Annotated in this window: 57 protein-coding genes (1 of these 57 cut by a window edge); 37 read left to right on the top strand and 20 right to left on the bottom strand. The window is 32.9% G+C overall.

The window, feature by feature from the left end:
• Positions 1 to 62: 62 nt before the first annotated feature.
• The 9 genes from V7P59_RS00725 to V7P59_RS00685 all read left to right on the top strand — a co-directional run bounded on the left by V7P59_RS00725 (position 63) and on the right by V7P59_RS00685 (position 7,191).
• The gene (locus tag V7P59_RS00725; protein ID WP_291110121.1) at positions 63 to 392 is read left to right on the top strand and encodes a HesB/IscA family protein; all 330 of its coding nucleotides are present in this window, start codon (positions 63 to 65) and stop codon (positions 390 to 392) included.
• A 10-nt stretch (positions 393 to 402) separates the two neighbouring features.
• Positions 403 to 1,851 carry a Fe-S cluster assembly protein SufB gene (gene sufB, locus V7P59_RS00720; protein ID WP_333807692.1) on the top strand — a complete coding sequence of 483 codons (1,449 nt, stop codon included), beginning with the start codon at positions 403 to 405 and terminating at the stop codon, positions 1,849 to 1,851.
• A gap of 49 nt (positions 1,852 to 1,900) precedes the next feature.
• Entirely contained in the window at positions 1,901 to 2,650 is a 750-nt protein-coding gene (gene sufC / locus V7P59_RS00715) for a Fe-S cluster assembly ATPase SufC (RefSeq protein ID WP_333807690.1), read from the top strand.
• Between the two features lie 69 nt (positions 2,651 to 2,719).
• Positions 2,720 to 4,036: a Fe-S cluster assembly protein SufD gene (gene sufD, locus V7P59_RS00710; protein ID WP_333807689.1), complete on the top strand. Its 1,317-nt coding sequence runs from the start codon at positions 2,720 to 2,722 to the stop codon at positions 4,034 to 4,036.
• Between the two features lie 54 nt (positions 4,037 to 4,090).
• Positions 4,091 to 5,305 carry an aminotransferase class V-fold PLP-dependent enzyme gene (locus V7P59_RS00705; protein WP_333807687.1) on the top strand — a complete coding sequence of 405 codons (1,215 nt, stop codon included), beginning with the start codon at positions 4,091 to 4,093 and terminating at the stop codon, positions 5,303 to 5,305.
• Between the two features lie 11 nt (positions 5,306 to 5,316).
• Positions 5,317 to 5,787: a hypothetical protein gene (locus V7P59_RS00700; RefSeq protein WP_333807685.1), complete on the top strand. Its 471-nt coding sequence runs from the start codon at positions 5,317 to 5,319 to the stop codon at positions 5,785 to 5,787.
• Between the two features lies 1 nt (position 5,788).
• Positions 5,789 to 6,208, top strand: coding sequence for a SufE family protein (locus tag V7P59_RS00695; RefSeq protein ID WP_333807683.1), 420 nt, complete (start codon positions 5,789 to 5,791; stop codon positions 6,206 to 6,208).
• A gap of 78 nt (positions 6,209 to 6,286) precedes the next feature.
• Positions 6,287 to 6,610, top strand: a complete 324-nt coding sequence (locus V7P59_RS00690) for an SUF system Fe-S cluster assembly protein (protein WP_194093730.1) — start codon at positions 6,287 to 6,289, stop codon at positions 6,608 to 6,610.
• A gap of 77 nt (positions 6,611 to 6,687) precedes the next feature.
• Positions 6,688 to 7,191: a DUF2480 family protein gene (locus V7P59_RS00685; protein WP_333807680.1), complete on the top strand. Its 504-nt coding sequence runs from the start codon at positions 6,688 to 6,690 to the stop codon at positions 7,189 to 7,191.
• A gap of 22 nt (positions 7,192 to 7,213) precedes the next feature.
• Here V7P59_RS00685 and hflX read toward each other — a convergent pair whose 3' ends face one another.
• The 4 genes from hflX to V7P59_RS00665 form a co-directional block, all read right to left on the bottom strand.
• On the bottom strand, positions 7,214 to 8,437 hold the full coding sequence (gene hflX, locus V7P59_RS00680; RefSeq protein ID WP_333807678.1) for a GTPase HflX: 1,224 nt from the start codon (positions 8,435 to 8,437) through the stop codon (positions 7,214 to 7,216).
• Positions 8,438 to 8,538: 101 nt separating this feature from the next.
• Positions 8,539 to 9,852: a DUF5689 domain-containing protein gene (locus tag V7P59_RS00675; protein WP_333807676.1), complete on the bottom strand. Its 1,314-nt coding sequence runs from the start codon at positions 9,850 to 9,852 to the stop codon at positions 8,539 to 8,541.
• A gap of 6 nt (positions 9,853 to 9,858) precedes the next feature.
• Positions 9,859 to 10,440 carry a choice-of-anchor J domain-containing protein gene (locus V7P59_RS00670; protein WP_333807674.1) on the bottom strand — a complete coding sequence of 194 codons (582 nt, stop codon included), beginning with the start codon at positions 10,438 to 10,440 and terminating at the stop codon, positions 9,859 to 9,861.
• An 11-nt stretch (positions 10,441 to 10,451) separates the two neighbouring features.
• Positions 10,452 to 13,241 carry a carboxypeptidase-like regulatory domain-containing protein gene (locus V7P59_RS00665; RefSeq protein WP_333807672.1) on the bottom strand — a complete coding sequence of 930 codons (2,790 nt, stop codon included), beginning with the start codon at positions 13,239 to 13,241 and terminating at the stop codon, positions 10,452 to 10,454.
• 139 nt (positions 13,242 to 13,380) lie between these two features.
• Here V7P59_RS00665 and V7P59_RS00660 point away from each other — a divergent pair, with 139 nt between their 5' ends.
• The 3 genes from V7P59_RS00660 (at position 13,381) to amaB (ending at position 16,861) form a co-directional block, all read left to right on the top strand.
• Positions 13,381 to 14,505: an endonuclease/exonuclease/phosphatase family protein gene (locus tag V7P59_RS00660; protein WP_333807671.1), complete on the top strand. Its 1,125-nt coding sequence runs from the start codon at positions 13,381 to 13,383 to the stop codon at positions 14,503 to 14,505.
• Positions 14,506 to 14,600: 95 nt separating this feature from the next.
• The gene (locus V7P59_RS00655; RefSeq protein ID WP_333807669.1) at positions 14,601 to 15,137 is read left to right on the top strand and encodes a 3-hydroxyanthranilate 3,4-dioxygenase; all 537 of its coding nucleotides are present in this window, start codon (positions 14,601 to 14,603) and stop codon (positions 15,135 to 15,137) included.
• Between the two features lie 173 nt (positions 15,138 to 15,310).
• Positions 15,311 to 16,861 carry an L-piperidine-6-carboxylate dehydrogenase gene (gene amaB / locus V7P59_RS00650; protein WP_442902404.1) on the top strand — a complete coding sequence of 517 codons (1,551 nt, stop codon included), beginning with the start codon at positions 15,311 to 15,313 and terminating at the stop codon, positions 16,859 to 16,861.
• A gap of 131 nt (positions 16,862 to 16,992) precedes the next feature.
• On the opposite strand, the gene V7P59_RS00645 is transcribed toward amaB, so the two are convergent.
• From V7P59_RS00645 to V7P59_RS00630, 4 genes are all read right to left on the bottom strand, one after another.
• A complete protein-coding gene (locus V7P59_RS00645) occupies positions 16,993 to 17,298 on the bottom strand; it encodes a hypothetical protein (RefSeq protein ID WP_333807667.1) in 306 nt (101 codons plus the stop codon).
• A 69-nt stretch (positions 17,299 to 17,367) separates the two neighbouring features.
• Positions 17,368 to 17,943, bottom strand: coding sequence for a PhnA domain-containing protein (locus V7P59_RS00640; protein ID WP_333807665.1), 576 nt, complete (start codon positions 17,941 to 17,943; stop codon positions 17,368 to 17,370).
• Between the two features lie 118 nt (positions 17,944 to 18,061).
• Positions 18,062 to 18,559, bottom strand: coding sequence for a DUF6646 family protein (locus V7P59_RS00635; RefSeq protein ID WP_333807663.1), 498 nt, complete (start codon positions 18,557 to 18,559; stop codon positions 18,062 to 18,064).
• A 33-nt stretch (positions 18,560 to 18,592) separates the two neighbouring features.
• Entirely contained in the window at positions 18,593 to 19,327 is a 735-nt protein-coding gene (locus V7P59_RS00630) for a metallophosphoesterase family protein (RefSeq protein WP_333807660.1), read from the bottom strand.
• Between the two features lie 141 nt (positions 19,328 to 19,468).
• Between V7P59_RS00630 and V7P59_RS00625 the strand changes: the two genes are divergently transcribed.
• From V7P59_RS00625 to V7P59_RS00605, 5 genes are all read left to right on the top strand, one after another.
• Positions 19,469 to 19,675 carry a hypothetical protein gene (locus tag V7P59_RS00625; protein WP_333807658.1) on the top strand — a complete coding sequence of 69 codons (207 nt, stop codon included), beginning with the start codon at positions 19,469 to 19,471 and terminating at the stop codon, positions 19,673 to 19,675.
• Positions 19,676 to 19,690: 15 nt separating this feature from the next.
• Positions 19,691 to 19,876: a hypothetical protein gene (locus V7P59_RS00620; protein WP_333807656.1), complete on the top strand. Its 186-nt coding sequence runs from the start codon at positions 19,691 to 19,693 to the stop codon at positions 19,874 to 19,876.
• 45 nt (positions 19,877 to 19,921) lie between these two features.
• Positions 19,922 to 21,928, top strand: a complete 2,007-nt coding sequence (locus V7P59_RS00615) for an ATP-binding protein (RefSeq protein ID WP_333807654.1) — start codon at positions 19,922 to 19,924, stop codon at positions 21,926 to 21,928.
• A gap of 52 nt (positions 21,929 to 21,980) precedes the next feature.
• The gene (locus V7P59_RS00610) at positions 21,981 to 22,625 is read left to right on the top strand and encodes a response regulator (protein ID WP_333807653.1); all 645 of its coding nucleotides are present in this window, start codon (positions 21,981 to 21,983) and stop codon (positions 22,623 to 22,625) included.
• Between the two features lie 94 nt (positions 22,626 to 22,719).
• On the top strand, positions 22,720 to 22,941 hold the full coding sequence (locus V7P59_RS00605; protein ID WP_333807651.1) for a hypothetical protein: 222 nt from the start codon (positions 22,720 to 22,722) through the stop codon (positions 22,939 to 22,941).
• On the opposite strand, the gene V7P59_RS00600 is transcribed toward V7P59_RS00605, so the two are convergent.
• Together V7P59_RS00600 and V7P59_RS00595 are read right to left on the bottom strand one after the other, a co-directional pair.
• Positions 22,938 to 24,077 (bottom strand): ATP-binding protein, encoded by a 1,140-nt coding sequence (locus V7P59_RS00600; protein WP_333807649.1) that lies wholly within the window; start codon positions 24,075 to 24,077, stop codon positions 22,938 to 22,940. The genes V7P59_RS00605 and V7P59_RS00600 overlap by 4 nt on opposite strands.
• Before the next feature lie 49 nt (positions 24,078 to 24,126).
• A complete protein-coding gene (locus V7P59_RS00595) occupies positions 24,127 to 24,996 on the bottom strand; it encodes an aldo/keto reductase (RefSeq protein ID WP_333807647.1) in 870 nt (289 codons plus the stop codon).
• 115 nt (positions 24,997 to 25,111) lie between these two features.
• Here V7P59_RS00595 and V7P59_RS00590 point away from each other — a divergent pair, with 115 nt between their 5' ends.
• From V7P59_RS00590 to V7P59_RS00545, 10 genes are all read left to right on the top strand, one after another.
• Complete coding sequence (locus tag V7P59_RS00590) at positions 25,112 to 25,921, top strand: DUF4382 domain-containing protein (RefSeq protein WP_333807645.1); 810 nt, start codon at positions 25,112 to 25,114, stop codon at positions 25,919 to 25,921.
• Positions 25,922 to 26,088: 167 nt separating this feature from the next.
• The gene (locus V7P59_RS00585) at positions 26,089 to 27,093 is read left to right on the top strand and encodes an AAA family ATPase (protein ID WP_333807643.1); all 1,005 of its coding nucleotides are present in this window, start codon (positions 26,089 to 26,091) and stop codon (positions 27,091 to 27,093) included.
• Between the two features lie 76 nt (positions 27,094 to 27,169).
• Positions 27,170 to 28,036 carry a DUF58 domain-containing protein gene (locus V7P59_RS00580; protein WP_333807642.1) on the top strand — a complete coding sequence of 289 codons (867 nt, stop codon included), beginning with the start codon at positions 27,170 to 27,172 and terminating at the stop codon, positions 28,034 to 28,036.
• 5 nt (positions 28,037 to 28,041) lie between these two features.
• Entirely contained in the window at positions 28,042 to 29,658 is a 1,617-nt protein-coding gene (locus tag V7P59_RS00575; RefSeq protein WP_333807641.1) for a hypothetical protein, read from the top strand.
• Complete coding sequence (locus V7P59_RS00570; RefSeq protein WP_333807640.1) at positions 29,658 to 30,662, top strand: vWA domain-containing protein; 1,005 nt, start codon at positions 29,658 to 29,660, stop codon at positions 30,660 to 30,662. The genes V7P59_RS00575 and V7P59_RS00570 overlap by 1 nt, the downstream gene beginning before the upstream one ends.
• An 11-nt stretch (positions 30,663 to 30,673) precedes the next feature.
• Entirely contained in the window at positions 30,674 to 31,717 is a 1,044-nt protein-coding gene (locus tag V7P59_RS00565; RefSeq protein ID WP_333807638.1) for a vWA domain-containing protein, read from the top strand.
• The gene (locus V7P59_RS00560; protein ID WP_333807636.1) at positions 31,710 to 32,480 is read left to right on the top strand and encodes a tetratricopeptide repeat protein; all 771 of its coding nucleotides are present in this window, start codon (positions 31,710 to 31,712) and stop codon (positions 32,478 to 32,480) included. Before V7P59_RS00565 ends, V7P59_RS00560 begins: the two co-directional genes overlap by 8 nt.
• 3 nt (positions 32,481 to 32,483) lie before the next feature.
• Positions 32,484 to 34,259, top strand: a complete 1,776-nt coding sequence (locus V7P59_RS00555; RefSeq protein ID WP_333807634.1) for a BatD family protein — start codon at positions 32,484 to 32,486, stop codon at positions 34,257 to 34,259.
• A 45-nt stretch (positions 34,260 to 34,304) separates the two neighbouring features.
• Entirely contained in the window at positions 34,305 to 34,685 is a 381-nt protein-coding gene (locus V7P59_RS00550; protein ID WP_333807632.1) for a GxxExxY protein, read from the top strand.
• A gap of 99 nt (positions 34,686 to 34,784) precedes the next feature.
• Positions 34,785 to 35,543 carry a tetratricopeptide repeat protein gene (locus tag V7P59_RS00545; protein WP_333807630.1) on the top strand — a complete coding sequence of 253 codons (759 nt, stop codon included), beginning with the start codon at positions 34,785 to 34,787 and terminating at the stop codon, positions 35,541 to 35,543.
• Between the two features lie 47 nt (positions 35,544 to 35,590).
• Here the strand turns inward: V7P59_RS00545 and V7P59_RS00540 are convergent, their stop codons facing one another.
• Positions 35,591 to 36,112: a CvpA family protein gene (locus V7P59_RS00540; RefSeq protein ID WP_333807628.1), complete on the bottom strand. Its 522-nt coding sequence runs from the start codon at positions 36,110 to 36,112 to the stop codon at positions 35,591 to 35,593.
• A 148-nt stretch (positions 36,113 to 36,260) separates the two neighbouring features.
• On the opposite strand from V7P59_RS00540, the gene V7P59_RS00535 reads away from it, so the two are divergent.
• From V7P59_RS00535 to V7P59_RS00510, 6 genes are all read left to right on the top strand, one after another.
• Positions 36,261 to 36,617, top strand: coding sequence for a hypothetical protein (locus V7P59_RS00535; RefSeq protein WP_194093791.1), 357 nt, complete (start codon positions 36,261 to 36,263; stop codon positions 36,615 to 36,617).
• A 107-nt stretch (positions 36,618 to 36,724) separates the two neighbouring features.
• Positions 36,725 to 37,744 (top strand): phenylalanine--tRNA ligase subunit alpha, encoded by a 1,020-nt coding sequence (gene pheS / locus V7P59_RS00530; protein ID WP_333807624.1) that lies wholly within the window; start codon positions 36,725 to 36,727, stop codon positions 37,742 to 37,744.
• 47 nt (positions 37,745 to 37,791) lie between these two features.
• Positions 37,792 to 38,199 carry a hypothetical protein gene (locus V7P59_RS00525; protein ID WP_250580163.1) on the top strand — a complete coding sequence of 136 codons (408 nt, stop codon included), beginning with the start codon at positions 37,792 to 37,794 and terminating at the stop codon, positions 38,197 to 38,199.
• Between the two features lie 396 nt (positions 38,200 to 38,595).
• Positions 38,596 to 41,409: a GH92 family glycosyl hydrolase gene (locus V7P59_RS00520; protein ID WP_333807621.1), complete on the top strand. Its 2,814-nt coding sequence runs from the start codon at positions 38,596 to 38,598 to the stop codon at positions 41,407 to 41,409.
• Positions 41,410 to 41,459: 50 nt separating this feature from the next.
• On the top strand, positions 41,460 to 43,838 hold the full coding sequence (locus tag V7P59_RS00515) for a hybrid sensor histidine kinase/response regulator (protein ID WP_333807619.1): 2,379 nt from the start codon (positions 41,460 to 41,462) through the stop codon (positions 43,836 to 43,838).
• A 148-nt stretch (positions 43,839 to 43,986) separates the two neighbouring features.
• Positions 43,987 to 44,829, top strand: coding sequence for a thioredoxin family protein (locus V7P59_RS00510; RefSeq protein ID WP_333807617.1), 843 nt, complete (start codon positions 43,987 to 43,989; stop codon positions 44,827 to 44,829).
• Between the two features lie 3 nt (positions 44,830 to 44,832).
• Here V7P59_RS00510 and V7P59_RS00505 read toward each other — a convergent pair whose 3' ends face one another.
• The 8 genes from V7P59_RS00505 to V7P59_RS00470 form a co-directional block, all read right to left on the bottom strand.
• Complete coding sequence (locus V7P59_RS00505) at positions 44,833 to 45,810, bottom strand: TerC family protein (protein ID WP_333808090.1); 978 nt, start codon at positions 45,808 to 45,810, stop codon at positions 44,833 to 44,835.
• A gap of 31 nt (positions 45,811 to 45,841) precedes the next feature.
• The gene (locus V7P59_RS00500) at positions 45,842 to 46,837 is read right to left on the bottom strand and encodes an NAD(P)H-dependent glycerol-3-phosphate dehydrogenase (protein WP_333807615.1); all 996 of its coding nucleotides are present in this window, start codon (positions 46,835 to 46,837) and stop codon (positions 45,842 to 45,844) included.
• Positions 46,838 to 46,967: 130 nt separating this feature from the next.
• On the bottom strand, positions 46,968 to 48,134 hold the full coding sequence (locus V7P59_RS00495; protein ID WP_333807614.1) for an iron-containing alcohol dehydrogenase: 1,167 nt from the start codon (positions 48,132 to 48,134) through the stop codon (positions 46,968 to 46,970).
• A gap of 83 nt (positions 48,135 to 48,217) precedes the next feature.
• Positions 48,218 to 48,799, bottom strand: coding sequence for a nicotinate (nicotinamide) nucleotide adenylyltransferase (gene nadD, locus V7P59_RS00490; protein ID WP_333807612.1), 582 nt, complete (start codon positions 48,797 to 48,799; stop codon positions 48,218 to 48,220).
• 6 nt (positions 48,800 to 48,805) lie between these two features.
• Positions 48,806 to 49,378 (bottom strand): guanylate kinase, encoded by a 573-nt coding sequence (gmk, locus tag V7P59_RS00485; RefSeq protein WP_333807610.1) that lies wholly within the window; start codon positions 49,376 to 49,378, stop codon positions 48,806 to 48,808.
• Positions 49,379 to 49,456: 78 nt separating this feature from the next.
• The gene (locus V7P59_RS00480; RefSeq protein ID WP_333807608.1) at positions 49,457 to 50,317 is read right to left on the bottom strand and encodes a YicC/YloC family endoribonuclease; all 861 of its coding nucleotides are present in this window, start codon (positions 50,315 to 50,317) and stop codon (positions 49,457 to 49,459) included.
• Positions 50,318 to 50,422: 105 nt separating this feature from the next.
• A complete protein-coding gene (locus tag V7P59_RS00475; RefSeq protein WP_333807606.1) occupies positions 50,423 to 51,337 on the bottom strand; it encodes a DMT family transporter in 915 nt (304 codons plus the stop codon).
• The gene (locus tag V7P59_RS00470; protein WP_333807604.1) at positions 51,330 to 51,686 is read right to left on the bottom strand and encodes an arsenate reductase family protein; all 357 of its coding nucleotides are present in this window, start codon (positions 51,684 to 51,686) and stop codon (positions 51,330 to 51,332) included. Before V7P59_RS00470 ends, V7P59_RS00475 begins: the two co-directional genes overlap by 8 nt.
• Positions 51,687 to 51,776: 90 nt before the next feature.
• Between V7P59_RS00470 and V7P59_RS00465 the strand changes: the two genes are divergently transcribed.
• Both V7P59_RS00465 and V7P59_RS00460 read left to right on the top strand, forming a co-directional pair.
• Positions 51,777 to 52,232, top strand: a complete 456-nt coding sequence (locus V7P59_RS00465) for a DinB family protein (protein WP_333807602.1) — start codon at positions 51,777 to 51,779, stop codon at positions 52,230 to 52,232.
• A gap of 69 nt (positions 52,233 to 52,301) precedes the next feature.
• Entirely contained in the window at positions 52,302 to 53,444 is a 1,143-nt protein-coding gene (locus V7P59_RS00460; protein WP_333807600.1) for a cystathionine gamma-synthase, read from the top strand.
• A gap of 62 nt (positions 53,445 to 53,506) precedes the next feature.
• On the opposite strand, the gene V7P59_RS00455 is transcribed toward V7P59_RS00460, so the two are convergent.
• On the bottom strand, positions 53,507 to 54,283 hold the full coding sequence (locus V7P59_RS00455) for a THC0290_0291 family protein (protein WP_333807599.1): 777 nt from the start codon (positions 54,281 to 54,283) through the stop codon (positions 53,507 to 53,509).
• Positions 54,284 to 54,543: 260 nt separating this feature from the next.
• Between V7P59_RS00455 and gdhA the strand changes: the two genes are divergently transcribed.
• Positions 54,544 to 55,887, top strand: coding sequence for an NADP-specific glutamate dehydrogenase (gene gdhA, locus V7P59_RS00450; protein WP_333807598.1), 1,344 nt, complete (start codon positions 54,544 to 54,546; stop codon positions 55,885 to 55,887).
• Positions 55,888 to 56,007: 120 nt separating this feature from the next.
• A protein-coding gene (porZ, locus tag V7P59_RS00445; protein ID WP_333807597.1) for a type IX secretion system anionic LPS delivery protein PorZ crosses the window boundary here: on the top strand, positions 56,008 to 57,671 show its 5' portion. It continues 625 nt past the right edge of the window; the window shows 1,664 of its 2,289 coding nt (coding positions 1-1,664); its start codon is at positions 56,008 to 56,010; the stop codon falls past the right edge of the window.

Below are 57,671 nucleotides of genomic sequence, written 5' to 3'. Positions count from 1 at the left end.
CTCTTGTAAAAAGCAATTTATGGCTTATCTTTGCGGTTAATTTAGACAAAATCAAAATAGCTATGATTAAAGTGTCAGATACGGCAAGTAAAAAAATCATCGAAATGATGCAAGATGATGGTTTTGATACCACTAAGGATTACGTTAGAGTGGGCGTAAAGAGTGGAGGTTGTTCAGGTTTGTCATATGAATTAAAATTTGACAAAGAAATAGGAGAAAACGATAAAATATTTGAAGATAATAATGTTAGAATTGCAGTAGAGAAGAAGAGTTTTCTTTACTTGGCAGGAACTATATTAGAATTTTCAGGTGGTTTAAATGGAAAAGGATTTGTTTTTAACAATCCAAATGCCCAAAGAACGTGTGGATGTGGAGAGAGTTTCTCTCTATAAATCAAAAGATATGAGTAAGTATACAGAAGACGACTTAAAAGTCGAATTAGAAAATAAAGAATACGAATATGGATTTTACACCGAACTAGACTCGGAAACGTTTCCTGTTGGGTTAAATGAAGATATCGTTCGTGCCATTTCCAAGAAAAAAGACGAGCCAGAATGGATGACAGAATGGCGTTTGGAAGCTTTTCGTGCTTGGCAAGAAATGGAAGAACCAGAATGGGCAAACGTAAATTACGAAAAACCTGATTTTCAATCGATTTCGTATTATTCGGCACCTAAAAAAGCCGATCCGAATAAAAAATTAGAAGACGTTGACCCAGAACTTTTGGCGATGTACAAAAAGTTGGGTATTTCTATCGACGAACAAAAGCGCATGAACAATGTAGCAATTGATATTGTGGTAGATTCAGTTTCAGTGGCAACGACTTTCAAGAAAACTTTGGCTGAAAAAGGAATTATTTTCATGAGTATTTCCGAAGCGATTAAAGAACATCCAGAATTAGTTAGAAAATATATTGGTACAGTTGTGCCGATGAAAGATAATTTTTACGCGGCTTTAAATTCGGCGGTTTTCTCTGATGGAAGTTTCTGTTACATTCCAAAAGGCGTTCGTTGCCCAATGGAATTATCAACCTATTTCCGAATCAATCAAGGAGGAACTGGTCAGTTTGAAAGAACTTTATTGGTGGCTGATGAAGAAAGTTACGTTTCTTATTTGGAAGGATGTACCGCTCCAAGTCGTGATGAGAATCAATTGCATGCAGCTGTTGTAGAATTGATAGCTTTGGACGGAGCCGAAATCAAATATTCAACGGTTCAAAACTGGTATCCAGGAAACAAAGAAGGAAAAGGTGGTGTTTATAATTTCGTAACCAAAAGAGGTTTGTGCGAGAAAAATGCAAAAATTTCTTGGACGCAAGTAGAAACTGGTTCGGCTGTAACTTGGAAATATCCTTCTTGTGTGTTGAAAGGTGATAATTCAATCGGGGAATTTTATTCGATTGCCGTTACTAATAATTTCCAACAAGCCGATACGGGAACGAAAATGATTCATTTAGGTAAAAATACCAAATCGACCATTATTTCCAAAGGAATTTCAGCAGGAAAATCACAAAATAGTTACAGAGGATTAGTGCAAATTGGAGCAAGAGCGGAAAATGCTCGAAACTTCTCGCAATGTGATTCGCTTTTGATGGGGAACAATTGTGGAGCACATACTTTCCCTTATATCGAAAGTAAAAATGCTTCGGCAAAAATTGAACACGAAGCAACGACTTCAAAAATTGGAGAAGATCAAGTGTTCTATTGTAACCAACGTGGAATTCCAACTGAAAAAGCCATTGCCTTAATCGTAAACGGTTTCAGTAGAGAAGTATTGAATAAATTACCAATGGAATTCGCAGTTGAAGCACAAAAATTATTGGAAATTTCACTTGAAGGAAGTGTTGGATAAAACTTATGTGAACTTATATGCCTTAAATGGTTTAAAATAAAAAAATAAGATGTTAAGCATTAAAAATTTACACGCGTCTGTTGAAGACAAAGACATATTAAAAGGAATCAACCTTGAAATTAAAGCAGGAGAAGTGCATGCGATTATGGGACCAAATGGTGCCGGAAAATCAACATTATCTTCTATCATTGCTGGAAATGAAAATTACGAAGTTTCTGAAGGCGAAATCTTTTTAGACGGAGAAGAAATTTCAGAATTGGCTCCAGAAGAAAGAGCACACAAAGGCGTTTTCTTATCGTTCCAATATCCAGTAGAAATTCCAGGTGTTTCGGTAACGAATTTCATCAAAACAGCTATCAACGAAAAACGTAAAGCGAATGGTGAAGAAGAAATGCCAGCGAATGAAATGTTAAAGAAAATCCGCGAGAAATCTGAATTATTAGAAATGGACCGAAAATTCTTGTCACGTTCTCTAAACGAAGGTTTTTCGGGTGGTGAAAAGAAACGTAACGAGATTTTCCAAATGGCAATGTTAGAGCCAAAAATCGCTATTTTGGACGAAACCGATTCAGGTTTGGATATCGATGCTTTACGAATTGTAGCTAACGGTGTAAACAAATTGAAAAATGAAAACAACGCGGTATTAGTGATTACGCACTACCAACGTTTGTTAGACTATATTGTTCCAGATTTCGTTCACGTTTTAATGGACGGAAAAATCGTAAAAACTGGTGGAGCTGATTTAGCTTTAGAGTTAGAAGAAAAAGGATACGATTGGATTAAAAACGAGTTGGTTTAACTGTTTGTAGTTTATTGTTTATTGTTCTTGCAACTATAAACTAAAAACCATAAACCATAAACATTAAATATGGAATTAAAAGATAAAATGATAGCTTCTTTCATGGCCTTTGAAGAAAAAATCAAAGACAATGAAGATTTGCATGAAGTTCGAAATCACGCCATAAAAAATTTCGAAAATAAAGGTTTCCCAACAAAAAAAGAGGAAGCTTGGAAATACACGTCGTTAAATGCGATTTTAAAAAATGATTTTTCGGTTTTCCCAAAAAAGGATAACGCAATTGAATTTAAAGACGTAAAAAAGTATTTCTTACACGAAATTGATACCTACAAAGTAGTTTTCATCGACGGAATTTTCAGTTCGTTTTTGTCTTCTACAACCCATGAAGGTTTAGATGTTTGTTTGATGTCTTCGGCATTGACCAAACCGAAATATAAAATGGTAATTGACACCTATTTCAATCAAATAGCAAGTAAAGAAGAAAGTTTGACTTCGCTTAATACTGCTTTTTCATTGGAAGGTGCTTACATCAATATTCCAAAAAGCAAAGTGGTTGAAAAACCAATCGAAATCATCTATTTCTCAACCGGAAATGAAGCGGCTTTGATGGTACAACCTCGAAATTTAATCATCGTAGGAGAAAACGCTCATGTGCAAATCGTAGAACGTCATCAAAGTTTGAATTCGAATCCAGTTTTAACGAATTCAGTTACTGAGATTTTCGCTCAAAAGCGCGCGATTGTAGATTATTACAAAGTTCAGAATGATGTGCAAACTGCGAATTTGATTGACAATACGTACATTGCGCAAAAACAAGAGAGTAGAGTAGCAGTGCATACGTTTTCGTTTGGTGGAAACATCACCAGAAACAACTTGAATTTCTATCACCAAGGAGAACGAATCGATTCTACGTTGAAAGGAATTACTATTATTGGCGATAAACAACACGTAGATCATTATACATTGGTGCACCATGCGCAACCAAATTGCGAAAGTCACCAAAACTATAAAACGATTTTACATGATAATTCAACCGGAGTTTTCAATGGGAAAATTTTCGTTGAAAAAGAAGCGCAAAAAACCGATGCTTTCCAACAAAACAATAACATTTTAATTGGCGATAAAGCGACTATCAACGCAAAACCACAATTGGAAATCTTTGCCGATGATGTAAAATGTTCGCATGGTTGTACGATTGGACAATTAGATGAAAGCGCGATGTTCTACATGCAACAACGTGGAATTCCTAAAAAAGAAGCGAAAGCCTTGTTGATGTATGCCTTTACAAGTGAAGTAACAAATAGCATCAAAATACCAGAATTAAAAGCTAAAATCGGAAGAATTATTGCCGATAAATTAGGGGTTAATATGGGATTTGATTTGTAGTATATAAAGCCGCTTCATTGCGGTTTTGTTTTATAAAAAATAAATAATATCAGTATGTTTGATGTTCAAAAAGTAAGAGCTGATTTTCCCATTTTATCGCAAAAAGTAAATGGCAAACCCTTGGTGTATTTTGATAACGGAGCCACTTCGCAAAAGCCACAAGTGGTAATTGATGCTATTTCGAAATATTACACTGAAATCAACGCAAATATTCACCGAGGTGTGCATACATTGAGTCAATTGGCTACCGATGCGTATGAAGCTTCAAGAAACACGATTCAAAATCACTTAAATGCGAAATACAATCACGAAATCATTTTTACTTCGGGAACTACTTTCGGAATTAATTTGGTGGCGAATGGTTTTGCAAGTTTGTTAAAAGCAGGCGATGAGGTTATGGTTTCTGCTTTGGAACACCATAGTAACATTGTGCCTTGGCAATTTTTGTGTGGTAAAACAGGAGCAAAGTTGGTCGTAATTCCAATGAATGAAAAAGGAGAATTAATCCTTTCAGAATTTGATAGATTACTTTCCAAAAAAACGAAAATAGTAACCGTAAATCACATTTCAAATGCCCTTGGAACGGTTAATCCGATTGAATACATCATCAAAAAAGCACATGGAGTAGGAGCAGCCGTATTAATCGACGGAGCACAAGCTACACCACATTTACGCCCAGATGTACAAGCATTGGATTGTGATTTTTATGTGTTTTCAGGGCATAAAATTTGCGGACCAACAGGCGTTGGAATTTTATATGGAAAAGAAGAATGGTTGCGAAAATTGCCACCGTATCAAGGCGGAGGCGAAATGATCGCCGAAGTTACTTTCGAAAAAACAACGTATGCCGATTTACCACATAAATTTGAAGCCGGAACTCCAAACATTTCGTGCGGAATTGTTTTGGGAACTGCAATTGATTATATGAATTCGATAGGTTTTGATAAGATTGTAGCTTACGAACAAGAATTATTAGATTACGGAACAAAAAGATTACAAGAAATAGAAGGGTTAACCATCTATGGAACCAGTGAAAATAAAGCTTCTGTAATTTCGTTTAATATTGAAGGCATTCATCCGTATGACATTGGCACAATTATAGATAAGTTAGGTATAGCGGTTAGAACCGGCCATCATTGCGCCCAACCTATTATGAATTTTTTCAATATTCCAGGAACGATTAGAGCAAGTTTTGCTTTTTATAATACAAAGGAAGAAATTGATATCTTTGTAGAAGCGGTTAAAAAAGCGCAAATGATGTTATCTTAAAAAGTAAAATTATGAAAGCTATTTTCACCATACTAGCAGCCTTTTTGATTACGATTACAAGTTGTAATTGTCAGAAAGATACAGTTTCATCTAACGCATTAACATCTGAGACAAATATGCAAAATGTAATGCCCACTATTAAATATGAAGCTAATGCTAGAGGTTTAGCCTTAGCTGTGAAAGTTGAAAATCAAATTTTGTTTGTTTCTAGAGTACGCGATTTCAAAGATTACGAAGAGAAAATCAAGATTTCAGATGCCGATTGGAAAGAAATTACAACATTGACAAAAGCATTGGATTTAACTAAAGTAAAAGATTTGAAATGGCCAACCGAAATGAGATTTTACGATGGTGCTGCTCATGCGAATATTATTTTTATTTCTGGTGGAGTAGAATATCCAGCCAATGGTTTCGATCATGGATATCCGCCTGTAGAAATAGAAAAATTGGTAAATAAAATTTTGAAATTGACCGAAAAATAAAATGACGATTAAAGAAATACAAAACGAAATAGTAGACGAGTTTTCCATGTTTGATGACTGGATGCAACGCTACGAATACATCATAGAATTAGGGAAATCGCTTCCGTTAATTGATGAGCAGTATAAAGTAGATGAAAACATTATCAAAGGGTGTCAATCTAAAGTTTGGGTTCATGGTGAAGAACAAGATGGAAAAATCGTTTTTACAGCCGATAGTGATGCGATTCTAACCAAAGGGATTATTGCAATTCTAATCCGAGCTTTTTCTAATCAATCTCCAAAAGACATATTAAATGCAAATACCGATTTTATTGACGAAATAGGATTAAAAGAGCATTTATCACCTACGAGAGCCAACGGCTTGGTTTCAATGATAAAACAAATAAAAATGTATGCTTTAGCATTTCAAGCAAAACAATAACTAGTGTTAGTTCTCAGTCTTAGTTAGCAGTTTTCTAATTGCTCTGAGACTGAAAACTGAGACTGAAAACTTAATAACATGGAAGAATTTAACGACACAATCAACTTAGGCGAAGACGTTGTCAAGGTTTTAAAAGGAATTTTTGATCCAGAAATTCCTGTAGATATTTACGAATTAGGTTTAATCTACGATGTGATGATCAATGAGGATAACGATGTAAAAATCTTAATGACCCTAACATCGCCAAACTGTCCCGTTGCGGAAACGTTACCACAAGAAGTAGAAGAAAAAATCAAATCGATTGACGCTGTTAAATCATGTGAAGTAGAAATTACTTTCGATCCACCTTGGAGTAAAGATTTAATGAGCGAAGAAGCGAAGTTAGAATTGGGAATGTTGTAAAAAAGTAAACAGTCGCAGTTACAGTGAGCAGTTTCTGAGCTTCTTACTGAAAACTGAGACCGAACTGAGACTAAACAATGGACGAAATAGTAAACAAAGTAGCACAAAGTTCCTTGATGGTATTCGATTTAGAAGATTACTATCCGGATAATCATGTGGTTGATTTAGATATTTCGCAATGGTTATTAGAAGGATTTATCCTTAAAGAATCAGAATTCAGAGCAAAATTAAAAGAAACTGATTGGTCACAATTTGAAGATAAATACGTGGCTTTATTTTGTTCAACCGATGCCATACTTCCAGCTTGGGCATTTGCTTTAGTTTCGGTTCATTTGGCGCCACATACTTTAAAAGTCATTCATGGAAATAAAGAATTAGCAACAATAGAATGGTATCAAGACATTTTAAACAAATTAGATTATACAGATTACTTTCAAAAACCTTTAATTCTTAAAGGATGTTCAAAAAAACCGGTTCCCAACCAAGTATATACTTTAGCTATTCAAAAGTTGATGAAAGTAGCTAAAAGTGTTATGTTTGGCGAAGCTTGTTCAGCGGTTCCACTATATAAATCAAAATAAAAGACCTTAATGAGGTCTTTTATTAATCATTTTCAACAGCATCTTTATAATCCGGATATAAAAACTTGTTGTATGGAAATCTCGTGATATGAATTTCTCTTACTGCCTCGTACACTTTTTCTCTAAATTCCTCAAAGTTGGCTTTTTCAGTAGCGGAAATAAACAATGTTTTGCTTTCGCCTAACTTACTCATCCATGTTTGTTTCCAATCTTCCAAGGTATAATGTTTGGTTGTTTTTTCAACACTTAAATCATTTTCGTCAAAATGAATTGATTTAAACGCATCAATTTTATTAAAAACCATAATCGTAGGTTTATCAGCACTTTTAATATCTTGTAAAATCTGATTTACTGATTCAATATGGTCTTCAAAATCGGGATGTGAAATATCTACTACATGAAGCAATAAATCGGCCTCCCTCACTTCATCTAAGGTGCTTTTAAACGACTCAACTAATTGTGTTGGAAGTTTCCTAATAAATCCCACAGTGTCGCTTAAAAGAAACGGTAAATTCTTGATTACTGTTTTTCTTACGGTAGTATCAAGGGTAGCAAATAATTTATTTTCAACAAATACGTCGCTTTTTCCAACAGCGTTCATTAAAGTTGATTTTCCAACATTGGTATAACCCACTAAAGCTACACGTACCATAGCACCGCGATTACTGCGTTGGGTTGCCATTTGTTTGTCGATAACTTTAATTTTATCTTTTAGCAACGATATTCTGTCTCTCACAATACGACGGTCGGTTTCAATTTCGGTTTCACCAGGACCACGCATTCCAATACCTCCTTTTTGACGTTCAAGGTGGGTCCACATTCCAGTTAGGCGAGGTAGTAAATATTGACATTGGGCTAATTCTACCTGCGTTCTAGCATATGAAGTTTCAGCACGTTGCGCAAAGATGTCTAAAATAAGATTGGTTCGGTCTAAAACTTTACAATCTAATTCTTTTGTAATGTTTTTAGATTGTGAGGGTGTTAATTCATCATCAAAGATTACGGTTTTGATATCGTTGTCTTTGATGAAGTACTTAATTTCTTCTAACTTTCCTGTTCCCACAAATGTTTTGGGATTGGGTTTATCCATTTTTTGGGAGAAACGTTTGATAACTGTTCCACCAGCAGTATAGGTAAGGAATTCTAACTCATCAAGATATTCTTTGAGTTTTTCTTCACTTTGGTTTTGTGTTACAATTCCAACTATAATTGATTTTTCAAAGTCAATAACTTCTTTCTCTAACATAATCGTTCTTTAAGATTACAAAGGTACGAAATAGCAAGCATAAAAAAACCCTCAAAAATGTAACACTTCTGAGGGTTTAAATATTTTAAAATAGAGTCTTGTTATTGACCACTAATTTTTACATTATCTATTTGCCATGCACTAGCAGCAGCAGTTGTTGAGATATATTTGAAAGCTACTCTAAAATTAGTATTACCTACATAACTTGAGATATCTTTACCACCAGAGTTTGTCCAAATATAAGAACTTGTATTTGTGTCTAATGTAAAACCTGTAATTTGTGTCCAAGTTGCCAAATTTGGATTTCCAGACGTATAATTTGTAGAAACAAACACTTGAATAGGAGTTCCTGAAAATCTAGTTGAATTATCAAATCTTAATACAGCCAAATTATAACCTGTTAAGTTAATTGCAGGAGAGATTAACCAATCTTCATTATCTCTATTTCCACTTGAAAAACCATTCATTGTTGCACAAGATCCTGGATTACCAGCAGTGGTGTTTAAAGACCATACTTGTGCACCCACAACACTTTGTTTAATCCAATTGGTCCAGTTTGTTGTAAAAGGTTCTTCAAAAATTGTAGAAAGCACAATTCTGTTTTGGTCTAATTTAACATCTTCAATAGTTCTAATCATAAACTGATAATCATTATTGTATTTTGTTAAAACACCTCTAATTTTACCACTTTTATTTGGAATAATCTGACTTGCAAAGTTTGCATATTCACTTGCTCTTAAAATAATAGTGTTGCCTAAAACATCTGTAATTAAATGATTTGTAGCTCCACCTAAATTGTTCACAGATGTGTCAAAATATTTTTTTCCAACTGATGCATCTGTAAATTGAACTGCATCAAACTCGATTAATTTGTTTAAGTATTGGTCGTTTTTAGCTTGGGAAATGGTTAGGCGATTTACCAAATCTTCTTCGCTAACTTTATCACAACTTCTTAAAATAACATCTTTGTATTCAACTCCAGAAATACGTCCCACTCCAGAATTGTAAGATGAACCTAAAACAGTACTTCCATATTGTTTAATGAAGAATCTGTTTTTGTTTAATTTAATCGTTACTTTTCTTCCTGGTTCAAATTCAGCATACAAGTTGTAATTGTCAACAGGCATACTAAATCCTGTTAAGCCATCTGTTGAAACCATTGAGATTGATTTATAAAAATTACCTCCTTCATCACTTGAAGTTACATAAGCTTCAATGTAATCTGTTAAAGTTTCGTCAGTAGTATACTGAGTTGCAGTTGCAGTTGCAATAGAAGTAATATCGGTTACTTCTTTAGTTTTTGCTATAGTAATACATTCGTTTGATAAGTCTGGAGTACCATAGTCATCACCGTTTACACATCCTACTAAAGATGCTAAAACAGCTGTTGTTAGTAATAATCTTAAATTTTTCATAGCGTATTAATTTTTAAGAATTAAAATATTATCCACCTCCCATGTTGTAGATGCAGTACTCGTTGAAGTGTAAACGAATGCTATTCGAACATTTTCACCAGCAAATGAAGAAATATCTATATTTCCAGAGTTTGTCCAAACGTAAGAAGCTGTGTTAGTGTCTAAAGTGGCAGATAAATTTGTCCAAGTTGCCGCGTTAGGATTACCAGTGGTGTAATCTGAAGAGATTTTTATTTGTAATAAATTACCAGCAAATCTTGAAGCCGTTTGGAAAGTTAATTTTGCGCCAGAAACATTAGTTAAATCTATTTCTGGAGAGATTAACCAATCTTCATTAACATTGTTACCGCCGGCAAAACCAGACATTACCGCACAATTACCAGGGTTTCCAAATTGAGTATCTAAACGCCATTCTTGAGCGCCTGTTACATTTACTTTTGTCCAATCATCCCAACTTGTTTCAAATGAATCTGAAAAAATAGGTATGTTTATGGTTGGAATAGCAAAATCATCATCTTGAACACAACTTGTTAAAACTACCGATGTGGTAGCCAACAAGAAAATTGATTTTAATAAATTATTTTTCATAGTGCAATTTTTTAGAAGTTAATATAGAAGTTAACAAAGAAAGTTCTTCCGTAACCATAAAAATATTTAGGTCCAAAAGCACGTGTTCCACTTACTAAATCTTGTTGTAAATCTGGGAAAGTAGCTTTACGAGATTGTTCGAAACCTCCTGTTTTGTAAGTAACATCTAAAACATTATTAACAGAAGCAAAGAAACCTACAGTATTTCGGTTTGCTTTACTAATTCTCCATGATTTTCCTCCAGTTAAGTTTAAGATAGAGAAACTATCAAATTTTTCTTGTTTTAATACTCTTCTAACTTCATCTTCCGTAGCTCCAGGATATGAAGCTCCAGTAGCTGGGTCAATACTAAAGTTATCAGTTCTTAAAATGTTTGAAACGTCTAAATATGAATCACCTAAATAGTTGATGTTTGCACCTACCCACCAGAAGTGAGGGTCTCTATACTCTAGTCCAAAAGAGGCAGCAGTTTGTGGCATACCTGGTTGGCGGTAATCTTTGATGTACACCTTCCCAAAATCTTTAATAGGATCTTGTCCTAAAGCAGCTAAACCATCATCGTTAGTTTTTAATTTAGCATTATCGGAATAAATATACTGACCATAAGATGCCGCAGCAGTTACTTTAATTGTTGAAGTAAGTTGGTACTCTAATCCTAATTCAACACCCATATTTTGTTTGTCTAAACCAGTAACAATTTCACTTACGAAAGCATCTTCATCACCTTCATTGTCTCCGATGTTTTCTGCATAGAAAAATGAAATCTCGGTTGAATTGCTAATTTTTGAATAGAATCCTGTTAATCTACTTTTGAATTTTGGAGTTCTAATAATGTAGCTACCATCAGCACTTACAATAGATTCACTAACTAAATCTGGAGTAATATTATTGTTTAAACGCGCATTTGAAAATGAGTTTCTCAATGTTGGCGCTTTTGTCATATACATACCATTGAAATCAAATAAATGTTTTCCTGTTAGTTTGTAAGTTAAACCTCCTTTGAATCCAAAGTTTTCAAAAGTTACGCTTTCTCCTTTTCCATAAGAATTGTCAGCATAAATTCCGTTTCTGTAAAGACCTTCTCTTTGATATTCTGTTCTAGAAAAAGATTGTGCTAAATAGAAATCAGCTTTGTCATAAGTAAATTTAAACTGAGTAAATCCATCGAAAGTTAAAGCGTGTAAAAGATAATTATAACCATAAGTATCACCTTCTACAACTTGTCTATTAGGGTTGTTTAAATCTGTTTGAGCAGCATTTCCAGCAAAGAAAGGATCAATGTCTAAGAAAAATTGTCCTCCTAATAAATCCAATAAGTTTTGATGATTATGTGATCTTAATTTTCTGAAGTTAGCAGCAGCAGTTAAACTGATGTTATCTGATAAACTTGAGTTTAATATTGAATTAGCACTTAAAAGATTGTCGTCTGTTCTATCTTCGTATAAAGCATAAATACTTCTTCCTGGATTAACACTGTTTTGGTTAGCTACATACATGGCATTCCAATCAATTTGTCCGTTTGCCAAGAAGTTAGCTCTTGCGATACCAGCTTGAGTATAATCTGGTGCCCAAACCCCATTGTTATCAAATTGATTCAAATAATAACTTGGTAAGTTTCTGTAGTAAGTTGGATCTGGATTATTTCCACCTTGAAAATCTAATCTTGAATTCCCTATTTTACCTGTTTGAAAAGCAACGTTAGTATTTAAAGTTGTCTTATCTGTAATTTTCCAGTAATGAGATAACATAGTCATTGGTTCTTCAATGTCTTTATCTCTTGAATTACGTTTTTTACCATCTTGCCATCCCCAATAAGAGTTGTATCTTACTCCTTTTAAATCTGTTACTTCTTGAGTATTAGGAGAAGATTTACCTCTACTGTTTTGAGCGTAAATTGAAGTTAAGTTCAAACTATGTTTGTCGTTAAATTTCTTTTCAACACTTGCAAATAATGAATTTGCAGCGTAATCAGTACCTTCAAAATAACCTTCTTCTGCCCATCTTCTTGATGCAGAAACTACAAATGCCCATCCGTCTTTATTCATTCCAGATGCATGCGTACCCATCATTCTCCAACTATAGTTGGTGTTAGTTCCCGACATCGAAATTCTAGTTCCAGGACGGTAGAAAGAAGCTCTTGTGTTAATTTCTTGAGTTCCTAATGCGTTACCAAAAGTGTAATCAGATGGTGCAGAACCCATTGTAAATTCTTGATTACGAGTTGCGTCATTTAAACCACCCCAGTTACTCCATTGTGGTCTTCCATCGTATAATTTATTCATAGCGATACCATTAATCATGGTAACTCCATATTCATTATCTAAACCTCTAATTCTAAAACGAGCTAATCCCCAGTTAAAAGCGGCTGCTTGTTGATAAGTGTCTCTTGACGCTTGTAATAATCCAGAAGTACTTTCTGAACCACTGTTGTCATCGCCTAAGTCATTTTCAGTGATTGTCACTAAACTTAATTGTTGTTCAGAGGTGATATCTTCTTCTAATAAGATTACCCCTAAATCGATTGTTTCACCTGTAAAAGGTTCTAACATTAATGTTTGTTGGTTGTACCCTGGAGTTTTGATAACCAATACTTGTTCACCTGAAGGGATTGTTTGAAAAACAAACGAACCATCAAAAGTGGTAAGAACTGTTTGGTTTGTGCTCTGAATTACAGCCACAACATTTTGTAATGGTTTTTGACTTTTAGCATCGATTACCTTACCTTTCAAGGCCGGATTTTGCTGTGCAAAAACAAAAACAGCTTGCAGCACTAACAAAGTGCTTAATACAAGTTTTTTCATAAAGAATATTATAATTAATACATATTTAACGTTAAGTAGTTACAAACTTAACAGCCTACAAATGTATAACTTTTAATAATATTATTTACCTTTGGCACCCAATTTGTAATAAACTTGATATTAATATAACATTCTTTTTATGAAAATTAAACATCTATTCTTGGTTTTTGCAGTTGTTTTTTCAGTAAACAAAGGCTTTTCGCAGGATAAAAAATTTAAGGTACATACCGTAGCTTTTTACAATTTTGAAAACTTATTTGATACTATTAATGATCCAGATACTTTTGATGAAGAGTATACTCCTGCAAACGGATGGACTAAAAAGAATTATAATAAGAAATTAGATAACTTAAGTAGAGTTCTTATTGAATTAGGCACAAGTGAAAGTCAAAAAAACTCACCAGTTATTATTGGTGCATGTGAAATTGAAAACAGAAGAGTTCTAGAAGATTTAGTAAAACACCCTGTTCTTATTAATAAAGGATACAAAGTAGTACATTTTGATTCTCCAGATAAACGTGGAATTGATGTGGGTTTTTTATATCAAGAAAAACATTTTCAACCTACTAGTTACATCAATGTGCCTTTATATGTTTATGAAACGGAAACTACAGTAGATAAAAAGGATAAAAAGTCAAAAGAAGAAGAAAAAGAAGTTGAAGAGAATGTAAACTATGATAAAAAAACTAAAAGAATTTACACTCGTGACCAACTTTTAGTAACAGGTCTTCTAGATGGAGAAGAAATTAATGTTATAGTTAACCACTGGCCTTCTCGTTCAGGTGGTGAAAAAAGAAGTAGCCCTTATAGAGAAGCAGCGGGTAGATTAAATAGAAAAATTATGGATTCAATCATTAAAATTAATCCTAAAGCTAAGTTTATCACTATGGGAGACTTAAATGATGGCCCTTATAATAAATCGGTTAAAGAAGGTATTGGTGCAAAACTTAAAAAAACGGAATTAAAAGAGCCTAGAGATGTTTACAATCCTTTTGAACAAATGCAAAAAGACGGACATGCAACGCTTTTTCACAGAGATGCAGGAGATATCTTTGATCAAATTATGGTGAGCCAACAATTAATTCCAGCAGACAATAATGATTATGGTTCCTTTAAATATTGGAAAGCGGGAATTTATAACAAGCCTTTTTTAATCCAAAAAACAGGTCAATGGAAAGGCTATCCATTGAGAAATCAAAATGGAGTTCCTGGATTTTCTGATCACTTCCCGGTTTATATTTATCTAGTTAAAGAAGTGAAGTAATTTCAACGATAATAATTTAATAAGGTTAGTTTGTAACAAAATGAACAGCTAACCTTTTTTCTTTTTAGTAACTTTACCTTTTTAAATTCAAAAAGATGGCAATAGGAAAACCGTTTAATTTACAAAAGTGGATTGAAGACAACAAAGGCTTATTAAAGCCACCTGTAAGTAATAAGAATTTATACATAGATTCAGAAGATTACATTGTAATGGTTGTGGGTGGACCCAATGCGCGAAAAGACTATCACTACAATGAAACAGAAGAATTATTTTACCAATTAGAAGGTGAAATTACCGTTTATATTCAGGAAGATGGTGAAAAGAAGGCTATGAAATTAGGTCCGGGCGACATGTATTTGCATCCTGCTAAAGTTCCACATTCTCCTGCAAGGACAGAAGGTTCTGTAGGTTTGGTAATCGAAAGAAAGCGTGCCGGAAAAGGATTCAACGATGGTTTGTTGTGGTTTTGTGACAATTGTAATCATAAATTACATGAAGTCTATTTTGAATTGCACGATATTGAAAAAGATTTTCTACCGCATTTTAATACGTTCTACAATTCGGAAGAAAAAAGAACTTGCAAAAAATGTGGTACTGTAATGGAAACGAATCCTAAGTTCACAAAAAAGTAACACAAGGTTAAGCAATGGTTTTCAAAAAGTTTCACAAAAAATAATCCGTGATAATCTGTGAAATCCGTGGCAAAAAATAACACTAAGATTGAACTCTTGTGTTCCTTGTGGTTAAAAAATATATTTTCTATCTTTGAAAAAAATTTAACAAAAACTGAATAAAAAGTTATAAAATGATATCTGAAGCAGCAATTCAATTTGGTATGCAAGAAGCTTTGCAACAATTAGGAATTAAAGAAATTAACGAAGGAACGTCAACAGGTTCAAAATGGTTTTCTAACGGGAAAATCATTGAATCTTATTCACCAGCAACAGGTGAGTTAATTGGAAAAGTAAAGTCTTCTACAAAAGAAGACTATGAAACTGCAATGCAAGCAGCAACTGAAGCTTTCAAAACATGGCGTTTGGTTCCGGCTCCAAAAAGAGGGGAAATCGTGCGTCAAATGGGAGAAGAATTGCGTAAACATAAAGAAGCATTAGGAAAATTAGTGTCTTTTGAAATGGGTAAATCGTATCAAGAAGGTCTTGGAGAAGTTCAGGAAATGATTGATATCTGTGACTTCGCTGTAGGTTTATCGCGTCAATTGCACGGATTAACGATGCACTCTGAGCGTCCAATGCATAGAATGTATGAGCAATGGCATCCGTTTGGAGTGGTTGGAATTATTTCAGCTTTCAACTTCCCAGTAGCGGTTTGGTCATGGAACTCTATGTTAGCTTGGGTTTGTGGTGACGTTTGTATTTGGAAGCCAAGTTCAAAAACACCTTTATGTGGTGTAGCGTGTCAAAACATCATTCAAACGGTATTAGAAAGAAATAATTTACCAGAAGGAATCAGCTGTTTAGTAGTGGGTAACGAGTCTGGAGATTTAATTAACAATGACAAGCGTATTCCATTAGTATCTTTTACAGGTTCTACTAGAATTGGTCGTCACGTATCTCAAGTAGTTGCGTCTCGTTTTGGAAATACTATTTTAGAATTAGGTGGAAACAACGCAATTATCGTTTCTAAAGAAGCGGATTTATCAATGGTATTGGTAGGAGCAGTATTTGGAGCGGTAGGAACAGCAGGTCAACGTTGTACTTCTACACGTAGATTAATTGTTCACGAAAGTGTTTACGATAAAACATTAGACGTTTTAGCTAAAGCGTATGCACAGTTAAAAATTGGAAATCCATTAGATGCCAACAATCACGTGGGACCACTTATCGATAAAGGTGCCGTGCAAGATTACTTAAACGCTATCGAAAAAGCAAAAGCTGAAGGCGGAAGAGTTATTGTAGAAGGTGGTGTTTTAGAAGGGAAAGGATACGAAAGCGGTTGTTATGTAAAACCATGTATTATCGAAGCTAAAAACGAGTTTGAAATCGTGCAACACGAAACTTTTGCTCCAGTATTATATGTAATGAAATACAGCACAATTGAAGAAGCTATTGAAATGCAAAATGCAGTTCCTCAAGGATTATCTTCTTCTATCTTTACTAACAACATGAGAGAAATGGAATTATTCCTTTCTGCTGCGGGTTCTGATTGTGGTATTGCTAACGTAAACATTGGAACTTCTGGTGCTGAAATTGGCGGTGCTTTTGGTGGTGAAAAAGAAACAGGTGGTGGCCGTGAATCAGGTTCTGATGCATGGAAAGCTTACATGAGAAGACAAACTAATACCATTAACTACGGAACAGCGTTACCATTAGCACAAGGTATTAAGTTTGATTTGTAAAATTAAGTGATTAGTTACTTTTTGGATATAGAAAAACCCTGCAATTGCAGGGTTTTTTGTTTTGATAGTTCTTAAAGGAATTTGATTAGGAGCTAACGAGTATGTAGTTATTAGAAAATTTTCGTGTATTATTATTTTTTACTTTTAATAGTTAAGAATAATTTATAATTTGAATTTTCTTTTCTGTAAACATACATTTCTCTAGATTTTGATGGTTTTACAATAGAATCATTTATTTTTATGTCATACCCTTTAGTTAACATAAAATTCGGACTATAAAATGTGTCATTAATCAATATACTTCCATTATCTCTTATTTTTATTTTTGAAACAATAAAGTTATATTGATTAATATTATCTTCTCTTGTTTTTGTGTAATTTCTTAAAAAGAATAAAATAAACAATATGATAGCCAAACCTAAAATTATCTTTTTCATAATATTATTAATAATTTAATTCATTTAAAACGTTTAGCTATTTTAATTGCCACATCGGCAAATTGAAAATTACTTCGTTTTCTTAACGTACTGTGTTAAAATGTAAATACTTTGGTTTTCCACTCTACCTTCAATAAGGTTAGCGTCGTCCCAAACTAATTTAATGTTGTGTACGGCAGCACCACGTTTTGCAGTAAAGGTTGCGCCTTTTACATCTAAATCTTTAATCAACACTACTGAGTCGCCATCTTGTAAAACAGCGCCGTTACTGTCTTTATGTACAATTTTGTTTTCGTCTTCTTCTTCGCCTTCACCTGTTGCTTTTGCCCATTCTAAGGCTTCTTCATCTAAGTACATCATGTCAAGCAAATCGTTATTTTTCAAACGGGCTAACATGCGCCAAGATAAAATTTGAACCGGCAAATGTTCGTTCCACATACTTTCTGATAACCCTCTCCAATCGTTTTCATTCATGGTTTCTGGGTTTTCAATTTGGTCTTTTAAATGTTTAGCAACTAAAACCGAATGTTCTAAACTTTCTGCAGTGTGAGGTGGCAACGTGTACACAACTAAATCATGTTCGGTACCACTAATTTCGCAAACTGAACCACTGCGGTCTTTCAGTTTTTTTTCTATTACACTCATTTTGAATGGATTTTACGTAAATAAATAATTGGAAGCAAAGGTATAAATTGTAATAAAACAGCATAAAAAAAAGCAACTTTTTTACGAAGTTGCTTTAAAATATATTGTAAAATGAATTTTAAAAATTAAACGAGGCTCCAATATGCATAACAAATTGGTTATTAAAATGTTCAAATCCAGTTACGTTATTATCATATCGAGCTAGTGGAGCAGTGCCTTCGGCGTATAATCCAAATCCGTTAGAAAAGAAATAACGGAATCCTAAATGTGCACCAAAATTACGAGTTCCTAAGTTCAATCCTGGATAAACATCTGCTTTTGGGTTTAACCCTAAAACACTTCCAATATTGGCATTAAAGCGAAATTTAATATCGGCTTTGTCTTCAAAATCGGCATTAGTTCCAGCAATCTCATCGGTATTTAATAAATAAGTGGCTGCAAAACCATATGACATATTTTCGCCTATTCCAAAGTCGATAGTTGAGGTAATTCCTGTGGCATGATCTTGAAGATTTATACCTACTTGCAATTTTTTATCTCCTTTTCCTCTAAAACCTTGTGCCCAGTTAATCTGAGTACTAAAGATTAAGATTAAAACAACAACAATTTTTTTCATAAAAACTTATTATATCTAACAAAGATAATGATTTTAATTTCTACCGTTTTCATGAGGGTATAAATCTGGTAAGGCATCACTTTGCCAAAATTCTTTCGTATCGATGTCCATAATCGTAAGCTTTCCTTTGAAAGCCGCACCAGTATCAACATTCCAAACGCAGGCTTTGTTTACGGGCTTTGTCTCATTTATTTTTGTGACCGGTGTATGCCCAATATAAATTTCATTATAAAGTGTCAAACGATTAGGATACGTTATGTTATCTTTTGAAAGATGAGGATCAAGTGCTAACACCATTTCCCAAAGTGTCCTGTCCCAATAAAAAAGTGGTTTGAAATATTCATAATCAACGCCTTTCATATTGGTAAAACCAGCGTGAATAAATAATCGGTTATTATCATCTAAATAATAATCTTGTAACGATTGTAAAAAATGGATGTGCTTTAACTTAGTAATTGCATCACAATTTTGATAGGATTTTACTGTTGCTTCTCCGCCATGTTGAAACCACAATTTTTCATCAAATTTCTCGTTATTACCTAATAACCAATCTAATAAAAGTTCGTCATGGTTGCCACGGATAAAAATACAAGGTTGTTTTTTTTGCAATTCAATTAAAAAATCTAAAACAGCAGGCGATTCGCTCCAACCATCTACAAAATCTCCTAAAAAAATTAAGGTATCATTTTGAGTAATTTTTGCTCTTTCTAAAACTTGGTGAACTGCTTTTAGTCCGCCATGAATATCTCCCAGTACGAATTTTCTCATTTATATGTATAATTTCATTCAAATTTTAACATAAACTGCAGAAAATCTACAGCAATATATCTTTTGGCTGTCTCTAATTTTGTTTTAAACAGAAAAAAACAAATTTAAACAACAAACAAACTCACTTAAAATCAAACAATTATGAAAAATTTATTACAATTATTCGCTTTCGTGTTAGTAAGTTCAATCCTTTTCTCATGTACTACTGATGAGTATGATGCAGCACTTGAAGAAAGTGTAAAAGTAACAGAAAATATTCAAAATATACAATCTAAGGAAGGAGATGGAGAGACTCCTCCTCCGACTGTAGAAGAAACACAACCAGTTATTGTTATAAAAAAAGATTAATTAAAAAAAAAGATTATGAAAATTGCATTCGAAGTATTAAGTATATTTTTTATTAGTATTTTGTTTTTACTAAATATATCAAACAGAAAAGCTGTTAAATATAATGAGAACAATAAGGAAATTTCCAATGATATTCAACACAACTTTTCAAAAGAGATTGATTACAAAGCCACACCAATTATTATTGTTAAAAGAGATTAACAATCATAATTTAGTGTTATTTTTGTTTGGAAACAAAAGATAGTATTGAAACAAATAATCATTGTAGTTTTAGTGTTTTTATTCATCGGTTGTAATTCCGATGTGGATAAGTCTTTTTCAAATGAAAAGTTAGAATTTTATTTTAACGAAGCATACAATACAAATTTATCAAATCAAAAAAGAGAAAAGTATGTTGATTCAGCTTTAAAAATTGTTGAAAAGCAAAATGATAAAGATACATTAAAGACAAAAAATTATTTTAAAGTTGCTAATCGTTATTTTATGCTTTTAGAATATGAAAAGTATAAGCAGGTAACAAAAAAGATATTATCAATTAGCTTACTAAATCAAGATACACTTTCTCTTGCAAAAGCTGAATATTATTTAGGAGATTATTACTTTGCATTATCAAAGAATGATAGTGCATATTATTATTTTTTGTCAGCCGAAAAAAAATATAAAACGACTAAGGATAAATCTAATTTAGCGAATACAATTTTACATAAAGCCTATATTCTCTTGTATGAAAAAGATTTTTTGGGAAGTGAAACAGAAACTATTAGAGTTCTAAATTTAGCAACTAAATTAAATGATAATTCTTTAATTTATGAATGTTATGTGAATTTAGGAAGTTCTCTTTTAGGTCTTGGAAATTATAATAAAGCATTAGAATATCATCAAAAAGCATTAAAACAAATTGAGTATGTTGAAGATCCAAACTATCATTCAATATTAAAAGCTCAAACTTATAACAATATTGGATTTGTTTATTTATCAACAAGTGATTTCGCAGAAGCAATAAAAAATTTCTCTCAAGGTTTAAAAATAGATAATATTAAAAATCAACATTTAGTTTTATATGCTGCATTACTCGATAATTATGCATATTCAAATTTTAAAAACAAAACCAGTTATAATGAGACAGATTTTATAGAATCTTTAAAAATAAGAGATAGCATTAATGATATTGCGGGTAAAATCAATAGTAGAATCCATTTAGTAGAATATTATTTATCAAAAAAAGATACTTTAAAAGCAATACAATTAAATGATGAAGCGAATCGTTTAGCAAAAGAATCTCATTATAACAAAGAAGTATTAACTACGCTTGATTTTTACACCAAATTAAAACCAAAAGAAGGATTAAAATACGCTAAAGAATACATCAAACTTAACGATAGTTTACAACAACAAGAACGACTAACCCGAAATAAACTAGCACGTATAGAATTTGAAACGGATGAAATTATTGTAGAAAAAGAAGCTATATCTAATCAAATTAAAGTTATTTTAATTTCGTCTTTGCTTATTTTTTCTTTTGGAATTTTATTTTACATCATTCTTTTTCAACGAAGTAAGCACAAAGAACTGCTTTTTAATCAAGAGCAACAAAAAGCTAATGAGGAAATTTATAAGCTTATGTTAGACAAACAAGATGAGATTGATGAAGTTAAAAAGAAAGAAAAATTGCGAATTTCACAAGAACTGCACGATAGCATTATGAATAAATTAGCAGGAACCCGACTCAATTTGTTCATTTTGTCAAAAAAACGAGATGATGAAACCATACAAAAGTGTTTAGAACATATAAATGGGATTCAAAATATTGAAAAGGAAATTAGAACCATTGCGCATGAATTACACAACGAATCATTTTTAACAAAAGGAAGTTTTCGTAGTTTGTTAGAACAATTATTGCAAAATCAAAAAGAAACCTATCAAACCGAATGCGAATGCAGTATTGATGAGGAAGAAACGTTTGAAACGATATCGGCTCAAGTTAAAATGAATGTTTATCGCATTATACAAGAAATATTAAATAACATCAACAAACACGCAAACGCTTCTAAAATTTCGGTAAGTTTATACATCAAAGAAGGTTTTTTATATTTGCATATAGCCGATAACGGAATTGGTTTTAAAGTTTCGAAATTAAAATCAGGAATAGGATTAAAAAATATGGACAGCAGAGCTGAAGCTATTAATGGAAAATTAACTATAAAGTCGGAAAAAAACAAAGGCACATCAGTTCGTTTAAAAGTTAAATTATAAGACAACTTCTTAATACCCTACTATTTTGGAAAATAAAAAGCTAAATATTTTAATGATTGACGATCATCCTTCAATGATTGAAGGATATAAAAGTATCCTTTCGTTTAATGATTTGGATTTTGAAATTCAAGTTACTCCAGCTTACAATTGCGAAAGTGCTTATTATTTAATTACCGATATCCAAACCAAACCGGCTTATGATGTTGTTTTTATCGATTTAAGTTTACCTGCTTTTCCAGAACAAAAAATTTATTCAGGACACGATTTGGCAGCTTTGGTTCGTTTGTATATGCCTAGCTCTAAAATCATTATCTTAACGTCTCATATTGAAGCTTTTGTGCTTTATAAAATTCATAGAGAAATTGAACCCGAAGGTTTTTTAGTTAAAAGTGATTTCACCGCAGAAGAACTTTTAACAGCTTTCAATCAAATAGTAGCCGGAAATAAATATCGAAGCAGAACAGTTCAGCAAAATATTAATGATTTAATGGCAAATGATTTTTTATTAGATGAACATTATCAGCAAATCATAACGCTGTTGGCACAAGGAATTAAAACCAAGAACATGCCCGAATATATTAATATTACGGTTAGCGCAATAGACAAAAGAAAAGCCCACATAAAAGAGTTTTTTAATATTGAAAAAGGTTCAGACGAAGACATTATTAAAGAAGCGAAAAAAAGAGGTTTGATATGAAATTTTAACATAAACTGCAGAAAATCTACAGCAATCCATCAAAAAAGCGTTCTTACATTTACATTGTAATTCTTTAATAAATAATAGGATGAAAATGCACACAAAAATACTTTTGGTTTTGTTGTTCTTGAGTTTAGTATGGCTTTACACCGTAATCGATTTAACTTACAACACGCTTTTTTTTGAAAGCAACACTATTTTATCAAAGTGTATTGGATATCATGCTCAATTTGAGTTGATTTACATTTTAGGTGTTTTTCTTTTTATATCGTATTTGGCTTTAATCTTATTTTTGAAAAATAAAAAATGGTCTTAATCATATTTCATTTTTCTTAAAATACGCATTACTTCTTTAAAAGCAATATAAACTAAAGGGTTTTCTATTGTTTTTAAAAGAGGTTTAGCATCAATGAGTTTTTGTTTGGCTTCTTCAAAACCATTCAAATAACAAATCATTAAAATGTGCGGAACATTTTCTAAATCTCTTTTTTCTGTTGCTTGCAAAGGCAATCCTTTGTTAAGTTTATTCAGTAATGCAATATTCGAATTGTAAATGTGATGCAACATTTTCCGATTGTATTGTGGAGGCTCAAATAACATTTCTGAATTCATTTTGTAGTAGCCATTATCAAAAAAAGTTAAAGTTACTTTTTCAAACGGATAATAACTGGTTTTGTCATTTAATCCTAAGGTTATGTATTCGGTTATTACAAAACTGTTTTCGTCATATTCAATACTAACTTCATCTAATGCCGAGTAAAACAATTTTACTTGTTCGTTGACTAATTCAATATCTACTCTTGAATAATATACTTTATCTCGAATTTTCTTCTTGTTTCCAGCCCAGCAAACCACAAATAATTCTTTAAAAACTTTGTACTTGGAAGGCAAATCTTTATGGCGATTATTAATAAAATCTAAAACACTTTCTAAAGTATGTTCTATGCTGTTGCGCGAACTATTTTCAATGCTTATAACCGTTTCAACATTCTGCTTTGAATACGGAATTTTCTCTGTAGTAGGAGAAGTATTACTTCCTTTTCTTACAAAGTAGGTATTCGCCTCAATAGTATAAATTCCTTTTTTAAAATAAGAAGTTTTTGATTTGGGTTTAATCGTCACTAAACCTACCACTTTATCTTTTGGAAGATTAGGAAAAGGAACATTTTCATATTGAATTTTAGGAGGATTTTCTAAAAAAGCATTTACTAAATTTTGAATTCGGCTATCATCAAAAAAATCATCACCAACGATTTCATTCGTTTCGTCTTCCACACCAACAACGATATAAGAATTATTACTCGGATTCGAATTGGAAAGCGCACAAATATGTTTTAAAAACTTAGCTTTTCCTTCTTTGGTGTGTAAATTCAATTGACGCTTCTTATCATAAAAACTGTTCTCATCATGATGAGCTAAAAGATTTTTGATAAGAAGACGCTTGTTTATCATTTTTCAATTGAATATTCTGAACACTATTAACCGAACACTGAGCACTAATCTAAGGCACTCTATTTCCCATACTTTCTGCCCAAATAGCAAACCAATCTTGTTTGTCTAAAACTAATGATTTGGCTTTCATTAATTGTTGAATTCTTCCCGAATTAACTGTTCCTGCAACAGGTATAATTCCGGCAGGATGTTGCATAATCCAAGCTAATAAAATAATGTCGGAACCTAAATGATATTTCTCTACTAATTTAGCTAAAAGCTGACGTAATCTAAAAGTTTGGTCTGTGTTTTCTCTAAAAACCGTTCCTAACGGATTCCAAGCCATAGGTTGAATATTATGAATTTGCATGTAATCCAAACTTCCATCTAACATAGCTTCATGATGAGTGGCTGAAAATTGCACTTGGTTGAAAGAAATTTCAGTTTTTTGACGTAATAGTTCGGTTTGTGATGGTGTAAAATTAGAAACGCCAAAGGATAAAATTTTTCCATCAGCTTTTAATTTTTCAACCGCTTCTGCAATTTCATCTGCTTGCATTAATGGACTTGGGCGGTGAAGCAAAAAAACATCCAAATAATCCGTTTGTAAATTTTTCAACGAATTTTCAGCTGACCAAATGATGTAGTCTTTGGAATATTCGTAATGTTTAATCAAATTATTAGGACGATTTTCAGAAACATACTGAATTCCACATTTTGTAATTAATTGGATTTTTTTGCGATCAATTTTACTTTCAGCAAGTGCTTTACCAAAAGAAGCTTCTGTTGTGTAACCACCATAAATATCGGCATGATCAAAAGATGTAATTTTATTTTCAATATACAGATTTATCAAATGCGCCATTTCTGTGCTACTTAGGTTTTTGTCCCAAATACCCCAATTCATTGTTCCTGCGATAATTCTTGACAAAGTTTTCATAAAGTTTATTTTTTTGTGTTAAAGTTTATAATAAATAATTGATAATGCGTTGTTTATATGAAATTAATCGGTGTCATATCGACATTATGAATATACTAATTTAAACATTTGTCCCATGAAAAATTTAAAAAAAAATTTATTTCGCTTTTTTTCAATTCTTGTGCTTAGTGTTTTTGCATTAAGCTGTTCTGATTCGGATGAAAATACGGCAGGAACTTCAAGAATTAAAGTAGGTATAACCGATAATCCAGGCGATTATGATGCAGTTAATATTGAAATTCTTGATGTAAAAATAAAGAATTCAAATGCAACAGATGAAGACGATTGGATAAGTATTGGAATTGCTAATCCAGGAGTATATAATCTTCTTGATTTAACAGGTGGAGTTACCGCTTCTTTGTCTGATAGTCAAATTCCATCAGGTTATTTAGGTCAAATCAGACTTATTTTAGGAGAAAACAATACCGTGGTAAAAAACGGCATTACTTATCCACTTAATACTCCAAGTGCGCAACAATCAGGTTTAAAGCTTCAAGTAAATCAAACGCTCGAGCCAAATTTTACTTATGATTTTTTAATTGATTTTGATGTTAATCATTCTATTGTGTTACAAGCAGGTGGCTCTGGAAATTACAATTTACATCCCGTTTTAAGAATAATTACAACGGCTAATTCTGGTTCTATTTCAGGAGCTGTTGAGGTAGGCGATTATCAAGTATTAGCATCCGTTATGGTAGGTGCCACTGAAGTAACAGCTCTAACCGATTCTCAGGGAGTATTTTATCTTCACGGAATTCCAGCAGGAACTTACACGCTTACATTAACTCCAGATCCTACATCAACCTTCACTCCTTTAGTGATAGAAAATGTTGTAGTAGTAAACGGAGTTAATACCGATATTGGCACGCAAACAATTTCTGACTAAATTGAAATAATTAAGTTAAAATATCATAAATTTCACAAAAAGGCAGCTACAACAGGTGGTTGCCTTTGTTATTTTAACCAATTATTAACAACAAACCACTATTTTTTTTTTCAATTTTGAAATGTTAAAATTTTGAACTTAATTGTACCTCGAAAAAAACATAAAATATGGAAGAAAATGCAACTGCATTAGACATTAGAGCAATCAATGAAAAAATAGAAAGAGAAAGTGCTTTTATTGACCTACTTACAATGGAAATGAATAAAGTTATTGTGGGTCAAAAACACATGGTTGAGCGATTATTAATCGGTTTGTTAGGTCAAGGACATATTTTACTTGAAGGAGTTCCAGGTTTGGCAAAAACCTTAGCTATTAACACACTTTCACAAGCCGTTCATGGTACTTTTAGCCGTATACAGTTTACGCCCGATTTGCTTCCAGCCGATGTGGTAGGAACTATGATTTATAATATCAAGCAAAATGATTTTAGTATCCGTAAAGGTCCAATTTTTGCCAACTTCGTATTAGCCGATGAGATCAATCGTGCACCTGCAAAAGTGCAATCAGCCTTGTTAGAAGCGATGCAAGAAAAACAAGTTACCATTGGTGATGAAACCTTTAAATTAGATAAACCGTTCTTAGTAATGGCTACACAAAACCCAGTGGACCAAGAAGGAACCTATCCATTACCAGAAGCACAAGTTGACCGTTTTATGTTGAAAGTGGTGATCGATTATCCAAAAATGGAAGAAGAGCGTCATGTAATTCGTCAAAACTTAAAAGGTGCTTTTGAAAAAGTAAACCAAGTGGTTTCGTTAGAGCAAATTTTAAGAGCGCAAGAAGCCGTTCGTGAAGTGTACATGGACGAGAAAATAGAGAAGTATATTTTAGATTTAATTTTTGCTACTCGTTATCCAGAAAAATATAAATTAGAAAGTCTAAAACCATTAATCAGTTTTGGAGCTTCGCCTCGTGGAAGTATCAACTTAGCAACTGCTGCTAAATGTTACGCTTTCATCAAACGCAGAGGTTACGTAATTCCTGAAGACGTTCGTGCCGTAGTATATGATGTATTACGTCACAGAATCGGAATTACTTATGAAGCAGAAGCTGAAAACATCACTACAGTAGACATTATCAGTAGAATTGTTAATGAAGTTGAAGTGCCTTAATTTTTTGTTTCAAGTTTAAAGTTTCAAGTTATAAAACCTGAAACAAAGAAAACCTGAAACCTGAAACAAAATAAAAATGGATACCAAAGAAATTCTAAAAAAAGTTCGAAAAATTGAAATCAAAACCCGAAGATTGAGTGATCATATCTTTTCGGGAGAATATCACACGTCTTTTAAAGGACGCGGGATGACGTTTTCAGAAGTACGTCAATACCAATTCGGTGACGACGTAAGAGCTATCGATTGGAATGTAACCGCACGCTATAACGAACCTTTCGTAAAAGTATTTGAAGAAGAACGCGAATTAACCATGATGTTAATGGTGGATATTTCGGGTTCGGAAAGTTTTGGAACTAAAAATCAGTTAAAACGTGATATGGTAACGGAAATTGCTGCTACATTAGCGTTTTCGGCTACTCAAAATAATGATAAAATTGGTTTGCTTTTGTTTTCAGACCAAATCGAATTGTTCATACCACCTAAAAAAGGAAAATCGCACGTTTTACGAATCATTCGCGAGTTAATCGAATTCGAATCGAATAGCAAAAAAACCGATTTATCGCAAGCTTTGAAATATTTATCTAGTGTTTTGAAAAAGAAAGCCATTGTGTTTTTAATTTCCGATTTCATGGTGAAAGATTACGAACAAACCTTGAAAATTGCTTCAAAACGTCATGATGTAACTGGAATTCGAGTGTTTGACCAAAGAGAAGAAAGTATTCCAAACATTGGAATTGTAAATATGATTGATGCTGAAACAGGAGAAACACTTTTAGTTGATACCACATCAAAAAAAGTACGAATGGATTACGAAAAATACTATCGTGAGAACGTCGATTATTTCAAGGATATTTTTTCAAAATGTGGAGCTGGAACGATTAGTTCAAGAGTGGATGAAAGCTATGTAACCAAATTATTAGGTTATTTTAAAGCGCGTAATTAAGAAAAATGAAAAAGAAACTTTACTTATATATTGCTTTATTGTTTGGATTTTTGGGATTTTCTCAACAAATCTCGTCTTCTATTGATTCTACTCAAATTAAAATTGGATCACAATTCAATTTAACTATCAAAGCAAAAGTAAACGTTAAAGATAAAGTGGTTTTTCCTGATGGAAAGTTTTTTGGTGCTTTGGAAATATTGGAATCATACCCAATTGATACCGTAAAAAACGACAACCAATACGAATTAATCAAAAAGTACGGGTTAACCCAATTTGATTCGGGGCGTTATGTGATTCCGAAATTATTGGTGAAAATCAACCAGAAAGAATTCCGTACTGATTCGCTTTCAATTTTGGTAAACGATGTAAAAGTTGATACTACAAAACAACAAATGTACGACATCAAAGACATCATCGCCATCGAAGAAAAACCAATGAGCGAATGGTGGAAATTGCTGATTTTATTAGTATTGATTGTGGCTTCTGGATTTGCATCGTACTTTATTATCAAACGATTGCAAAAAGACAAAGAACAAAAAGAAGAGTTTTTCGCTTCTCCAATTGAAAAAGCGATTGCGTATCTTCAAAACTTAGATAAAAAACAATTAGTACAACGCGGTGATGTCAAAGAATACTATTCTGAAATGACCGATATTACAAGAACGTACATCGAAGAGTCCATCCATATTCCAGCAATGGAAAGTACCTCGAGCGAATTAATAGAATCACTAAAAAAAGCGATTGCCGATAAAAAAATGTTTGTCAATCGTGAAGAATTAGATAAATTTAAAAGAGTACTAGAAAATTCGGACTTGGTGAAATTTGCCAAATCGCAACCATTACCATTCGAAATAGAAACGGATAAAAAAATCATCGATAAATTCTTATTGGTCATTGATAAAGCTTTACCAAGAACTGAAGATCAAGCCGCAATTTTATTTGCAGAAGAGGTTCGTAAGAAAGAAATGCAAAAGCAAAAGTTCAAACGTTTAGTGATGTCTATCGGAATTTCCGTTTTTTTATTGGTGGCTTCCATTGTAATTTTTGCTTACACAGTGGGATTCGATTTTATCAAAGACAATTACATAGGACATTCCACTAAAGAATTATTAGAAAAAGAATGGATTACTTCCGAATATGGAGAACCAGCTATCATCATTTCAACACCTAAAGTTTTAAAACGAACAATTGATGAAAAAATTCAAAATAATCTTCCAGAAAATGTAAAAGCAACAAGTCGTTTTATGTATGGAAGCATTATTGACAATTTCTCTATAGTTTTAATTACAACCGCTTATAAAGATACCACTAAGATAGATTTAGATTTAGCGCTTGAAGCGGATTTGAAAGAATTAGAAACCTTTGGAGCTAAAAATATTATCGTAAAAACGGGTGAATTTGAAAATGTAAAAGGACTTTCGGGCAAAAAAGCATTTGGAACCTTTACTGCTTTTGATCCAGTAAGAGAAGAAGATGTAAAAATGGAATACGATATTATGGTTTTATCACAACCTGGTGGTGCGCAAGAGTTTTTTATGATATACAAAGAAGATGATAAGTATGCTAAGGAAATTATCGAGAAAATTCAGAATTCAATTGAACTAAGAAAACCTAAAAAATAATGGGAAAAGTAACCTTTTTAAATCCGGAATTTTTATGGTTGTTTTTGGTTTTACCAATAGCAATAGGATGGCTCTTTTATAAAAGAAACCAACTTTCGGCAACGGTAAAAATGAGTTCATTGCAACCTTTCAAACAAAACCGAACATTCTTAGCGAAAGTAAAACCGTTTTTATACCTATTGCGAATTTTAGCTTTAAGTTCTATCATAATCGCCTTAGCCCGACCAAGAAGTGTTGACGTTACCTCAAAATCGAAAACCACAAAAGGAATCGATATTGTTATGGCAATCGACGTTTCGAGTAGTATGTTGGCCAATGATTTAAAACCAAATCGCTTAGAAGCTTTGAAAAAAGTAGCTTCAACATTTGTTCAAGATCGTGTTAATGATAGAATTGGATTAGTGGTTTATGCAGGTGAAAGTTATACTAGAACGCCAGTAACTTCTGATAAAACCATCATTTTACAATCGCTAAAAACTATCGAATACGATGATTCCATTATTGCTGATGGAACTGGAATTGGAGTTGGTTTAGCAACAGCCATTAACCGAATTAAAGATAGCAAAGCGAAAAGTAGAATCATCATTTTATTGACGGATGGTGTAAACAATTCTGGAACCATCGATCCTAGAACTGCTTCTGAAATTGCAAAGGAATATGGCATAAAAGTATATACCATTGGAATTGGAACAAACGGACAAGCGATGTTTCCTGTAGCTAAAGATGCAAATGGTAAATTAGTGTTTAGAAATATGCCTGTAGAAATTGATGAAAGTTTAATGAAAGAAATTGCAAAAGCTACTGATGCAAAATATTTTAGAGCTACATCAAACAAAAAATTACAAGCCATTTATGACGAAATCAATAAGTTAGAAACCACAGAAATTGATGAGAAAAAATTCTACAATTACGATGAAAAATACAAACCTTTCGTGTTGATTGCGTTTGTGTTGTTAGGCGTAGAGTTGTTATTGAGAAATTCAGTTTTTAGAGGAATCGTTTAGAAAGAAAAACAATGTTTGAATTAGAAAGTCCAATATATTTTTATTTATTAGCCCTATTACCTATAATAGTGGCACTTTTTCTATTCAATTTGTTTTGGAAAAGAAAAAGACAAGCTGTTTTTGCCGATTTAGAACTATTTAAACAATTAGCGCCCGAAAAATCCAGCTTTAAACCGGCTTTGAAATTAGGAGTTTTGTTGTTAGCATTGGTTTGTATTATTATTGCTTTGGTAAACCCAAAAATGGGAACGAAAATGGAAACAGTAAAGCGTCAAGGAATTGATATTGTCTTTGCAGTCGACATTTCAAAAAGTATGCTAGCCGAAGACGTAGCACCAAACCGATTGGAAAAAACAAAGCAAATCGTTTCCCAAATCATCAACCAATTAGGAAATGATCGTGTGGGAATTGTTGGGTATGCTGGAAGTGCTTATCCTGTTTTACCCATGACAACCGATTACAGCATCGCAAAAATGTACTTGCAAAGTATGAATACCAATATGGTGTCTTCGCAAGGAACCGCTTTTAACGATGCAATTCAATTAGCAGTAGATTTCTTTGATGTAAAAGACACAAGCAAGTTAATTGTCTTAATTTCCGATGGAGAAGATCATGGGGATGGTGTGGATGATGCAGTTGAAATGGCAAAAGAAAAAGGAGTTCGCATTATAACAATTGGTGTAGGAACCGAAAAAGGAGGTCCAATTCCGTTACGTGATGATAAAGGAACTATCGCTTCGTATAAAAAAGATCAAGAAGGACAAACGGTAATTACCAAGTTATATCCTGAAGTTTTAAAGAAAATAGCGGATAACACAAAGTCAAAATATATTGTAGGAACCACTACAAAAAATGTGGTTGAGGAAATAAAAAAATCCTTAGATAAAATTGAAAAATCAGAATTTGAATCACAACAAATTGCTGATTTTGAATCGCAATATCAATGGTTTTTGGCTTTGGGATTTTTATTGTTATTAGTAGATGTTTTTCTTTTGGAGAAAAAAACAGCATGGGTGCAAAAGTTGAACTTATTTAATGAAAAGAAACATGCATAAGATAGTTTACATAGTGCTACTATTGAATAGTATTTTGCTTTTTGGACAAGAAAAAGACAAAAATCTATACAACGGAAATCAGTTATTTAAAGAAAAAAAATACGCTGATGCCGAAGCCGATTTTCGTGTAACGGAATCAAAAAAATCACCCAAAAAAGCAACTGCTGGATACAATTTAGGAAATAGTGTATATCGTCAAAACCAACAAGGCGAAGCGCAAATTCGATACATTCAAGCTTTAGAACATGCTAAAACTAAAGAAGAAAAACACCGAATTTATCATAATTTGGGCAATACTTTCATGTTGGAAAAGAAATACGATTTAGCAGCAGATGCTTACAAAAATGCACTTCGAAACAACCCAAATGACGAAGAAACACGTTATAATTTTGCTTTAGCTAAAAGAAAAAATAAAGATAATCCACCTCCAAAAGATAAAAAGAAAGACAATAAAGGTGGCGGCGGTCAAGATAACAAACCACAACCTGAAAATAAAGACGGAAATAAAGACAAAGGAAACGATAAAAAAGATTCTGATAAAAACGATCAGAACAATAAAAACAAACAAGGCGATAACCAGCAAGGGAAAGGTGATGGAGAGAAAAAAGAAGATAAAAATGAAAATCCAAAACCAAGTGGCGCCGACAAACAACGCATCGATAACATTTTAGATGCTGTAAATAATGCAGAGAAGAAGGTTCAGGACAAAGTAAATGCGAAGAAGGTAAAAGCACGTCCGGTTTCTAATGAAAAAGATTGGTAATTCATGAAAAAGGTACTTTTAGTTTTATTTTTATCATTTTTTTATAACACTGTTTCCGCTCAAGTAAAATTTGAAGCGCAAACAGAAAGAAATTCGTATGGGTTAAACGAACGAATTCAGTTAGTTTTTACTATTAATAATGAAGGAGACAATTTTGAACCACCAAAATTTTCAGGTTTTAAAGCGGAAGGACCTTTTATCAACAAAGGGAATCAGACCTCAATTACTGTTATTAACGGAAAAGTTACTCAGAAAAGAGAAATTTCTACCCAAGTTATTTATTATTTAACCCCAACAAAAAAAGGAACGTTTACTATTGGTGCCGCTTCAATTGAATATGATGGAACGGTTTACAAATCGGCCCCAATAAAGATAACAATTACCGATCCTATTCAAATGCCAACCTATCCAGGTCAGCAACCAACTAATGTGAATTATGGTGAAGGAATACATTTAGTGGCTGAAATGTCAACTAAGAATCCGTATGTAAATGAACCCGTTACCGTAGTGTACAAGTTGTATTTTGAACCTCGTTCGACAGTTGGAAATTTCAGAAATTTCAAAGCACCAAAGTATAACGATTTCTGGAGTCAGTATATTGATATGAAGCAATTAACTGCCGAGCGTGGAAAATACAATGGAAAAGATTACAGCATGGTGGTGTTGCGTAAAGTTATTTTATATCCATTAGAAGCGGGAACAAAAAACATAGAACCTTTCAAAATCGATTTAGATGCTGAGGTTCCAACCGGTCGTCGCGATTGGTTTGGCGAATATGAAATGCGAGTTATTGAAAAATCACTTTCAACAGGAACACAAACCATAAACGTAAAACCACTTCCAGAAAAAGGGAAACCTGAAAGTTTCACTGGAGCTGTGGGAAATTTTGATTTCAAAGTCACACCATCAAAAACAGCTTTAAAAACAGGCGAATCCTTAGATTTAGAAGTAAGTGTTTCAGGTAAAGGAAACTTAAAATTATTTACATTACCAAAACCAGTGGTTCCAACTGCTTTAGAAATGTATGAACCATCACATACCGAAAATGTACAAACGCCATTAACGGGTATGGTTGGAAAAGTTTCAGATAAGTACACTATTATTCCACAGTTTAAAGGAAAATATACGATTAAACCAATGGAGTTTTCGTACTATGATTTGGCAAGTAAATCGTATAAAACCATTACTTCAAAAGAAATTACCATTGATGTAGCGGAAGGTGACGGAACAGTTGTAGCCAATACACCAAGTGCTAATAAACAAGTCATTCAGAAAAAAGAAGTATTTCAATTCAATAAGTTGAAAACGGAATTTGTTTCTGCTTCTAGAGAAGATTTCTTAGGTTCAGGATTGTTTTATAGTTTGTTATTTGCACCATTATTATTGATTCCGATTGTGATGATTGCTAGAAAACAAAAAGAAGCAAAAGATGCCGATGTGGTTGGAAATAGAATCAGACAAAACAACAAATTGGTTAAGAAATATTTGTCGGAAGCTAAAAAACAAATGGGCGACAAAGTACCGTTTTATATGGCAATGGAGAAAGCGTTACACAATTTCTTAAAAGCCAAATTACATATCGAAACGGTTGAAATGAGTAAAGAAAACATCATCGAATTATTACAACAACGAAACGCATCAGAAGAAAGTATCAATCGATTTATGGAGTTAATGAACGATTGTGAATTCGCACGATACGCTCCAGCAACCGATATTGCAATGACCAATGATTTTGAACGAGCTGTGGAACGAATTTCAGAACTTGAAAAACAAATCTAACCACAAAGAGCACAAAGAAGGCACAACGAACACAAAAAATAAATTATGACGGAACAAGAAATTTCTAAAATAGTATTTGATTGTGCTTTACGAGTCCATAAAGCATTGGGTCCGGGTTTACTTGAAAGTGCATATGAAGAATGCCTATATTACGAGTTAAAGAAATCGAATCTTAAAGTTGAAAAACAAAAACCATTACCTCTAGTTTATGAAGAAGTAAAGTTAGATGTTGGTTATAGAATAGATATAATTATTGAAGATAAATTTATTGTTGAAATCAAAGCAGTTGAAACATTAAACGAAGTTCATTTAGCACAGTTATTAACCTATTTAAAATTGACCGATTGTAAATTGGGGTTGTTAATTAATTTTAATGTCAAACTTTTAAAAAACGGAGTACAAAGAGTCATCAACGGAATATTATAGCCAAAGCTTAGTGACCACTTTAGTGGCTAAATTTGAAATAAAAAAATAGTGCTCATAGTGCATTCCTTGTGCTCTTTGCGGTTAAAAAAAAGATTAAAAATGAAAAAATACATTCTCCTTTTCATATTCACATTTCAATTCGCCTTAGCAAGTGAATCCATCGATGCTACCTTCAAAAAAGCAAACGATTTATACAAAAAAGGCGATTATGAACAAGCTTTACAATCTTTCGAAAGCATTGTAAATCAAGGAAACGAATCGACCGATTTGTATTTTAATATTGCCAATTGCTATTACAAATTAGGAAAAGTAGCACCATCGATTTACAATTACGAAAAAGCATTGCTTTTAAACCCAGATGACGAAGCCATACAAACCAATCTGTCATTTGCTCAAAAAATGGCGATAGACGACATTAAAATCCTTCCTGAAGTCGGTTTCAAGAAAATGGTAAAAGAATTCACAAGCATATTTCATTATGATACTTGGGCTTGGATTGCTGTATTTATTGCTTTCCTGAGTTTACTTTCGTTTTTAGGGTATTATTTTGGAAATACCGTGTTTTTAAAACGTACTTTTTTCAGTTTATTTCTGTTGTTTTTAGTCGGAATTGGAGTAACGGTTTTCTCCGCATTTTTACAGAAGAAATTTGATGCGAATTACAATCCAGCCATCGTTTTTGCAGAAGCAACAACTTTGAAAGCCGAACCTAAAAACAGTTCGGAAGATGTAGTAACGCTTCACGAAGGCACAAAAGTTTTTGTATTAGAAGAATTAGGCAACTGGAAACAAGTAGAACTTACCGACAAAACCAAAGCGTGGATTGATAAAGAAGCGATTAGAGAAGTGAAGGAATAGTGTTCAGTTTTCAGTTGAAAGTTTTCAGAATGAGCTTGTCGAACCTTTTACTCCTCGCCCTCAACTTCTTTCTTCAACTCTTCATACCAACCTTCAATCGTAGGATAAATCGCTTTTGAAATATTTTGAATTGGATTATAAAAAATAGAATTCTCTTGTGTTTCTTTTGAAAGTAGCATGTTATTAATGTTGATTTTCTCAAAAATAAAAAGTACAACACTCAATGCTAAAATTGTTTTCAACAAACTAAAAATAACGCCAGCGAATTTGTTAATCCAACCTAAAAAAGCAAAATCTGCTAATTTGTTTAGAATTTTTGCGCTTAAATGAATTCCAATCAAAACCATGATAAACGTTATTATAAAAGCGGTTATTTCAATATATTTCGGATTCCAACTCGGAACAAATCCAGTAAAAATCGCACCTACTAAATTCGAAAATTTAATCGCTAAGTAAATTCCTAAAATCAAAGCTACAAACGAAGCAACTTCAACAAAAAGTCCGTTTTTTAATCCTTTATAAACTGCAAAACCCCATAAAACCGCAAAAACAATATCAATAAAACTCATTTGAAAGAAAATAGAATAAAGAACAAAGATAAAAGAATTGTTGAAAGTGGTTTTCTGTTGTTATCTTTGCAAGAAATTTGGTAATTGGTTATCGGTAATTGGTCATTGGAACCCATCACCCATCACCCATCACCTTAAACCCAAAAACATGTCCAGAGACGAACAATTAAAACAGCGTTGGGAAAGCGTTGTCACTATATTATCAAATAAATTTGCAGATGGTGAAACCCTTGATTTAGAGGGAATCATCTATTTAATTGGCGTGCAAGAATTAGGAAAAATTCATGCTACTTTCAAAAAAGACGAAAAAGTAAACCTGATGCACATCGCCATTTGCCGTTTGTTAGAACCTTACGGTTACTACGAATTTGAATATTTCGACAACGATGGTTGGCCGCATTACAAAGTAAAAGAAGAATTGCCACCACTAAAAGCAGGCGAGCAAGCGGTACTAATGAAAGAAGCAATTGTAAGCTACTTTTTAGAAAAAGAGTTGATAGATTAGTTTTCAGTCGCAGTCGCAGTTGGCAAATTTGTAAATTCTGAAAACTGTGACTGAGACTGTTTACTTTCATTAAAAATCCATAAATTTGCACCTTTATACAACAAGCGATGATAGAAACGATTAAAGCCCATATTGAAGAAGTAAAAGCTTTTCAAACCGATAATAAAGAACAATTAGAAGCCTTCCGAATCAAGTATTTAGGAAGTAAAGGCTTGTTGAAAGATTTTTTTGCCGAATTCAAAAATGTTCCAAACGAACAAAAGAAAGAATTTGGTCAAGTAATCAACGAATTGAAAACTTCGGCAGAAGAAAAGGTAAAATCCATTCAAGACGCTTTAGAAAATAAAGAAGAAGCAAAAGGAATTTACGGCGACACCACGCGTCCAGGAGAAGCGATGAACATTGGTTCTCGTCACCCAATTTCTATTGTAAAAAACCAAATGATTGATATTTTTTCAACCATTGGTTTCAACGTGTCTGAAGGTCCAGAAATCGAGGATGATTGGCACAATTTCACGGCATTAAATTTACCAGAATACCATCCAGCAAGAGATATGCAGGATACGTTTTTTATTCAAACCAATCCTGATGTTTTGTTGCGTACTCACACTTCATCAGTGCAAGTGCGTTATATGGAAAATAACAAACCGCCTATTCGTACGATTTCTCCAGGAAGAGTATTCCGTAACGAGGCTGTTTCTTCGCGTTCGCACTGTATTTTCCATCAAGTGGAAGGCTTGTATATTGACAAAGACGTCTCCTTTGCCGATTTAAAACAGACTTTGTTGTATTTTACCAAAGAAATGTTCGGAAAATCGAAAATCCGTTTGCGTCCGTCGTATTTTCCATTTACAGAACCAAGTGCTGAAATCGATATTTATTGGGGATTAAAAACAGAAACCGATTACAGAATTACCAAAGGAACTGGTTGGTTAGAAATTGGTGGTTGCGGAATGGTAGATCCAAACGTATTGAAAAATTGCGGCATCAATCCAGACGAACACACTGGTTTTGCTTTCGGAATGGGAGTAGAGCGTATTGCCATGTTGTTGTACCAAATTGGTGATATCCGTATGTTTTACGAAAACGACGTTCGTTTCTTAGAGCAATTCAAATCGAGTATATAATTTAAAATCCTGACAGGTTTTCGAAACCTGTCAGGATTCTTCAAAATATGAAAAAAGACATTATCATCCCAAAAGTAGAAGGTGTTCACATTGTAGCTTTTCAAGAATGGAACGACGATTTTATGGAGAATTCTTGGTACGCTTACTTAGTAAACGACACTGATAATCTATTGGAAATGGCTATGGTAGTTTCACGCGCTTATGGTTTAATCAATGGCGAAGAACGCAAAACAGGAACATTCCGTCATGCGTTTGCTAAAGTTGAACCAAGAACCGCGGTTAAAGTTGAATTGTTAGAAAATAATGTTTTACAATTGAACAACGAATTTATGTTGTCGTATTTTTCAAACGGACAATTATACGATAAAACCTTCGTATTTCGAGTAAATACCATCAACGAAAAAGCCACTGCGGATTTACCAATCATCAACAAAAGAGGCGTTTTTGCAAATTAACATATTCTCCTGCAAGGTTTCCAAAACCTTGTAGGTATTATAACAACAAAGCCACGCATACATGAATTGATTTCTGTTTTCGTGGTTTTTATTTTTCAAAGCTAATTTAAAGAGTTTCACCACATAGAAACATAGATTAACTTTATAAAAGTTAAGGCATTTCATTTTACATAGTAAACATAGAAAACTTATATAAACTCTTATAAACCATAACTTTTCAAACTTTCTTATATGACTTATATGTTAAAATTTCTATGTAATCTCAACAAAGTGTAACACCTAAAAGCAAAACAAGAAAAAACCTATGTTTCTATGTGGTAAAAACTCAAAAATAGCTTTATCCTTACAACAATTAGAAAATATTTTTACCTTTAAGAAATTTTTCAACAACACAACATGAAACCATTTCTTATTGCTTTAGCCTTATTAACTACAACAATTTCACAAGCACAAGATTACGCCAAACACGTCAACCCATTTATTGGAACAGGCGGTCACGGACATACTTTTCCCGGCGCAACGGTTCCTTACGGGATGGTACAACTTTCTCCAGACACTAGAATAGACGGCAGTTGGGATGGCTGTGGAGGTTATCATTATTCCGATACTGTAATTTACGGATTTTCGCACACGCATTTGAATGGAACTGGTGTTTCCGATTATGGTGATATCATGTTGATGCCAACTATGGGCGAACCTTCGTTTGATAATAAAGTGTATTCTTCTACTTTTTCTCATGCCAATGAAAAAGCTTCCGCTGGATTTTATTCTGTTAAATTAGACAAACACAATATCGATGTTCGTTTAACTACTTCAACTCGTGTTGGTTTTCATGAATATACGTTTAATAAAAATGGTCAAGCTAATATTATTTTAGATTTAAATCATCGCGATAAATTATTGGAAGGAAGGGTTAATATAATTGATGATAAAACTATTGAAGTATTACGAAGAAGTGAAGCTTGGGCAAGAGATCAATATGTTTATGCTCGAATTGAGTTTAACGTTCCAATGAAATTAAATAAAAATCAAGCTAATAGTCTGAAAGATAAAAATTATTATTCTGATAAAATATTAGCATTAAGTTTCTCTAAACAAGTCAAAAAAGGCGAAAAAATCCTCGTAAAAGTATCACTTTCACCAACAAGTTATGAAGGAGCCAAACTAAACAGTTCTGAAATCAAACATTGGGATTTTGAAAAAGTTCATAAAGATGCTATTGCGCTTTGGAATAAAGAATTATCAAAAATTGAAGTTACTTCTAATGATAAAGACAAATTAGCGATTTTCTACACAGCATTATATCACACCATGATGCAACCAAATATCGCACAAGATTTAGACGGAAAATATCGCGGTAGAGACAATAAAATTCATGTTGCAGAAGGATTTGATTATTACACGGTGTTCTCGTTGTGGGACACGTTTAGAGGCGCGCATCCGTTGTATACTTTGATTGATAAAAAACGAACTTCTGATTACATCAACACTTTCATCAAACAATATGAACAAGGAGGAAGATTACCGGTTTGGGAATTAGCATCTAATGAAACCGATTGTATGATCGGCTATCATTCGGTTTCTGTAATTGCAGATGCGATGGCAAAAGGAATAAAAGGGTTTGATTACGAAAAAGCTTTTGAAGCGAGTAAAGCTTCTGCGATGCGTGATGTTTTAGGTTTGGATGCCTATAAGAAAAACGGTTTTATTTCGATAGATGACGAACACGAAAGCGTTTCAAAAACCTTAGAATATGCGTATGACGATTGGTGTATTGCGCAAATGGCACAGATTCTAAACAAGCAAGAGGATTATCAATATTTCATGAAACGTTCTCAAAACTGGAAAAACATTTTCGATTGGGAAACCGGTTTCATGCGTCCAAAGAAAAATGGAGGTTGGGACAAACCTTTCGACCCAAGAGAAGTCAACAATAATTTTACCGAAGGAAATTCATGGCAATATTCATTTTTCGTACCACAAGATATTAACGGAATGATTAAAGCTTATGGTGGACCTGAAAAATTTGAAGCCAAGTTAGACGAAATGTTCAACAGCGAAAGCAAAACTACAGGAAGAGAACAAGTAGATGTAACCGGTTTAATTGGGCAATATGCACACGGAAACGAACCAAGTCACCACATGGCGTATTTGTATAATTACGTGGGAAAACCCGAAAAAACGAATGCAAAAGTCAAGTATATTTTAGATAATTTCTACACAAACACACCAGATGGTTTAATTGGAAACGAAGATTGTGGTCAAATGAGTGCTTGGTATGTGTTGAGTTCGATGGGGATTTACAATGTTACTCCTGGAAATCGGAACTTTAATTGGACTCTAATTGAGCCCTTTTTTGATGAAATTAAAGTAAAACTTGAAAATGGTACTGATGAAGTAATTAGTAAAGAAAGAAAATTTGTTGATAATTCTAATTTTGGTTTTAATGAAAATTACTTGAGATTTCCCATAATAAACTATAATGATGTTATTCCCGTTCCAGTAATTCAAGCCACTAGCAAATCATTTAAAGATAAATTGAAGATTGAATTGAAATCTCAAAATTCAAAAGATGTGATTTATTTCATGATTAGTGATAAAAATGATCATTTGGCTAAGAAACAGTTTGTTCCTTACATAAAACCTTTTGAAATATCGCAAACTTCAACTGTTGAAGCGTATGTGAAAACAAATGAAGGACAAAGCAACACCATTTCTGCAACTTTTTTCAAAAAACCCAATAATTACAGTATCAATATCAAATCAGTTTATAATCCGCAATATCATGCCGGTGGTCCAGAAGGGTTGTTAGATGGTATTTTAGGAACCGAAAACTGGAGAAAAGGCGATTGGCAAGGCTACCAAAGTCAGGATTTTGAAGCGGTTGTCGATTTAAAAGAAGTGAAAAATATTAATGAAATTTCAACTCGCTTTTTACAAGACCAACGTTCTTGGATTTTAATGCCAACAAAAGTTGATTATTATATTTCAGAAGATAATGTAAATTTTACGTTTTTCGGTTCGGTTGCCAATACGCTAGATCCAAAATTAGAAGAAAATACCATTCTAAATTTCACATCTAACGAAATTAAAGGTAAAAAAGCACGTTACGTAAAAGTAATCGCTAAAAACTTCGGCAAATTACCCGATTGGCATCAAGGATTTGGTGGCGATGCGTTTATTTTTGTAGATGAAATAGAAATCAAATAATAAACTGTTAAAAAATGAAAGTTTAGTTTTCTTTTTTCTATTTTTATAGAATGACGGAATTCTCAAAGTATACTTCATTAAAATTACTAATCAGTTATTTATTATTACTAGGTTTAATGGCAATTGCAGTTTGGTTTTTATTCAAACAACAAGCCAATTTAAACAATCAAATCGCCATTGAAAACAGCGATAAAAAACAACTGATTTACACTGAATTAATTCGTGATTTATACGAATCAGATAATCATGCGCGCGCGGCATTACAAACTTTTGATGAAAACTCTCAAACGGTTTTTTTAAAGAAAAACGCATTGGTTATTTCTAAAATTGAGTTTCTAAAAAACAACGACTTAGCTGCCGAAAGAGTATTGTTAGATACTTTGACAACTTATTTGAAGCACAAAGAACAAAGTATTCTTAATTTAAGGAAATTACAAAAAGTAAATGAAAAATCAGCTATTGGAATTGCATTGCAAAAAATCAAAAACTTAGAAGATGTAAAAGGAAAATTGACATTGAATAATTTTGTTAAAAATCCGAATCAATTGACTCCGTACGAGAAAAAAATTGCTGAAGATTACATCAATTACCTTAATAAAAACGTTCCTAAAGATTCTACCAATACCATTTCAAATGCAGAAGCAGATTCGGTTTTAACCGCTTCCAAAAAAATATTAGAAGACGCACAAAAAAAAACCAACCAACGTTTAATTGTCATTAAAAACAAAGAAATTGAATTGCTTCAAAACGAACTTTTAATAACTCAAGAATTATCCGATGTTATTTTTCGATTGCGAAGTGCAGCCGAATTAGAAGAAAGAAAAATACTAAGTATTAAAACTGAAAATCAGAAAAAAACTTTAGATCTGTTGCAAATAGCAGCTATGACCTGCTTAATAGTAGTACTTTTTTTCTTTTTGTTGTTGTCGTTTGATTTTTTCAAGAACAAAATGTATCGTCAAGAACTTGAAATTGAAAAGCAAAAAACTGAAAAATTACTCGAATCACGAGAACAATTAATGATGACAGTTAGTCATGATATAAAAACTCCTTTACAATCTTTATTAGGTAACACTGAAAAATTATTAGCTTCAGAAAGTCAATTTAAAAACAGAGATTCTTTAATCAAAATAAAATCAGCAACGCATTACATTCAGCAATTAGTATCTGGATTGTTAGATTATGTTCGAATGGAAAAAGGAAAAGTTTCAGTTATTGAAACCGCTTTTGTAATAAACGATTTAGTAAAAGAAACTGCTCAAAATATTGCCGATTTAAATCAAGAAAAAGCACTTGAATTGATTTTGAAAATTGAAGCGACTAATGGTTTTACTTATTATGGTGATTACAATAAACTCCGTCAAATTTTATATAATTTAATGGGAAATGCTTTTAAGTTTACAAAGAAAGGAAGTGTTTCTGTAATAACTAATATTGTTGAAAATAAACTCCAAATTAGTATTGAAGATACCGGAATTGGTATTTCTAAAAACGATATAGAGAAAATATTTAAACCGTTTACACAAGCCAACAGTCAAATAGAAATTCTTTTTGGAGGAACTGGATTAGGTTTGTCTATTTGCAATCGATTAATTCAATTATTAGAAGGTACAATTACGGTGCAAAGTGAAGAAAATGTAGGTTCAAAATTTCAAATTTCTTTACCTATTAAACCTGTTCCACCAACTAAAAGAATAAATAAAATTGAGTTGGATACTTGTGTATTGCTCGATGATGATGAAAATCAATTAGAACTTACAAAGTCATTATTACAACCTTATTTTAATCAAGTATTAAGTTTTACTAATGGAGAAAAAGCAATTCAATTCATAGAAAACAATAAAGTTTCGTTAGTGATTACTGATATTCAAATGCCTTTAATGAATGGTTTTGAATTTTTAAAATTGGTTAAAACATCTGAAACATTCAAGTCTATTCCTATAGTAGCCATTAGTGGAAACCTGCCCGAAGATAAAGATTTTTTAACCGAGCATCGTTTTGATTATTTTCTGTCAAAGCCTTACACGTCTTCTCAGTTGTTGACTTTAATTTCCGAGATTTCTCAAAAAAGCATAACAATTAAAAAAAGTGATAATAAAGTGTTTCCTGAATTTCTCATAACATTTATTGGTGATGATAAAAATAAAATCATCGAGTTCTTAAAAAATTATTTAACCGATTTTGAAAAGGATAAAGCTACTTTTGAGCAAGCAGTTGAAGAAGCAAACCTAAAAGTAATAGGAGCAATTGCTCATAAAATGCAAACGATGATTTGTCAATTTCAAGAAGTCGATTTATTGAAAATGCTTAAAAGTGTAGAAGAAAAATGCAAAACGAGCCACACAATTGATGAAAAGGAATTACAAGATATAAAACGTCTTTTAACTATATTCCATCAAAAAATTAAACATTTAATTCAAACCGATTGATTCTGTTTTACTATCATTTTTGCAATTTCTTTTATAAAATTTTCTCAAAGAATGAATTTGAGCAAAACCTATTTATTCTTAAATAACAATTGATTAACAACTTAGCTTTCTTTTTAGTTTTAATTTTACAATTGTAAATAAAGGAAATATGAAAAGAACGCTTTTTTATATCGTATTTTTAATTTTATCAAATACTATTTCGGCACAAGTTGTTTTTGAACCTTCATTAAAGGAAGCTTTTAAAAAGGCAAAAGAGCAAAATAAGATTGTTTTTATCGAATATTATAATTCCGATTGTTCAGTATGTAAACGTTTGGGTGACTTACTTAAAAGCGATTCTTTAGTTACAGCTTATTACAATAAAAATTTCATCAATTATGCTATGAATACAAATGGTTCTTTAGCGGATGAAGATAACGCATTTATAGAAGCGGCCAATCTTCATTTTAACAGCGTTCCGGTACTTTTGTATTTTGATAAGGATAAACAATTCTTGCATCATAGCGGTGTTAACGTAGATGCTGAACATATCATTAACGAAGGTAAAAAGGCAAAACATCCCGATTATAGATCTTCGGGTTTAAAATCTAAATACGATAAAGGCGATCGAACAGTAAAAACGCTTTATGCTTATTGCGATTTACTGTTGGTAAATAAAAATGAAACTTTACTCAAAAAAATATCGCAAGAACTTTTTGAGTCGTTTAAAAAAGAAGAGCTACCAACTAAAAAAAGTTACATAATCTTAAAACAAGTTGTAATTTCTACTGAAAATGGTTTTTTTCAGTATTGGATAAACAATTTAGACAGCTTAAAAGATTTTGAAACAGGCTATAAAGCCGGAACCGAGAAATCGTATTTGGAAAAAATTGTATTAAAAGAATTGAATGATACCACAATAAAAAATTGGGATATATCCAAAAAAAATAAATTCAAAGAATATATTTTGAAGTTGAAAATTACAGATAATCCTGAAGTATATTTCGAATAAGTTTTAATCCTTGTCAGGAAACAACAAAGAAGCGATTACAGACAAGATCAAAGCTCCACCAACTACAGATAACGACAAGCTTGTAGGAACATGATAAAAAGGTGCTATAATCATTTTAGTTCCGATAAAAGCTAGTATAAATCCTAATCCATATTTCAATTTACTGAACATGTACATAAAGTTCGCTAAAAGGAAATACAACGAACGTAATCCTAAAATCGCAAAAATATTCGACGTATAAAGAATAAATGGGTCATCTGGCGCAATAGCAAAAATTGCTGGAATACTGTCAATTGCAAATAATAAGTCGGTAAATTCAACAATAGCGACTACCACAAATAAAGGCGTTGCTACTTTAAGTCCGTTTTCAATTGTGAAGAATTTATCGCCATCGTATTGATGGGTTACATTGAAAAATTTATACACAAATCGCGCACCTGGACTTTTTGTAAAATCTTTACTTCCTTCATCTTCTTCCTGACTCAGTGCCGATTTAATTCCGGCAACAATTAATATCAATCCGAAAATTGTTAACAAATAGTTGATTTTAACCAAATGTCCAAAAAGCTCCATTTCAGGTAAATAGGTGTAATTCAACAACCAAACCCCTGCAAAAATGAATATTGCCCTAAAAACCAAAGCACCAATTACACCCCAGAATAATACTTTATGTTGGGCTTCTTTCGCTACATTAAAATAACCAAAAACTAAAATGAAAACGAATAAATTATCAACCGAAAGTGCTTTTTCAATCCAGTATGCACCTTGAAATTGCATGAATTTTTCAGCTCCCATGTAGTGATAAATAATACCACTAAAACCCATAGCAAGCGAAATCCAAATCACAGACCAAATAGCAGCTTCACGATTGGAAATTACATGGCTTTTTTTGTTTAAAACACCTAAATCTAATACCAGCATAGCAATGATGGTAATAGTAAAAGCTGTAATAATTCCTGGATGGTCAACTAAATGATCCATTGCGCCTGCTTTTAAGGTAAATAACATGGATTTAATTTAATTTTTCAGTTAAGGCTTTGAAAACCGTTTTAGCATCTTTGTTTTCGTATAAAATTTTGTAAACAGCATCAATAATTGGAGTGTCGGCACCATATTCTTGATTTAATTTGTAAGCGCTTTTCACGGCATAATAACCTTCTGCAATCATGCTCATTTCCATTTGTGCTGATTTTACCGTGTAGCCTTTTCCAATCATGTTTCCAAACATTCTATTTCGAGAAAATACGGAATATCCTGTAACCAATAAATCGCCTAAATAAGCAGAATTATTAATGTTACGTTTCATTTTGTGTACCTTACGAATGAATTTCTTCATTTCGCGAATTCCATTACTCATCAAAACCGCTTGGAAGTTATCGCCATAGCCTAAACCATGTGCAATTCCAGCTGCTATAGCATAAATATTTTTTAATACCGCTGCATATTCAGTTCCAATGATATCATCTGTTGTTTTCGCTTTGATGTAGTGTGAACTCAAATTTTTTGCTACAAATTTGGCTTTTTTCTTATCGCTACACGCAATGGTTAAGTAAGATAAACGCTCCATAGCTACTTCTTCAGCATGACAAGGTCCGGTAATTACACCAATATTTTCAAAAGGAATATCGTATTTAGTATGAAAATGTTCGCCTACAATTAAGCTCGATTCAGGAACAATTCCTTTAATCGCTGAAAAAATGATTTTTCCTTCTAAACTTTCGGTTAGGCTTTCCAATTCTTTGCTCAAAAAAGCTGAAGGAATAACAAAAATCAAATAATCAGCATAAGCCACCGCTTCGTTGATGTCATTTGTAAGTTTTAATTTATTGGTGTCAAACGCAACCGAACTCAAATAATTTGGATTGTGTTTTTGATGTTTTAAATGCTCAATAGCATAAGTACTTCGCATATACCAAGCAATTTCGTCTTGATTTTCACAAAGCATTTTCGCAATTGCAGTAGCCCAACTTCCTCCTCCAATGACTGCAAATTTTGGCTTTTTTTCCATTTTACGATTTAATTTAGAACATCAAAAATAGGCATTTAAAAAGGATTTACAAAAAACGTTTGCGAAACTCTTTTTAATAAAAAGGCACGAAGAAAAACTCCGTGCCTTTATTATGATGAATAGGTGTTCTTTAATAACTCATTTCCACAATAGCTCTTACTTTTTCTAAAGTGATGTTTTGCTTTTCACCCATGGCTTTCCAACCTCTTTCTTCGAAACGATTTACGATAAAATCGGCAGTTTTTTCGATGTTTTCTGCGTTTTCAGAAATTTTGGTTTTCATGCCCATTTTATGGAAGAATTCAACTGTTTTTTCGATTGCTTTTTCGGCAATTTCTTCACTTGAATTGCCTTGAATATTCCAAATGCGTTGCCCATATTGTGCTAATTTGTCTTTTTTCGTGTCGAACATTACGCGATATAAATTTGGACCAATGATTGCCAATGTTCTCGCATGGTCAATTTCGTACAAAGCCGTTAATTCATGACCAATCATATGCGTTGCCCAATCGGAAGGAACTCCTTTTTGAAGTAAGCCATTCAATGCCATGGTAGCACTCCAAACAAAGTTAGAAGCTAATTTATAATCGCTCGGATTTTCTACAACATCAGGACCAATTTCAATTAGGGTTTGTAAAATACTTTCTGAAATTCGGTCTTGCAATAAAGCATCATGCGTATAGGTTAAATATTGTTCCATAACGTGTGTGAACGCATCCACAACTCCGTTTTGTAATTGTCTTTTTGGTAACGAAGTAATTACCGTTGGATCCACAATTGAAAAAACTGGAAATAAAGCACTTCCACCTAACGTTAATTTTTCTTGCGTAGCTTCAATCGTAACTACAGCGCCTGAATTCATTTCCGAACCTGTTGCAGGTAAGGTTAAAACGGTTCCGAAAGGAATTACTTTGGAAACATCTTTAAACAAGATTCGTTTCTTCAAAATATCGGCTTCATCACCTTCGAAATTTACAGCTGCCGAAATAAATTTCACGCCATCAATCACACTTCCGCCACCAACAGCCAAAATGAAACCAATTTTTTCAGCACGAATAATTTCAACCGCTTTCATTAAGGTTTCAAAACGTGGATTTGGTTCAATGCCACCAAATTCTACGATATCGTGATTCGGTAAAGCAGTTTTTACTTGGTCGTAAACGCCATTTTTGAAGATACTTCCACCGCCATAAGCTAGCAGAATTTTAGTATTTGTTGGAACTAAATCAGTTAGTTTTGCGATTTGTCCTTTTCCAAAGACATAATTTACAGGATTGTATAATTCGAAGTTGTTCATAGTATTGTCAAGCTGAATTTAGTTCAGCATCTTCGCAAAGTTACGGAATGGGATTCGGAACGAATGGTAAAGGAATGTTAAGTTTACTTCTTATAAAACAAATTATGTTCCACATATTCCCAAACTTTATTCGGCAACATCGGAACTACATTTTTACCTTTTTTAATGCTTTCGCGAATGAAAGTAGAGGACAATTCAATTACAGGCGCGCCTACTCGATGGATTTTTGGATGATTGACAAATTGCTCATCAATTTCACCAGAATTTAGTCGCGGATAGACATAAATATTGTGGTTTTGCAAAATGACTTCGTAGTTTTTCCATTTGTGAAGCGAGTTCAAATTGTCTTCGCCCATGATCAAAGAAAATTCGTGTTTTGGAAATTTTTCTTGTAAATGTGCTAAAGTATTTACGGTATAATTCGGCTGTGGTAATTTGAATTCTATATCCGAAGGTTGAATTTTTGGATAATCTTCCGTTGCCAAATGCACCATGTGCAAACGATGGTAATCATCTAACAACGAACTTTTCTGCTTGTGCGGATTGTGCGGCGTTACCACCATCCAAATTTGGTCCAAATCGGAATGTTCTGCCATGTGATTGGCAATAATTAAATGCCCAATGTGAATGGGATTAAACGTTCCGAAATACAATCCAACTTTCATTTTTTACTATTTGCTAATAAAATCTTTTACCAATTTGTATGCTTCTTCTTTTGCCACATCTAAATCATAATTTTTGATGATGGTATCAAACTGTGGCGCGGTAGCTAATTCTACGTGGGCTTTTGCAATTCGCATGTTGATTTTGTCGTCACTTTCCGTTGAACGTTGTTTTAGACGACGTTTTAATTCATCTACGCTTGGTGGTTTTACGAAAACCGCTAATGTTTCGTTTGGAAATTTGCTTTTAATACGCAATCCGCCCGCAACGTCAATATCAAAAATCACGTGTTTGCCTAATGCCCAAATACGCTCTACTTCGGCTTTTAATGTGCCATAGAAATTATCAGTGTATACTTCTTCCCATTCCACGAAATCTTCCGCTTTAATGTGCTTTTTGAATTCGTCCCATGAGATAAAATAATAATCTTTTCCATGTACTTCTTCTCCACGAGGCGCACGCGTTGTACACGAAATCGAAAATTCTAAATTCAAATCGGGTTGGGCTAATAAATGTCGTACTATAGTGGTTTTTCCTGAACCTGATGGCGCAGAGAATACTAATAATTTTCCTTTGGTCATTGTGTTGTTATTTTTGCCACGGATTAAAGGATTATAACGATTTTAATCCGTGAAAATTTGTGTAATCTGTGGCTTAAACTATAAAACGTTTAAAACTTGCTCCTTAATCTTTTCTAATTCATCTTTCATCATTACTACCAATTTTTGCATTTCAGAATGATTCGATTTTGAACCCATGGTATTGATTTCTCTTCCCATTTCTTGTGTGATGAAACCTAATTTTCTACCGTTAGCTTCCGTTCCGTTTAAGGTTTCTAAGAAATAGTTCAAATGGTTGCCTAAACGCACTTTTTCTTCGGTAATATCGTATTTTTCTAGATAAAAAATCAATTCTTGTTCGAAACGATTTTCATCAACATTTACTTTTAGTTCCTCTAGAGCTGTTCTTAAACGAGTTTTTACTGTTTCAATGCGTTCTGAATCGTAAGAAACCGCTTCGTTCATTAAATTGTTGATGTTTGCGATGCGTAACTGGAATTCTTTTTCTAAAGAAGCGCCTTCGTCTTTTCTAAAATTAGTGATGTTTTCCAAGGCTTCATCAATCACGGTTTGAATTTGCTTCCATTCGTTTTCATCGATTTCGTCGCGCTCTGTTTTTAATGCATCGGGCATACGAACTGCCATTTTCATTAATTCCGTTTCATCAGCATTTGGAATCACGGCTTTCATTTGATTAATGTAGCCTTTTACAATTGGCACATTGATTTTTGAAGATGTTTCTTCACCAGTTACTTCAACATAAAGAGAAAAATCAACCTTTCCACGCTCTAAACGCTGCGAAATTTGATTGCGTAAACCCAATTCCATTTCACGAAAAACCGATGGCATTCGCGTATTTAAGTCTAAACCTTTACTGTTTAGCGATTTGATTTCTACGGTAATTTTTTTGTTTGGTAATTGCAAAGAAGCTTTCCCAAAACCCGTCATGGAGTGTATCATATTTTTTATAAAAATGTCTTCAAAGATATGAAAATGCCCCCTAACCCCCAAAGGGGGAATAAGTTTGTGTATTTATTTCTGATTTATATAGCTAGGAAAAATTACTTAGGTAGTTTTCTCCCCTCCTTTGGAGAGGTTGGGGGAGGCTTTCTGGGTTACCAAATAAACGCCGACAAATATCAACACCGCTGAAATCAATTTCACCAAACTCAAGTCGTCTTTTCCTAAACTTACAGCGAAAATAGTGGCAAAAAGTGGTTGTAAATAGATGAAAACTGCTACGGTTGTTGGTTTGAGTTCGCGCATGGAAACCAAATTTAGCAAATAGGTTAAGAAGGTTGAAAACACAACAACAAAACCAATTTTCCAAATAATATCCATTGGTAAATTAGCAAAATCTACGGCTTGAAATTCGCCCCAACCAAAAGGTAACACCATCAAAAATCCAAAAGTATAAATCCATTTTACGAAGGTAAAGGCGTTGTATTTATCCATTAATTTCTTTACGATGATGAGGTAAAATCCATAGGAAACGGCATTTACAAAAACCAATAAATTTCCTAAACTCGCGTTTGTCGCGTTTACTAATGATTTTCCGTACAAAATTAAAGTTATGGTTCCGGCTAAGCCTAAAATGATTCCTAAAACTTTTCGGTTTTCCATACGTTCTTTCATGATCATTGCAGACAAAACGAGGACAATCATGGGTGTGGTAACCATTAAAACGGCTCCCATAATCGGCGAAGTATAGCTCAATCCTTTAAAAAAAGTCAACATATTAAAAGCCACTCCGAAGAATGCTGCAGCAACAATACGAGGAAAATCTTCTTTAGCAATTTTCTCTTTGGGTCCAAAAAATGAAACGAGCCAAAATAAAATTACTGAACCACCAACACGCATCACGATAAATCCGAAAGCATCAACATATTTTGGCATTACGTCTTTGGCAATCGTAAAAGTTACCCCATAAATGATGGAAACTAAGGTAGCGGCAAATAATGCCCAAGCTCTTTTACTCATTAGATAAAAATTCGATGGTTTTTTGAACGTTTTTTGGACTATTGCCTACAAAAATAGTTTGGTTCACCATAATTACAGGTCGCGCCAAGAAAGTGTAATGTTCTAAAATGTAACGTTTGAAATCTACTTCAGTTAAAACTTCATCTTTTAAACCCATTTCTTTATAAAGTTTGGCTTTTTTACTAAAAAGAACCTCATAATTGCCAGTCAATGTATGCATTTCTTCCAATTGTTTTACTGTGATAGGTTCTTCTTTAATGTCTTGAAAAATGAAACCTTCAATATTAGGTAGTGATTTGATGATTTTTTTACAAGTATCACAAGTTTTTAAGTAGTATATTTTCTTCATTCCGTTAATGATTAGCAATTTTAAGGTTTGATTTGCAAAAATACAGTCTTTTCAATTCTAAAAATCAGTAATTTTATAAAAAAATTAGACATGGAAGCAACTTTTAGAATTTGGCAAACCAGCCGTGGATTATATCAAAATTTTTTAGACAATTATTCGTTAGAACAATTAAATACAATCCCAGAAGGGATGAGTAATAATTTAATTTGGAACATCGGTCACGTTATTGTGTCTCAACAGAAATTGGTTTACGCTTTATCGGGTTTACCAATGCATATTTCAGATTCGCTTTTTGAAAAATATCAAAACGGTTCACGTCCAGATGGAAAAACTACGCAAGCGGAAGTCGATGAAATCAAAAAATTATTATCAGAAATGGTTGAAAAAACCAAATCCGATTTTGAAGCTGGTGTTTTCAAAGAATTTCATCCCTATCAAACGAAAACAGGATTTCATTTGGGAACTTGGAAAGAAGCGATGGAATTTAATAATTATCACGAAGGCATTCATTTGGGAATTATGATGTCGATTAAGAAATATATTTAGCGAATTGTTAACGATTCAAAAAGCAGCATCAAACAACTTTTATTTACCTTTGTAAAAATTTTTTAAAAAATGAAATTCAATACGAAAACGATACATGGTGGACAACATCATGAAAAAGTAACAGGAGCGGTAATGCCACCTGTATTTCAAACTTCGACTTATGTACAATCAAGTCCAGGGAAACCGGTGGGCGATTATGAATACAGTAGAGCAGCAAACCCAACAAGAACCGCATTAGAAGACGCTTTAGCTAGTATCGAAAATGGAGCAAGAGGTTTAGCTTTTTCTTCTGGATTAGCAGCAACCGATTGTTTGTTGAGATTATTCAAAGCAGGTGACGAAATCATTGCAATGGACGATTTATACGGAGGAACTTATAGATTGTTTACCAGATTATATAAAGATAGCGGTATCAAATTTCATTTTGTAGATATGAATGATTTGGAGAAATTCCAATCGTTAATCAATGAAAATACAAAATTAGTTTGGGTGGAAACGCCAACGAATCCTTTAATGAAATTAGCAGATATTGCTGCGATTGCTCAAATCACAAAAAAACATAATATTTTATTTGCAGTTGATAATACATTCGCCACTCCTTATTTGCAAAAACCATTAGATTTAGGTGCTGATATTGTAATGCATTCAGCTACTAAATATTTAGGAGGACATTCTGATGTTATTGCAGGAGCATTAATCATAAAAGATAAAGCATTGGGTGAAGAATTACACTTCAAACAATTTGCAACAGGAGCAACTTTAGGACCAATGGATTCTTTCTTGGTTTTAAGAGGAATCAAAACCTTGCATTTACGTGTACAACGTCATTGCGAAAACGGTGAGAAAGTGGCAGCATATTTAAACAATCATCCTTTAGTGGAGAGAGTGTATTATCCAGGGTTGGCTTCGCATCCATTTTATGAAATTGCTAAAAAGCAAATGAGCGGCTTTGGTGGAATGGTAACCTTTACTTTCAAATCAGGTAAAAAAGAAGATGCAATTAAATTCTTAGAAAATTTAAAAGTTTTCACCTTAGCAGAATCTTTAGGAGGAGTGGAATCATTAGCCAATCACCCAGCATTAATGACACATGCTTCTATTCCAGAAGATAAAAGAAAAGAAGTAGGTATTTCAGATGATTTAGTTCGTTTGAGTGTTGGAATTGAAGATATTGAAGATTTATTAGCCGATCTAGAACAAGCTTTTAAATAATAGGAATAATAAAAAACAAAAACCCGATTCGTGAGAATCGGGTTTTTATATAGTAATTTTTATTAGTCTAAATAATAAATGTATCCAAAGTGAAACCATAAGTTCCAATCATTAGCTTTATTTTCAGTCCACACTTTAGGATCTGGATTTAAACCATCTACCCAGTCTGAAAAGTAATATTGCCATCTTAGCTCTACAAATAAGTCAGAAAGTTCAGTTAATTTATAACGAGATCCAACGCTCCCCACTACAGACCATGTGCTTCCTCCTTCGGAAGATGTTGCACCATAATATTTAATAGGTGTTGATATTGGAGTTTCAAGTGGTCCTAATTCAGAATAAGTTCCATTTTGGAAAAAAGAATAATGTGCACCTAATCCAATAAATGGAGCAAAAGCACCATCAGTAGCAGTAAATTCACGGATACTTAATGGAAAAAATTCTAATTGCATACCAATGTCAGTAACTTTAGCTTCCCCTTTCATAGCTCTTAATTGAGCAGCAGTGAAAGAATTTCTATCTACCCATTTTCCAAAGTGTTGTAATTGAGTGCTATTATATGACAATTCAGAACGAACTTTGAAGTGATCATTAAAATAAGTTTCTGGCGAATAACAATTACATTCGGCACGATATGCAAAGTTCATGTAATGAACTAAACCAACTCCAAAACCTGTATTTCCAGCGTTAGTTTCAAAATCATGTCGAACACCAAAATCGGATTGCATAGCAACTCCACCAACAAAAGCGCCGACTTCATGAGAAAATCCAAATTGCGCCATCATGGAGAAATTGACTCCTAAAAGCATTATTAGTAGGGTTTTAATTTTTTTAGTCATCGGTAAAAAATTTCCATTATCGGACAAATATATAAAAACAAACTGCACTTCAAAAAAAAAAGAATGTTTTTCTCATATAAAAAAACATTATCAAAAAAAATATGAAAATATTGTACCAACGAAGGGTATAAATTTTTCTTAAAAATATACCAAGTAATTTTTAAAATGTATATTTGTCGACTTAAATTTTACGAAATTCGTAATTTAAGAAAAAAAACACATATTTAACGAATTAGTTTATCTACAAGTTTTATAGTATAATGGAACAAAAAATTAATGATTTTATGGCTCTTATTGAAGCCAAAAATCCAAACGAACCAGAATTTTTACAAGCAGTTAGAGAATTTGCTGAAACAGTAATGCCTTTTATTGCTAATGAGAAAAAGTATGACGGAAAAAATGTACTTTTAAGAATGGCAGAACCTGAGCGTTCGGTTATTTTTAGAGTGCCATGGGTGGATGACAAAGGAGAAATTCAAGTAAACAGAGGATTCCGTATTCAAATGAATTCTGCTATCGGCCCTTACAAAGGAGGAATTCGTTTTCATCCAACAGTGAATTTATCAGTGCTTAAATTTTTAGCTTTTGAACAAGTTTTCAAAAACAGTTTGACTACATTACCTATGGGTGGTGGAAAAGGAGGTTCTGATTTTGATCCACAAGGAAAATCGGATGCTGAAATTATGCGTTTTTGTCAATCATTCATGACAGAATTATGTCGTCATATTGGTCCAGATTTAGACGTTCCAGCTGGTGATATTGGTGTAGGAGCAAGAGAAATTGGATACATGTTTGGTCAATATAAAAGAATTAGAAACGAATTTACAGGAGTTTTAACCGGAAAAGGTTTGGCTTATGGTGGTTCTTTAATTCGCCCAGAAGCTACAGGTTATGGTGTGGTGTATTTCACTCAACAAATGTTAGGTACTATTGGTCAAAATATTTCTGGAAAAACTGTGGCTATCTCAGGTTTCGGAAACGTAGCGTGGGGAGTTGCTTTGAAAGTAAACGAATTAGGAGGGAAATTAGTTACGATTTCGGGTCCTGATGGTTATATTTATGATGCCGAGGGTATTTCTGGTGAAAAAATTGACTTCATGTTAGAAATGAGAGCTAGTGGAGATAATAGAGCTGAAGTTTTTGCAGAAAAATTCCCAAGTGCAGTATTCCATAAAGGTAAAAGTCCATGGGAGGCTAAAGTTGATATAGCTATTCCTTGTGCTACTCAAAATGAGCTTAACGAAGAAGATGCTAAGAAATTAATTGCTAATGGGGTAATGTGTGTAACAGAGGCAGCTAATATGCCTTGTACTTTAGAGGCAATCAAACAATTCTTAGATGCTAAAGTTTTATTTGCTCCTGGAAAAGCAGCTAACGCAGGTGGTGTTGCAGCATCTGGTTTAGAAATGACACAAAACTCTATCCGTTTAAATTGGACAAGTGAAGAAGTTGATGCACGTTTAAAAGATATCATGACGGGTATTCATGGCCAATGTAAAAAATATGGTACAGAAGCAGATGGCTATGTAAACTATGTTAAAGGAGCCAATATTGCTGGTTTCGTTAAAGTAGCTGACGCAATGTTGGCTCAAGGTGTAGTTTAATAATCACATTTTTAATATTTTAAAAGCTCTTTTAGGAAACTAAAAGAGCTTTTTTCTTTCTAAAAATATATCAAAACTAAATTAATTACGTTTGTAGTATATTTGTATCAAATAAATGCGATGAAAAAGGCAATTTCTATTTCTATATTTTTAATTTTCCAAATTTTCTTTGGTCAACAGAGCAATCAGTTGTGGAAAGGTTATTTTTCGTATAATGAAATAGTAGATGTTGAATCAGCAACGAATGGGGTTTTTGCTGCTACTCAAAACGCAATTTTTTCCAAAACAATAGGTTCAAACGATTTAAAAATCTTTAATTCTATAAATGGTTTTAAGCCTGAATCTATAACTACTATACATTATTCACAAGCAACAAACAAAACTTTTGCAGGAAATGCAAATGGGTTATTGTTAATCATTAATTCAGATGGTTCCATTTCCACTAAGGTAGACATTATTAATGAAGTTCCTGTTCAGCCAAATAAAAAGAAAATCAACGATTTTTATGAACACGAAGGGAAATTGTATATAGCTACAGATTATGGAATTTCCGTTATGGATGTAGTGACTTCTGAATTTATTATAACATATTTTATTGGAACTTCTGGAGAAGAAACTGAAGTGTTACAAACTACGGTTTTAAATAATCAAATTTATGCTGTAACACGAAGTTTTGGAATTAGAAGAGGCGATTTAGCAAATCCAAATTTATATGATTTTAGTCAATGGCAAACTTTTGATACAGGCTTTTGGTTAGGTATTGTAACTTTTAATAATCAATTGGTTGCAATGAATACCGATTCAAGAACCTATCGATATAATGGCACTATATTTCAACAAGTTTTAAATCAAAATCAAGCCGGACTTAAAATCAAAACCAACGGAACAGAGTTAATTGTAACGACTCAAAATCATGTTTATGTTTTAAATCAGTATTACAATCAAATTGCGCATATAACTCAAATCCCTAATTTCAACGCAATTTTTAAAGCAGCTACTGTAGTAAGTGGAATTCTTTATATTGGAACAGAAAAAGATGGCCTTTTTTCAACAACTTTAGCCAATCCTACAGTCTTTGAAATAATGTCGCCAAACGGACCTGTTAGAAATTATATTTTTAGAGTTAAAAAAGCACCTAATTACTTATGGGCAGTTTATGGTGATTATTCTAGAGAATATAATCCTTATGCTTTAGATGAGTTTGGAATAAGTAAATATTCAAAAGATAATGGTTGGGAATTAATTCCGTATAATAATTTGTTTCAGGCAAAATCGATTTCTGACATAATAATTAACCCCACTAATCCCAATCAAGTTTATGCAACTTCATATTTCTCAGGTTTGCTTAAAATTGATGGCGAAAATATTCAGCTTTTCAATAATACCAATACAGGTCCAAACGGCTTAGAGTCTTTGGTAGTTCCTGGAAACCCAAGTTATGTTGATATTAGAATTAATAGTCCAGCATTTGACAGAGATGGAAATTTATGGGTAACCAATGCTTTTGTAGATAAAGCAATAAAGGTTTTGCGTACAAATGGACAATGGCAATCTTATAATTTAAATGGGATTATTCCAAATGTCAATACAGGTAGATATGCTCCAATGGCAATAGATAAGAATAGAACCAAATGGGTGCCTACTCTTGATGATGGGTTGGTAGGTTTTAACGAAAACTTCAATAATAAATTTATTGTTATTAATTCTACATCAGGAAATTTACCTGATAACGACGTAAGATGTGTTGCAGTTGATAATAGAAATCAGCTTTGGATTGGAACTTA

Origin of the sequence: Flavobacterium sp. (genome assembly GCF_036782315.1) — a bacterium.
Lineage (GTDB): Bacteria > Bacteroidota > Bacteroidia > Flavobacteriales > Flavobacteriaceae > Flavobacterium.
The sequence above is the reverse complement of the archived record's forward strand: the minus strand, read 5'-3'. Positions and strand labels throughout refer to the sequence as shown.

Bases quoted from the DNA above. Each gene is read 5' to 3' on its own strand.
- V7P59_RS00725 (WP_291110121.1), top strand. From the start codon at position 63: ATGATTAAAGTGTCAGATACGGCAAGTAAAAAAATCATCGAAATGATG.
- sufB (WP_333807692.1), top strand. From the start codon at position 403: ATGAGTAAGTATACAGAAGACGACTTAAAAGTCGAATTAGAAAATAAA.
- sufC (WP_333807690.1), top strand. From the start codon at position 1,901: ATGTTAAGCATTAAAAATTTACACGCGTCTGTTGAAGACAAAGACATA.
- sufD (WP_333807689.1), top strand. From the start codon at position 2,720: ATGGAATTAAAAGATAAAATGATAGCTTCTTTCATGGCCTTTGAAGAA.
- V7P59_RS00705 (WP_333807687.1), top strand. From the start codon at position 4,091: ATGTTTGATGTTCAAAAAGTAAGAGCTGATTTTCCCATTTTATCGCAA.
- V7P59_RS00700 (WP_333807685.1), top strand. From the start codon at position 5,317: ATGAAAGCTATTTTCACCATACTAGCAGCCTTTTTGATTACGATTACA.
- V7P59_RS00695 (WP_333807683.1), top strand. From the start codon at position 5,789: ATGACGATTAAAGAAATACAAAACGAAATAGTAGACGAGTTTTCCATG.
- V7P59_RS00690 (WP_194093730.1), top strand. From the start codon at position 6,287: ATGGAAGAATTTAACGACACAATCAACTTAGGCGAAGACGTTGTCAAG.
- V7P59_RS00685 (WP_333807680.1), top strand. From the start codon at position 6,688: ATGGACGAAATAGTAAACAAAGTAGCACAAAGTTCCTTGATGGTATTC.
- hflX (WP_333807678.1), bottom strand. From the start codon at position 8,437: ATGTTAGAGAAAGAAGTTATTGACTTTGAAAAATCAATTATAGTTGGA.
- V7P59_RS00675 (WP_333807676.1), bottom strand. From the start codon at position 9,852: ATGAAAAATTTAAGATTATTACTAACAACAGCTGTTTTAGCATCTTTA.
- V7P59_RS00670 (WP_333807674.1), bottom strand. From the start codon at position 10,440: ATGAAAAATAATTTATTAAAATCAATTTTCTTGTTGGCTACCACATCG.
- V7P59_RS00665 (WP_333807672.1), bottom strand. From the start codon at position 13,241: ATGAAAAAACTTGTATTAAGCACTTTGTTAGTGCTGCAAGCTGTTTTT.
- V7P59_RS00660 (WP_333807671.1), top strand. From the start codon at position 13,381: ATGAAAATTAAACATCTATTCTTGGTTTTTGCAGTTGTTTTTTCAGTA.
- V7P59_RS00655 (WP_333807669.1), top strand. From the start codon at position 14,601: ATGGCAATAGGAAAACCGTTTAATTTACAAAAGTGGATTGAAGACAAC.
- amaB (WP_442902404.1), top strand. From the start codon at position 15,311: ATGATATCTGAAGCAGCAATTCAATTTGGTATGCAAGAAGCTTTGCAA.
- V7P59_RS00645 (WP_333807667.1), bottom strand. From the start codon at position 17,298: ATGAAAAAGATAATTTTAGGTTTGGCTATCATATTGTTTATTTTATTC.
- V7P59_RS00640 (WP_333807665.1), bottom strand. From the start codon at position 17,943: ATGAGTGTAATAGAAAAAAAACTGAAAGACCGCAGTGGTTCAGTTTGC.
- V7P59_RS00635 (WP_333807663.1), bottom strand. From the start codon at position 18,559: ATGAAAAAAATTGTTGTTGTTTTAATCTTAATCTTTAGTACTCAGATT.
- V7P59_RS00630 (WP_333807660.1), bottom strand. From the start codon at position 19,327: ATGAGAAAATTCGTACTGGGAGATATTCATGGCGGACTAAAAGCAGTT.
- V7P59_RS00625 (WP_333807658.1), top strand. From the start codon at position 19,469: ATGAAAAATTTATTACAATTATTCGCTTTCGTGTTAGTAAGTTCAATC.
- V7P59_RS00620 (WP_333807656.1), top strand. From the start codon at position 19,691: ATGAAAATTGCATTCGAAGTATTAAGTATATTTTTTATTAGTATTTTG.
- V7P59_RS00610 (WP_333807653.1), top strand. From the start codon at position 21,981: ATGATTGACGATCATCCTTCAATGATTGAAGGATATAAAAGTATCCTT.
- V7P59_RS00605 (WP_333807651.1), top strand. From the start codon at position 22,720: ATGCACACAAAAATACTTTTGGTTTTGTTGTTCTTGAGTTTAGTATGG.
- V7P59_RS00600 (WP_333807649.1), bottom strand. From the start codon at position 24,077: ATGATAAACAAGCGTCTTCTTATCAAAAATCTTTTAGCTCATCATGAT.
- V7P59_RS00595 (WP_333807647.1), bottom strand. From the start codon at position 24,996: ATGAAAACTTTGTCAAGAATTATCGCAGGAACAATGAATTGGGGTATT.
- V7P59_RS00590 (WP_333807645.1), top strand. From the start codon at position 25,112: ATGAAAAATTTAAAAAAAAATTTATTTCGCTTTTTTTCAATTCTTGTG.
- V7P59_RS00585 (WP_333807643.1), top strand. From the start codon at position 26,089: ATGGAAGAAAATGCAACTGCATTAGACATTAGAGCAATCAATGAAAAA.
- V7P59_RS00580 (WP_333807642.1), top strand. From the start codon at position 27,170: ATGGATACCAAAGAAATTCTAAAAAAAGTTCGAAAAATTGAAATCAAA.
- V7P59_RS00575 (WP_333807641.1), top strand. From the start codon at position 28,042: ATGAAAAAGAAACTTTACTTATATATTGCTTTATTGTTTGGATTTTTG.
- V7P59_RS00570 (WP_333807640.1), top strand. From the start codon at position 29,658: ATGGGAAAAGTAACCTTTTTAAATCCGGAATTTTTATGGTTGTTTTTG.
- V7P59_RS00565 (WP_333807638.1), top strand. From the start codon at position 30,674: ATGTTTGAATTAGAAAGTCCAATATATTTTTATTTATTAGCCCTATTA.
- V7P59_RS00560 (WP_333807636.1), top strand. From the start codon at position 31,710: ATGCATAAGATAGTTTACATAGTGCTACTATTGAATAGTATTTTGCTT.
- V7P59_RS00555 (WP_333807634.1), top strand. From the start codon at position 32,484: ATGAAAAAGGTACTTTTAGTTTTATTTTTATCATTTTTTTATAACACT.
- V7P59_RS00550 (WP_333807632.1), top strand. From the start codon at position 34,305: ATGACGGAACAAGAAATTTCTAAAATAGTATTTGATTGTGCTTTACGA.
- V7P59_RS00545 (WP_333807630.1), top strand. From the start codon at position 34,785: ATGAAAAAATACATTCTCCTTTTCATATTCACATTTCAATTCGCCTTA.
- V7P59_RS00540 (WP_333807628.1), bottom strand. From the start codon at position 36,112: ATGAGTTTTATTGATATTGTTTTTGCGGTTTTATGGGGTTTTGCAGTT.
- V7P59_RS00535 (WP_194093791.1), top strand. From the start codon at position 36,261: ATGTCCAGAGACGAACAATTAAAACAGCGTTGGGAAAGCGTTGTCACT.
- pheS (WP_333807624.1), top strand. From the start codon at position 36,725: ATGATAGAAACGATTAAAGCCCATATTGAAGAAGTAAAAGCTTTTCAA.
- V7P59_RS00525 (WP_250580163.1), top strand. From the start codon at position 37,792: ATGAAAAAAGACATTATCATCCCAAAAGTAGAAGGTGTTCACATTGTA.
- V7P59_RS00520 (WP_333807621.1), top strand. From the start codon at position 38,596: ATGAAACCATTTCTTATTGCTTTAGCCTTATTAACTACAACAATTTCA.
- V7P59_RS00515 (WP_333807619.1), top strand. From the start codon at position 41,460: ATGACGGAATTCTCAAAGTATACTTCATTAAAATTACTAATCAGTTAT.
- V7P59_RS00510 (WP_333807617.1), top strand. From the start codon at position 43,987: ATGAAAAGAACGCTTTTTTATATCGTATTTTTAATTTTATCAAATACT.
- V7P59_RS00505 (WP_333808090.1), bottom strand. From the start codon at position 45,810: ATGGATCATTTAGTTGACCATCCAGGAATTATTACAGCTTTTACTATT.
- V7P59_RS00500 (WP_333807615.1), bottom strand. From the start codon at position 46,837: ATGGAAAAAAAGCCAAAATTTGCAGTCATTGGAGGAGGAAGTTGGGCT.
- V7P59_RS00495 (WP_333807614.1), bottom strand. From the start codon at position 48,134: ATGAACAACTTCGAATTATACAATCCTGTAAATTATGTCTTTGGAAAA.
- nadD (WP_333807612.1), bottom strand. From the start codon at position 48,799: ATGAAAGTTGGATTGTATTTCGGAACGTTTAATCCCATTCACATTGGG.
- gmk (WP_333807610.1), bottom strand. From the start codon at position 49,378: ATGACCAAAGGAAAATTATTAGTATTCTCTGCGCCATCAGGTTCAGGA.
- V7P59_RS00480 (WP_333807608.1), bottom strand. From the start codon at position 50,317: ATGATACACTCCATGACGGGTTTTGGGAAAGCTTCTTTGCAATTACCA.
- V7P59_RS00475 (WP_333807606.1), bottom strand. From the start codon at position 51,337: ATGAGTAAAAGAGCTTGGGCATTATTTGCCGCTACCTTAGTTTCCATC.
- V7P59_RS00470 (WP_333807604.1), bottom strand. From the start codon at position 51,686: ATGAAGAAAATATACTACTTAAAAACTTGTGATACTTGTAAAAAAATC.
- V7P59_RS00465 (WP_333807602.1), top strand. From the start codon at position 51,777: ATGGAAGCAACTTTTAGAATTTGGCAAACCAGCCGTGGATTATATCAA.
- V7P59_RS00460 (WP_333807600.1), top strand. From the start codon at position 52,302: ATGAAATTCAATACGAAAACGATACATGGTGGACAACATCATGAAAAA.
- V7P59_RS00455 (WP_333807599.1), bottom strand. From the start codon at position 54,283: ATGACTAAAAAAATTAAAACCCTACTAATAATGCTTTTAGGAGTCAAT.
- gdhA (WP_333807598.1), top strand. From the start codon at position 54,544: ATGGAACAAAAAATTAATGATTTTATGGCTCTTATTGAAGCCAAAAAT.